This is a genomic window from Paenibacillus sp. ALE3 (assembly GCF_054113405.1).
On record NZ_CM134214.1, the window covers coordinates 387843 to 445513 of the forward strand.

Annotated in this window: 54 protein-coding genes (2 of these 54 cut by a window edge); 38 read left to right on the forward strand and 16 right to left on the reverse strand. The window is 46.4% G+C overall.

Annotation, left to right across the window (positions count from 1 at the left end; genetic code table 11):
* From ACXHJ2_RS01660 to ACXHJ2_RS01670, 3 genes are all read left to right on the forward strand, one after another.
* On the forward strand, positions 1 to 734 hold the final stretch of the coding sequence (locus ACXHJ2_RS01660; protein WP_165082634.1) for an alkaline phosphatase family protein. Its footprint begins 856 nt before the window's first position; 734 of the gene's 1590 nt are visible here — the last part of the coding sequence; the start codon falls outside the window, past its left edge; its stop codon occupies positions 732 to 734.
* A 233-nt stretch (positions 735 to 967) separates the two neighbouring features.
* Entirely contained in the window at positions 968 to 2257 is a 1290-nt protein-coding gene (locus ACXHJ2_RS01665; protein WP_274597491.1) for an arsenic transporter, read from the forward strand.
* Between the two features lie 166 nt (positions 2258 to 2423).
* Entirely contained in the window at positions 2424 to 3599 is a 1176-nt protein-coding gene (locus ACXHJ2_RS01670) for an alanyl-tRNA editing protein (RefSeq protein WP_165082630.1), read from the forward strand.
* 12 nt (positions 3600 to 3611) lie between these two features.
* Here ACXHJ2_RS01670 and ACXHJ2_RS01675 read toward each other — a convergent pair whose 3' ends face one another.
* Positions 3612 to 4313 carry a YoaK family protein gene (locus tag ACXHJ2_RS01675; protein ID WP_165082629.1) on the reverse strand — a complete coding sequence of 234 codons (702 nt, stop codon included), beginning with the start codon at positions 4311 to 4313 and terminating at the stop codon, positions 3612 to 3614.
* Between the two features lie 192 nt (positions 4314 to 4505).
* Positions 4506 to 5024, reverse strand: coding sequence for a DJ-1/PfpI family protein (locus ACXHJ2_RS01680; protein ID WP_025674686.1), 519 nt, complete (start codon positions 5022 to 5024; stop codon positions 4506 to 4508).
* 149 nt (positions 5025 to 5173) lie between these two features.
* On the opposite strand from ACXHJ2_RS01680, the gene ACXHJ2_RS01685 reads away from it, so the two are divergent.
* Positions 5174 to 5566, forward strand: a complete 393-nt coding sequence (locus ACXHJ2_RS01685; RefSeq protein ID WP_013373187.1) for a winged helix-turn-helix transcriptional regulator — start codon at positions 5174 to 5176, stop codon at positions 5564 to 5566.
* A gap of 116 nt (positions 5567 to 5682) precedes the next feature.
* On the opposite strand, the gene ACXHJ2_RS01690 is transcribed toward ACXHJ2_RS01685, so the two are convergent.
* On the reverse strand, positions 5683 to 6018 hold the full coding sequence (locus ACXHJ2_RS01690) for a winged helix-turn-helix transcriptional regulator (protein WP_013312049.1): 336 nt from the start codon (positions 6016 to 6018) through the stop codon (positions 5683 to 5685).
* A gap of 256 nt (positions 6019 to 6274) precedes the next feature.
* On the opposite strand from ACXHJ2_RS01690, the gene ACXHJ2_RS01695 reads away from it, so the two are divergent.
* The 6 genes from ACXHJ2_RS01695 (at position 6275) to ACXHJ2_RS01720 (ending at position 15418) form a co-directional block, all read left to right on the forward strand.
* Complete coding sequence (locus ACXHJ2_RS01695; RefSeq protein ID WP_165082627.1) at positions 6275 to 7372, forward strand: FAD-dependent monooxygenase; 1098 nt, start codon at positions 6275 to 6277, stop codon at positions 7370 to 7372.
* 83 nt (positions 7373 to 7455) lie between these two features.
* A complete protein-coding gene (locus tag ACXHJ2_RS01700; protein ID WP_040102821.1) occupies positions 7456 to 8220 on the forward strand; it encodes a GTP cyclohydrolase II in 765 nt (254 codons plus the stop codon).
* The gene (gene ribD / locus ACXHJ2_RS01705) at positions 8217 to 9317 is read left to right on the forward strand and encodes a bifunctional diaminohydroxyphosphoribosylaminopyrimidine deaminase/5-amino-6-(5-phosphoribosylamino)uracil reductase RibD (RefSeq protein WP_165082626.1); all 1101 of its coding nucleotides are present in this window, start codon (positions 8217 to 8219) and stop codon (positions 9315 to 9317) included. The genes ACXHJ2_RS01700 and ribD overlap by 4 nt, the downstream gene beginning before the upstream one ends.
* 585 nt (positions 9318 to 9902) lie before the next feature.
* Positions 9903 to 12827 carry a glycosyl hydrolase gene (locus ACXHJ2_RS01710; protein WP_165082624.1) on the forward strand — a complete coding sequence of 975 codons (2925 nt, stop codon included), beginning with the start codon at positions 9903 to 9905 and terminating at the stop codon, positions 12825 to 12827.
* Between the two features lie 40 nt (positions 12828 to 12867).
* Entirely contained in the window at positions 12868 to 13497 is a 630-nt protein-coding gene (locus ACXHJ2_RS01715; RefSeq protein ID WP_165082622.1) for a class I SAM-dependent methyltransferase, read from the forward strand.
* An 802-nt stretch (positions 13498 to 14299) separates the two neighbouring features.
* Complete coding sequence (locus tag ACXHJ2_RS01720; protein WP_165082620.1) at positions 14300 to 15418, forward strand: slipin family protein; 1119 nt, start codon at positions 14300 to 14302, stop codon at positions 15416 to 15418.
* Between the two features lie 55 nt (positions 15419 to 15473).
* On the opposite strand, the gene ACXHJ2_RS01725 is transcribed toward ACXHJ2_RS01720, so the two are convergent.
* On the reverse strand, positions 15474 to 15887 hold the full coding sequence (locus ACXHJ2_RS01725; RefSeq protein WP_129550012.1) for a chemotaxis protein CheW: 414 nt from the start codon (positions 15885 to 15887) through the stop codon (positions 15474 to 15476).
* A 275-nt stretch (positions 15888 to 16162) separates the two neighbouring features.
* Between ACXHJ2_RS01725 and ACXHJ2_RS01730 the strand changes: the two genes are divergently transcribed.
* The 16 genes from ACXHJ2_RS01730 (at position 16163) to ACXHJ2_RS01805 (ending at position 31670) form a co-directional block, all read left to right on the forward strand.
* Positions 16163 to 17098: a sugar-binding transcriptional regulator gene (locus ACXHJ2_RS01730; protein ID WP_165082618.1), complete on the forward strand. Its 936-nt coding sequence runs from the start codon at positions 16163 to 16165 to the stop codon at positions 17096 to 17098.
* A 209-nt stretch (positions 17099 to 17307) separates the two neighbouring features.
* A complete protein-coding gene (deoC, locus tag ACXHJ2_RS01735) occupies positions 17308 to 17970 on the forward strand; it encodes a deoxyribose-phosphate aldolase (protein ID WP_165082616.1) in 663 nt (220 codons plus the stop codon).
* A 30-nt stretch (positions 17971 to 18000) separates the two neighbouring features.
* Positions 18001 to 18396, forward strand: a complete 396-nt coding sequence (locus tag ACXHJ2_RS01740; RefSeq protein WP_165082614.1) for a cytidine deaminase — start codon at positions 18001 to 18003, stop codon at positions 18394 to 18396.
* 75 nt (positions 18397 to 18471) lie between these two features.
* Positions 18472 to 19650: a NupC/NupG family nucleoside CNT transporter gene (locus tag ACXHJ2_RS01745; protein ID WP_013373175.1), complete on the forward strand. Its 1179-nt coding sequence runs from the start codon at positions 18472 to 18474 to the stop codon at positions 19648 to 19650.
* 32 nt (positions 19651 to 19682) lie between these two features.
* On the forward strand, positions 19683 to 20864 hold the full coding sequence (deoB, locus tag ACXHJ2_RS01750) for a phosphopentomutase (RefSeq protein WP_165082612.1): 1182 nt from the start codon (positions 19683 to 19685) through the stop codon (positions 20862 to 20864).
* 91 nt (positions 20865 to 20955) lie between these two features.
* Positions 20956 to 21663, forward strand: a complete 708-nt coding sequence (gene deoD, locus ACXHJ2_RS01755) for a purine-nucleoside phosphorylase (RefSeq protein ID WP_013373173.1) — start codon at positions 20956 to 20958, stop codon at positions 21661 to 21663.
* A 32-nt stretch (positions 21664 to 21695) separates the two neighbouring features.
* Positions 21696 to 22997, forward strand: coding sequence for a pyrimidine-nucleoside phosphorylase (locus tag ACXHJ2_RS01760; protein ID WP_165082610.1), 1302 nt, complete (start codon positions 21696 to 21698; stop codon positions 22995 to 22997).
* Between the two features lie 201 nt (positions 22998 to 23198).
* Positions 23199 to 23771: a TetR/AcrR family transcriptional regulator gene (locus tag ACXHJ2_RS01765; RefSeq protein ID WP_165082608.1), complete on the forward strand. Its 573-nt coding sequence runs from the start codon at positions 23199 to 23201 to the stop codon at positions 23769 to 23771.
* Between the two features lie 48 nt (positions 23772 to 23819).
* Positions 23820 to 25010 (forward strand): MFS transporter, encoded by a 1191-nt coding sequence (locus ACXHJ2_RS01770; RefSeq protein WP_165082606.1) that lies wholly within the window; start codon positions 23820 to 23822, stop codon positions 25008 to 25010.
* Positions 25011 to 25155: 145 nt separating this feature from the next.
* Entirely contained in the window at positions 25156 to 25710 is a 555-nt protein-coding gene (locus ACXHJ2_RS01775) for a hypothetical protein (RefSeq protein ID WP_238791086.1), read from the forward strand.
* Positions 25711 to 25757: 47 nt separating this feature from the next.
* Entirely contained in the window at positions 25758 to 26258 is a 501-nt protein-coding gene (locus ACXHJ2_RS01780) for a hypothetical protein (protein ID WP_165082604.1), read from the forward strand.
* Positions 26259 to 26374: 116 nt separating this feature from the next.
* Entirely contained in the window at positions 26375 to 27055 is a 681-nt protein-coding gene (locus tag ACXHJ2_RS01785) for a hypothetical protein (protein WP_165082602.1), read from the forward strand.
* 377 nt (positions 27056 to 27432) lie between these two features.
* Positions 27433 to 28500 (forward strand): sulfate ABC transporter substrate-binding protein, encoded by a 1068-nt coding sequence (locus tag ACXHJ2_RS01790; protein WP_165082600.1) that lies wholly within the window; start codon positions 27433 to 27435, stop codon positions 28498 to 28500.
* Between the two features lie 80 nt (positions 28501 to 28580).
* Positions 28581 to 29414, forward strand: coding sequence for a sulfate ABC transporter permease subunit CysT (gene cysT, locus ACXHJ2_RS01795; protein ID WP_058711518.1), 834 nt, complete (start codon positions 28581 to 28583; stop codon positions 29412 to 29414).
* 87 nt (positions 29415 to 29501) lie between these two features.
* The gene (gene cysW / locus ACXHJ2_RS01800; protein ID WP_165082598.1) at positions 29502 to 30377 is read left to right on the forward strand and encodes a sulfate ABC transporter permease subunit CysW; all 876 of its coding nucleotides are present in this window, start codon (positions 29502 to 29504) and stop codon (positions 30375 to 30377) included.
* 162 nt (positions 30378 to 30539) lie between these two features.
* The gene (locus tag ACXHJ2_RS01805) at positions 30540 to 31670 is read left to right on the forward strand and encodes an aminotransferase class V-fold PLP-dependent enzyme (protein WP_165082596.1); all 1131 of its coding nucleotides are present in this window, start codon (positions 30540 to 30542) and stop codon (positions 31668 to 31670) included.
* Positions 31671 to 31755: 85 nt separating this feature from the next.
* Here the strand turns inward: ACXHJ2_RS01805 and phnE (ACXHJ2_RS01810) are convergent, their stop codons facing one another.
* The 4 genes from phnE (ACXHJ2_RS01810) to ACXHJ2_RS01825 all read right to left on the reverse strand — a co-directional run bounded on the left by phnE (ACXHJ2_RS01810) (position 31756) and on the right by ACXHJ2_RS01825 (position 35241).
* Positions 31756 to 32553 carry a phosphonate ABC transporter, permease protein PhnE gene (gene phnE, locus ACXHJ2_RS01810; protein WP_025674718.1) on the reverse strand — a complete coding sequence of 266 codons (798 nt, stop codon included), beginning with the start codon at positions 32551 to 32553 and terminating at the stop codon, positions 31756 to 31758.
* Complete coding sequence (gene phnE / locus ACXHJ2_RS01815) at positions 32550 to 33404, reverse strand: phosphonate ABC transporter, permease protein PhnE (protein WP_016324733.1); 855 nt, start codon at positions 33402 to 33404, stop codon at positions 32550 to 32552. The genes phnE (ACXHJ2_RS01810) and phnE (ACXHJ2_RS01815) overlap by 4 nt, the downstream gene beginning before the upstream one ends.
* Complete coding sequence (gene phnC, locus ACXHJ2_RS01820) at positions 33401 to 34171, reverse strand: phosphonate ABC transporter ATP-binding protein (RefSeq protein ID WP_165082666.1); 771 nt, start codon at positions 34169 to 34171, stop codon at positions 33401 to 33403. Before phnC ends, phnE (ACXHJ2_RS01815) begins: the two co-directional genes overlap by 4 nt.
* A gap of 101 nt (positions 34172 to 34272) precedes the next feature.
* Complete coding sequence (locus ACXHJ2_RS01825) at positions 34273 to 35241, reverse strand: phosphate/phosphite/phosphonate ABC transporter substrate-binding protein (protein WP_165082594.1); 969 nt, start codon at positions 35239 to 35241, stop codon at positions 34273 to 34275.
* 254 nt (positions 35242 to 35495) lie between these two features.
* Between ACXHJ2_RS01825 and ACXHJ2_RS01830 the strand changes: the two genes are divergently transcribed.
* The 4 genes from ACXHJ2_RS01830 to ACXHJ2_RS01845 all read left to right on the forward strand — a co-directional run bounded on the left by ACXHJ2_RS01830 (position 35496) and on the right by ACXHJ2_RS01845 (position 41975).
* Positions 35496 to 37397 carry a bifunctional 2',3'-cyclic-nucleotide 2'-phosphodiesterase/3'-nucleotidase gene (locus ACXHJ2_RS01830; RefSeq protein WP_165082592.1) on the forward strand — a complete coding sequence of 634 codons (1902 nt, stop codon included), beginning with the start codon at positions 35496 to 35498 and terminating at the stop codon, positions 37395 to 37397.
* A gap of 251 nt (positions 37398 to 37648) precedes the next feature.
* Positions 37649 to 39055: a hypothetical protein gene (locus ACXHJ2_RS01835; protein ID WP_058711516.1), complete on the forward strand. Its 1407-nt coding sequence runs from the start codon at positions 37649 to 37651 to the stop codon at positions 39053 to 39055.
* Positions 39056 to 39252: 197 nt separating this feature from the next.
* On the forward strand, positions 39253 to 40062 hold the full coding sequence (gene thiD / locus ACXHJ2_RS01840) for a bifunctional hydroxymethylpyrimidine kinase/phosphomethylpyrimidine kinase (protein WP_016820369.1): 810 nt from the start codon (positions 39253 to 39255) through the stop codon (positions 40060 to 40062).
* A 215-nt stretch (positions 40063 to 40277) separates the two neighbouring features.
* Positions 40278 to 41975, forward strand: a complete 1698-nt coding sequence (locus ACXHJ2_RS01845; protein ID WP_165082590.1) for a M3 family oligoendopeptidase — start codon at positions 40278 to 40280, stop codon at positions 41973 to 41975.
* A gap of 159 nt (positions 41976 to 42134) precedes the next feature.
* On the opposite strand, the gene ACXHJ2_RS01850 is transcribed toward ACXHJ2_RS01845, so the two are convergent.
* Positions 42135 to 43109, reverse strand: coding sequence for a ring-cleaving dioxygenase (locus tag ACXHJ2_RS01850; RefSeq protein ID WP_013373156.1), 975 nt, complete (start codon positions 43107 to 43109; stop codon positions 42135 to 42137).
* A gap of 247 nt (positions 43110 to 43356) precedes the next feature.
* Between ACXHJ2_RS01850 and ACXHJ2_RS01855 the strand changes: the two genes are divergently transcribed.
* Positions 43357 to 43887 carry a GNAT family N-acetyltransferase gene (locus ACXHJ2_RS01855; RefSeq protein WP_165082588.1) on the forward strand — a complete coding sequence of 177 codons (531 nt, stop codon included), beginning with the start codon at positions 43357 to 43359 and terminating at the stop codon, positions 43885 to 43887.
* A gap of 109 nt (positions 43888 to 43996) precedes the next feature.
* On the opposite strand, the gene ACXHJ2_RS01860 is transcribed toward ACXHJ2_RS01855, so the two are convergent.
* The 4 genes from ACXHJ2_RS01860 to ACXHJ2_RS01875 all read right to left on the reverse strand — a co-directional run bounded on the left by ACXHJ2_RS01860 (position 43997) and on the right by ACXHJ2_RS01875 (position 48915).
* On the reverse strand, positions 43997 to 46537 hold the full coding sequence (locus ACXHJ2_RS01860) for an ABC transporter permease (RefSeq protein WP_165082586.1): 2541 nt from the start codon (positions 46535 to 46537) through the stop codon (positions 43997 to 43999).
* Positions 46534 to 47211 carry an ABC transporter ATP-binding protein gene (locus tag ACXHJ2_RS01865; protein WP_165082584.1) on the reverse strand — a complete coding sequence of 226 codons (678 nt, stop codon included), beginning with the start codon at positions 47209 to 47211 and terminating at the stop codon, positions 46534 to 46536. Before ACXHJ2_RS01865 ends, ACXHJ2_RS01860 begins: the two co-directional genes overlap by 4 nt.
* Positions 47212 to 47319: 108 nt before the next feature.
* On the reverse strand, positions 47320 to 48237 hold the full coding sequence (locus tag ACXHJ2_RS01870; protein WP_165082582.1) for a sensor histidine kinase: 918 nt from the start codon (positions 48235 to 48237) through the stop codon (positions 47320 to 47322).
* Positions 48238 to 48915, reverse strand: coding sequence for a response regulator transcription factor (locus ACXHJ2_RS01875; RefSeq protein WP_165082580.1), 678 nt, complete (start codon positions 48913 to 48915; stop codon positions 48238 to 48240).
* 261 nt (positions 48916 to 49176) lie between these two features.
* Here ACXHJ2_RS01875 and ACXHJ2_RS01880 point away from each other — a divergent pair, with 261 nt between their 5' ends.
* From ACXHJ2_RS01880 to ACXHJ2_RS01900, 5 genes are read left to right on the forward strand one after another with little or no spacing between them, the layout of a single operon-like run.
* Positions 49177 to 50130 carry an ABC transporter permease gene (locus ACXHJ2_RS01880; protein WP_165082579.1) on the forward strand — a complete coding sequence of 318 codons (954 nt, stop codon included), beginning with the start codon at positions 49177 to 49179 and terminating at the stop codon, positions 50128 to 50130.
* Positions 50120 to 51070, forward strand: a complete 951-nt coding sequence (locus ACXHJ2_RS01885) for an iron chelate uptake ABC transporter family permease subunit (protein ID WP_017425553.1) — start codon at positions 50120 to 50122, stop codon at positions 51068 to 51070. The genes ACXHJ2_RS01880 and ACXHJ2_RS01885 overlap by 11 nt, the downstream gene beginning before the upstream one ends.
* Positions 51064 to 51822, forward strand: coding sequence for an iron ABC transporter ATP-binding protein (locus ACXHJ2_RS01890; protein ID WP_013373133.1), 759 nt, complete (start codon positions 51064 to 51066; stop codon positions 51820 to 51822). The genes ACXHJ2_RS01885 and ACXHJ2_RS01890 overlap by 7 nt, the downstream gene beginning before the upstream one ends.
* Positions 51823 to 51834: 12 nt before the next feature.
* Positions 51835 to 52815 carry a siderophore ABC transporter substrate-binding protein gene (locus ACXHJ2_RS01895; protein WP_165082578.1) on the forward strand — a complete coding sequence of 327 codons (981 nt, stop codon included), beginning with the start codon at positions 51835 to 51837 and terminating at the stop codon, positions 52813 to 52815.
* A 33-nt stretch (positions 52816 to 52848) separates the two neighbouring features.
* Positions 52849 to 53592 carry an alpha/beta hydrolase gene (locus ACXHJ2_RS01900; protein WP_165082577.1) on the forward strand — a complete coding sequence of 248 codons (744 nt, stop codon included), beginning with the start codon at positions 52849 to 52851 and terminating at the stop codon, positions 53590 to 53592.
* A gap of 104 nt (positions 53593 to 53696) precedes the next feature.
* Here ACXHJ2_RS01900 and ACXHJ2_RS01905 read toward each other — a convergent pair whose 3' ends face one another.
* Positions 53697 to 55133 (reverse strand): DUF4179 domain-containing protein, encoded by a 1437-nt coding sequence (locus ACXHJ2_RS01905; RefSeq protein WP_165082576.1) that lies wholly within the window; start codon positions 55131 to 55133, stop codon positions 53697 to 53699.
* Positions 55126 to 55653, reverse strand: coding sequence for an RNA polymerase sigma factor (locus ACXHJ2_RS01910; protein ID WP_165082575.1), 528 nt, complete (start codon positions 55651 to 55653; stop codon positions 55126 to 55128). The genes ACXHJ2_RS01905 and ACXHJ2_RS01910 overlap by 8 nt, the downstream gene beginning before the upstream one ends.
* A 219-nt stretch (positions 55654 to 55872) precedes the next feature.
* On the opposite strand from ACXHJ2_RS01910, the gene ACXHJ2_RS01915 reads away from it, so the two are divergent.
* On the forward strand, positions 55873 to 56784 hold the full coding sequence (locus tag ACXHJ2_RS01915) for an aldo/keto reductase (RefSeq protein WP_165082574.1): 912 nt from the start codon (positions 55873 to 55875) through the stop codon (positions 56782 to 56784).
* Between the two features lie 157 nt (positions 56785 to 56941).
* Complete coding sequence (locus tag ACXHJ2_RS01920; RefSeq protein ID WP_013373129.1) at positions 56942 to 57268, forward strand: thioredoxin family protein; 327 nt, start codon at positions 56942 to 56944, stop codon at positions 57266 to 57268.
* A 126-nt stretch (positions 57269 to 57394) separates the two neighbouring features.
* On the opposite strand, the gene bacA is transcribed toward ACXHJ2_RS01920, so the two are convergent.
* A protein-coding gene (bacA, locus tag ACXHJ2_RS01925) for an undecaprenyl-diphosphate phosphatase (protein ID WP_013373128.1) crosses the window boundary here: on the reverse strand, positions 57395 to 57671 show its 3' portion. The gene runs 521 nt beyond the window's last position; 277 of the gene's 798 nt are visible here — the last part of the coding sequence; its start codon lies beyond the right edge, outside the window — the gene reads right to left on this strand; the stop codon is at positions 57395 to 57397.

The following is a 57671-nucleotide window of genomic DNA, read 5'->3' on the forward strand; positions in this document are numbered from 1 at the left end:
ATCAAGCGCTACAAACTGTGTTGAACGCATACGGTTCATGGGAAGAGGCTGTAAACAATGCGATATGGATCGTCATGGGCGATAGTGCGCAAAGCGCTGTATATGATGATCGACAGGCAGCCACTGTTGATTTAAGGCCTCTTTTGAGCCATTACCGTATTGCAAAATTAAATCAACCCGTAAGAAGCGATGACCAAATCGTGATTGCTGCTAATGAACGGATGGCCTATATCTATGCAATAAACGATAACGTAGAGTTATCCGATGTGGTGAAGTCTTTACAAAAGGAGAACAAGCTCGACATTATCGCTATGAAAGATGGTACAAACCATATTCATGTTACAAAAGGCAAAAAGGGTAAATTGTTTTCTTATCGTCCCGGTGGAAAATATATGGATGAATATGGACAATCGTGGACATTATCGGGCGAAGAGGACCTTGTGGATATTACGGTAAATAATAACCGGATCAAATATGGAAAATATCCAGATATTTTGGCGAGGCTACACGGGGCAATGAATTCGCATGAGGGAAGATATGTTGTCGTCACGGTCCAACCGGGATACGAACTCGTCAGCGAAAGTTCCCCTACCCACATCGGAGGGGGAGCCCATGGATCGCTGCACGAAAAAGATTCCCTTGTTCCACTAATTATTTCTGGAACGAATACACAGCCCAAAACACTGCGTATTGTGGATATAAAAGACTGGATTCTGCAATTGGTGAACAAATAAGTATTGAGCGTTCTTGATATTAAAATTGAGCACTATTAGTATGTAAGCATTAGTTATATAATCGAAAGGGGTCACACCTTGGATCAACCTAGGTTTGTAGCCGATTGCATTGTGTGGGTCGGATTCGTCAGCTTGTTCATGCTAAAGACCGTTCCGTTTATCTTTCTCAAGAGATAAACGGTTTTTATATAAGTATATATTTATAAGGTAATGTAATGGAGGTTTTTAGAACATTGATTTTTTTGGCATGCATTATATTCTTAGTCACTTTAGTATTGGTCATCTGGCAGCCTAAACATCTGTCCATTGGGTGGTCTGCGTGCGGCGGTGCCATACTCGCCTTGCTGGTGGGGGTAGTGGATTTGCATGATGTTTGGGAAGTTACTCGAATGGTCTGGAATGCAACACTAGCTTTTGTCGCCATTATACTGATTTCATTAGTCCTTGATAAAATTGGTTTCTTCGAATGGGCAGCACTTCACATGGCACGAATAGCCCGTGGAAGCGGAACCCGGATGTTTGTCTATGTGAGCCTGCTGGGTGCCGTAGTTGCTGCCTTTTTTGCCAATGACGGCGCGGCTTTAATTTTGACACCAATTGTACTGGCGATGGTTCGGGCACTGAAATTGGATGAAAAAATGGTATTTCCTTTTATCATAGCGAGCGGATTTATTGCAGATACGACATCGCTTCCGCTTGTAGTCAGCAACCTCGTTAATATTGTGTCAGCCGATTTCTTTGGAATCAGTTTTATGGAATATGCGAGTCGTATGATTGTACCTAATCTGTTTTCCTTAGCGGCTAGTATCGTGGTACTGTATCTCTTTTTTCGCAAAAAAATTCCTAAAACGTTTGATGCGACACAGTTAATCGCGCCTGCAAATGCGATAAAAGATCCAAAGATGTTCCGTATGTCCTGGGTCGTTCTCACAATATTGTTGGTTGGCTACTTTGCATGCGAATTTTTTGACATTCCCGTCTCGGTGGTGGCTGGTATCATTGCCATCCTTTTCTTGCTGATGGCTAGAAGAAGCTCTGTGGTACCCATGAAAGAAGTCATCAAGGGAGCTCCATGGGCCATCGTATTTTTCTCTATCGGGATGTATGTGGTGGTGTATGGTCTGCGTAATGCCGGTTTGACGGATCTGCTGTCCCATGTGATTCAAGCGGCTGCTGATCAAGGTATGTTTGTAGCTACCATGGCCATGGGTTTTATTGCGGCGATTATCTCGTCGAGTATGAATAACTTGCCCACGGTCATGATTGATGCACTTGCCATTAATGCCACTCATGCAACCAGTATGGTCAAAGAGGCACTGATTTATGCTAACGTCATTGGGTCGGATCTTGGACCAAAAATAACTCCTATCGGTTCATTAGCCACATTGTTGTGGCTGCATGTACTTCGTTCCAAAAACGTGAAAATTTCTTGGGGCACTTATTTCAAAACAGGTATCGTCTTAACTATTCCTACACTTTTTATTACCCTGCTGGGCTTATACCTATGGTTAATCATTTCATAATAGAGCATTAAAGAATTTATATATCTATGCGAGGGGAAAGAGATCACCGATTTGTATCGCTAAAGGTTCAAGCTATTCACTACATTGATATTTAGAATGATGTGCTTGATAGTAAGTGATTATCGGACGAGACAAGACAAAGATACCCAAAAGTGAGGGACCTGAAATGGCGACAAAATTATATTACACCGCTCCAAATTTGACGGAGTGGGACACTCATATTACACAGAGCATGGAAAGAGACGGGGCATTTTTTGTTATGCTTGAGGAAACGGCCTTTTATCCGCATGGCGGAGGTCAGCCGTGTGATACAGGAACGATTCAGGGCATCCGTGTATTAGATGTTGTTCTGGAAGATGGGGACATTTGGCATCAGGTAGAACGTTTGCCGGACGAGGGAAAAGTGGCCTGCCAATTAGATTGGGAGCGCAGATTTGATCATATGCAGCAACATAGCGGACAGCATTTGCTGTCAGCGGTTTGCCTGGAGCTGTTGGGTGCGCGTACAGAAAGCTTTCATTTGGGACAAGAGTACGCCACAATTGATGTCAACAGTTCGGAAGTAACATCTGCGCAGCTAGCGGCAATCGAACAGGAAGTAAATCAGCAAATCTACAACAACCGCAGCATAAAAAGTTATTTTGTAACCCATGAGCAATTGAAGGACATTCCGCTTGTGAAAATGCCTAAAGTGACGGAAAATATTCGGATTGTTGAGATCGAAGGCATTGAATATAATGCTTGCGGTGGTACACATGTGGCTCAGACCGGGGAAATTGGAATGATTAAATGCTTGAAATGGGAAAAGCAAAAAGGGATGACGAGAATCCATTTCAAATGTGGTGCTCGCGCACTCCACGACTTTAATGATAGTGTTCGGATTTTGGACGTGTTATCTGCTAAGTTCAATACTGGGCGAAAGGATATTTTGACTCGATTCGAAAAGTGGGAGCAGGAGCATAAGCAGCTCAAGGCGCAAGTAGAGCTTCTACAAGAGGAAAATGCATCGTACCAGGCGAAAGAGTTACTGTCTGCTGTACAGGGGCATGTTCTTGCTCATGTGTTTGAACAAAAATCCATTCAGGAGATGCAGCAATTGGCTGCCAAGTTGACCGCTGAGCATGATTTGCTTGTTTTATTTGCCACAACGGCCGAAAATAAAATCATTCTGGCACATAACGGTACCCAATCTGTTAGCTGCGGAGCGTTTTTGAAAGAGAATCTGGGCGCGTTTCAGGGCAAGGGGGGCGGTAGCAACCAATCTGCTCAGGCAGCATTTTCGTCCCGCGAGAACCTCTTGAATTTCTTTGAAACGGCCCAGCGGCAGTTCATTCAGGGCTAATGTAATGGAGGATTAGTGACGCAGCGGCAGCTTCCACTTTTCCTCTTCTGTAAATAAAATGAAAGAAAAAATAAGTGCAACAACAGCGCCCCAAATGGCTTTATCCCCAATCGTCAAAGTCAGAAATCCCCCCAGCAAAGCTCCTAGCAAGAAGGCTGCCAGGATGACACCATAGCGCATCGCTCGAATGGCAGCGTTCGTGTCCTTGGTCGTTATGGCGACATACATAGCCTCTGTAGCTGATCGGAGATTACCGGTGCTGACCGTGGAGGTGTACGGCACATCAATGAGCTTGCGGAAGGAAGTCATTTGTACGGAAGCGACGAACGAGACGATCACCACCACTACCGTATTGGGAACTCCTTGCGGAATCAATCCCACGATGAAAAAAATTGCGATTTCCAATAAAAGAATTGCGCGGGTCCAGTCTGGAGTTAGACGGTGGATTGATTTTCGTTTAATCCCTTCAGCAACAAAAACGCCCAGTGAAAAGGCGATCAGGGGCGGGATATAGGATAACGCCTGAATCCAGTGCCCCTGAATGACTTTGACAGCCAGCAGCACGATATTGCCTGTCTGTGCGTTGGCGAAAACACCGCCTCTTCCAACAAAGGTATATGTGTCCAAAAAGCCCCCTACTAATGATAGTAAGGCGCCCAGTCGTAACGATTCGGACGTTACCTGATGTAAATGGATTTTGCCTTTCATAAACACGGCATATAAGCCTCCTATGCTAAACGTCGATTCTTTAAAGCTAACACGAAAATCCAGGACCATACAATTAAATTAATCACTTAAGCATGAAAATGACACAAAGAAGCCACATCAGGTCCCATACAATAGAAAGGACGTAATGCGGCTTGTTGGAGTGCTGTTTAAAGTGCCATCTGAACTTCGAGAATGTGCTTATTGCAGAGCTTGAACGAGTGCTCTACCAAACTCCTGTGCACCATCTGGACCGTCGGCTGTAATAATGTCGCTATGCGCAACGACATGCTGAGCGACATATTCGGCTTGATGCGCTTGGAGCTGGTCCTTTTGTACATCCACTGGATAGCATGTAGCTGTTCTGCCAGAGAGCAGTCCGGTTTGAGCCACGGCTACAGAGCCTGCACAGATGCCAGCCACTAAAGTCTTTTGCTCATGAGTTTGTTTCAGCAGAGCTTGGAGATCTGCATTATTCCACAGATGATCATTCGTTCCTGATCCGCCGATTACAGATACCAGATCATAGTCAGCCAGCACAGCGTCTGTAAAAACAAGATCAGCCGTCGCTTTACCATTGTAGTCACCCACGATTTCGCCTGTTTTTGTACTCGCTAGTGTCACGGTAACACCTGCTTGCTCTAGCGCTTCCTTTGGTTTAAACAATTCATCCTCATTAAAGCGCTCTGGGGGTATAATAAAAAGAGCCTTTTTACTCATACTCTATTCCTCCTTGAATGTGTAACGTTATTTACTATTGTAGGGTGGCTTCGTCAGGCTGTGAAGAATGCACTTTCAAGTACGGAGGTTACCTGCAGGTTACTATTAATGTGCAAGATCATGATGATTTAGAAGGAGTTAATTGATATATGTCTGATACGCTGAGAGACGAAATACGGGAGAAAATTGTAAACGGAGACTACAACTGCGAAAAGGAACTAACGCTATCTGTGCTAAGCGGGAAATGGAAGGTCGTTATTTTATGGCATTTGGGTGTGGAAGGGCCGCACCGGTTCAGTGACCTGCAAAGGTTGTTTCCGAAGCTGTCGCATAAAGTGCTGACCAACCAACTGCGGGAGTTGATGGAGGACGGTATTGTGCACCGGGAAGTGTATCCCGAAGTGCCCCCAAAGGTGGAGTATTCGATGACTGCGCTGGGGATGACGATTTTACCGATTGTGGAAATGATGTATGAGTGGGGGAAAAAACGGGTGCAATCGATCCGTGAGGAAATGCAACGCAGCAGTGAGGGAAACGTTTAAATTCTGAATGCGATCTAAGAGGGACCTTTAACGCTCCGTCATATGAAAAATAGAACGCCTTGCACGATAAGTACGAATTGTACCTAGGGCAAAGGCGTTCTTTGCTTCAATATGAATCATTGCTGTTCAAGTGCTGGTAGAACCTCAATCCAGCGTGTAGCCCAAGTACCGATATGGTCAAATAAAGGAGCTAAATCGCGTCCCTTATCCGTAAGGGAGTATTCAATCCGTACAGGCTTCTCAGGATAAACCATACGTTGTATGATTCCTTCTTCCTCCAGCTCTTTCAAACGGTCCGAAAGGACCTTTCCACTTAAATTAGGAATTGAATTCTCAATAGCGACGAAACGTTGCGGACCATTCGTTAGTTGAAATACGATCAACACCGTCCAACGCTTGCTCAGTAGCTCCATAGCCTTTTCAAACCGTGGGCACATCTGCGGAATGTTCATGTGATCACCTCATGCTCCTATTATTAACGATTCACTGTTAAAAGTAAATGATTTTACTTTACATAAATTTATTACTTGACGAAATGGTATGATATAAATATACTTTGTTACATAAAGTAACTTGTTAGCTTTGCTACGGAGCTTAAGATATTAATACTTAAAATTTGAACATAATTTGATATTATTAATGACGTAATTAAATGAACAGATACGAACTAATCGTTGAGGTTATGGTTTGGGCGCAGGGGGAAGTCGGATGAAGCTGGAATGTGAAGTGTGCGTAGTTGGAGGGGGGCCCGCAGGGACTTTGTTATCCTGTCTACTGGCGGAGCAGGGTGTTTCGACGATATTGATTGAGCGTCAGAGCGTGCCCGGAAAGGCTTTCCGCGGTGAAATTTTAAACGATGAGGGTCAGGAAGTGATCCAAAAGCATAAGCTGCTCGAACAAATTCATGAGGATCATATTCTCGCCTCCACAAGAATCGAATATTGGCAGCATCAGCAGCAGATCAAAACGGTCGAGCCAGCTTCAATCCATGGTAATGTGGGAGTGCATATTCCACAACCTCGATTTTTAGAGGCGCTGCTCAAACAGGCGTCCACCTACGAGTCCTTCCGTTGCCTGGCAGGTACAACTGTGACTGCGTTGGAAGGTGACAGCGAGCAGGGATACACGGGCTTGACAGCCTGCGATAAGAACGGTCATGAGATTACGATTCACAGTTCTTTGATTGTGGGGGCAGACGGACGCTATTCGACTGTACGCAAGCTGGCGCAGATGCCTGTGACGAACATTCGCCACGGCTATGATCTGCTATGGGCTAAAATCGCGGCACCTGCCGGGTGGGAGCCCGTCACTCGTCTGGCACTGGTCAACGGAGGCCAGTTGGCTTTATTTTCACAGGCTGAGGGCTATATTCAAATTGGCTGGAATGTGGAGGAGGGCAGTTTTCTCACCCTGTTTAAGCAATCTTTTGAACCATTTATACAATTGTTTACGGAGGCTTTTCCGGATTTGAAGCATAGTGTGCATGATCACATTCGTTCATGGAAGGACTTCGTACCGTTGGATATTTTCAGCAGCCGCAGTGACACATGGGCACAGAACGGACTGGTCCTGATTGGAGATGCGGCGCATACCATGACACCCACGGGAGCTTTTGGCTTGAACGCCGCTTTGAAGGATGCCGATGTGCTGGCCAGTGAGCTTCTTCGTTTACGCCAGCAGGTATATACGGCAGAAGACCTGAAGGCTTTCGCAGACGGACGACTGCAGGCTGTCACCGAGCTTCAGGAGCGTCAACTGACCATGGAATCCACGTTTCATGAACATTTCTTACACATAGTTCAATGATGTAACACCCTGACAACAACGATTAGCCTGAGAAATGCGAGGCATTTCATATATAGAGTTTATATAAAGGATGGTGCAGAGAGATGAACCAAAAAGATGTAGCTACGCTACTTAACGATAAAATTCAAACTATTCGTGGAAAGCAATCTTCGACGATTTTGGTAGGACCGATCAAGCTGCCAGTTAATTTGGAAGGGGAAACGATTGTTTTTCAATGGTATTGCTGGTTGCCTGTACGGGATGAGGAAGATCGTCAGGACTTACTGAATGCCAATGCTGAGACAATTGTGAAGCGATTGTCCACACTGAATTTGGCAGAGGGACAACAATCAAGTGTATTGGTGTACGGTGATCTCGAGCAGTCAGAAAATGCATTAGTTCGCATGCATAGTATTTGCCATACTGGAGATATTTTTGGTAGCAAGCGCTGTGACTGCGGATTTCAACTCCACCAGTCGATGAAAATGATTGTGGAACATGGAACAGGTGCATTGTTCTATCTAGCAAATCATGAAGGTCGCGGGATCGGTTTGTTTAGTAAAGCCATGGCTTATATTCTGCAAGAAGAAGGCATGGATACCGTCGAAGCCAACCATCAGTTGGGTTTTGAAGATGATACACGCAATTATGCGGATGCCATTAGTGTGCTTCAGCACTTGAGACAAAAACCAGTAACTCTGATTACAAATAACCCTAAAAAGCTGGATGCCTTGAAGAAGTCAGGTATGAATGTGGCGGGGCGTATGCCGCTCTGGGGCGATGTGTCGCAATATAATGAACGGTATTTGAATACAAAAGTAGAACGATCCGGCCATTTGCGGGATTCCGATCTCAGGGAGGTTCTATGAACACTCACGAAAAATATATGCGCCTGGCACTGGAAAATGCCAGAAGTGCCAAAGGGCAAACAGAGCCGAATCCGCTCGTTGGATCAGTCATTGTCAATAATGGCCGTATCGTTGGGATCGGCGCTCATTTGAAGCCTGGCGAGCCCCATGCCGAGATTCATGCATTGCGTATGGCAGGGGAACATGCTCAGGGAGCGACGATCTATGTAACGCTGGAGCCATGTTCCCATCACGGCCGGACAGGCCCGTGTGCGGAAGCGATTGTGAAGGCTGGCATTCGTCGGGTGGTGATTGCAGCACTGGACCCGAACCCGCTGGTTTCCGGCAGAGGGGTACAGATTTTGAAAGATGCAGGCATTGAGGTCATTGTCGGAGTATGTGAGCAGGAATCCATCCATATGAATGAAGTGTTCAATCAATATATCGTGAACAAGCGTCCTTTTATTACGATCAAATCGGCAGTAACGCTGGACGGTAAAATTGCAACGCGAACCTCTGAAAGCAAATGGATCACATCTGAGGCTGCACGGGAGGATGTGCATCGTCTTCGTCACGAGCATATAGGCATCCTGGTCGGTGTACAGACCGTGATTCATGATAATCCTCAGCTTACGACTCGTCTACCAGAAGGACGGAATCCGATTCGTATCATTCTGGATAGTAAGCTTCGTATTCCATTGGATGCTCGTGTTATTACAGATGGAGAGGCGCCTACCTGGATATTCACAGGGCGGACTTACGATGAAGGCAAGCGAAGCCAGCTGGAACAGCTCGGTGTGAAGGTATATCCGACACAGGATGAAAACAGTGAACGGGTCAACCTACCGCAAATGCTGGACATTCTGGGGGCGGCGGAGGTCTCATCGGTATTCGTGGAAGGCGGGGCCGAGGTGAACGCTTCGTTCGTGCAGCAAGGATTGGCAGACAAGCTGGTGTTGTATATAGCGCCGAAGCTGGTTGGAGGGCGCTCCGCCCCGGGCTTTCTCGGGGGAGAGGGCGTATCTGCAATGAGCGATGCGGTGGCCTTGCAGGATTTGAGCGTAACGCAGGTTGGCGTGGACTGGAAAATAGAAGGGTATTTTGAGCGAGGAAAATGAGTGAGTTGTTTTTGGGTGGAGAAGGACGCTCCGCGAAGGGGTTGATCTTCCGATCGCTGTTGCAGTGGAATTCTTCGGATTGTATAAGATATTTAAAGGTAAGAATCCCACTGCAAAGGCGAACGCTACCGCTTCTCCAGATTCAACCCCTCCGCTCCGCTGCTGCCCACCGCAAAGTCACTCATTTTTCGAAATGGTGTGTGGAGCATGGGAAGGGCAAAAGGACTTGAAAACTCAAAAGCTAATATACTTAAAGAACAGAGGATCTGAAGGGCTAAAAGGCCTGGAGGGTTCTTTTTTTATATATTAAACGATTAGTAGGATGAATGATTAATGGGGTGAATAACTCATAAGGTGAATGTCTTATGGGGTGAAACCAGATAACATAATTACACAATACTTGGGGTTTTCGTCCTGGTTTCTTATGTATTTTTAGATACTTTCGCCTCATTTAGTTAAAATTTAGAAATAAAAGGATTGACCTGGAAATAGTGATCAAGCACAATGAAGTTGAATTCAGCTTGGAAGAAAAGGGAAAAGGCTTGCAGGGAAAGAGATAAGGGAATTTAAAGGAGGATGTTGGTTGTGAAGAAAATGATATTATGCTTGTTAAGTGCCAGTCTGATGTTTTTAGCTGCACCGGTTTCTACTAAAGCCTTTTCGGGTGAGGTCACACAAGGCACAGGCTCATATTCAACCATATTACCTGCCGGAGCAGCTACACCGCAAAACGAAATTTATAAGACAGCGAATGTAACCAGCCCAATGCCTACCAACGACTGGTGGAGCAGCTTGGCCTGGGTGCCCTACTCCGAGGCTCAATATCCGCATCCACTTGCCTTGAAAAATCAACAAAACGGTCTGCGCATCTTTAACCCAATCGGTAAAATTACGGTCAATCCGGGATACATCGCAGGCTGGATGGATGATGTGAACGATTTTACCATCGGTCATTCTGTAAGCGCTTCATTTCCAGCTGCCAAGGTGGATGGTTTCAGTGATTGGTTTGTTAAATCCTTATTTCAAAGCGGCAGCAACAAAATGAGCGCTACCTATGGACATGGCTCTCCCTATGTTTTTTTTGAATTTGGCGGCGGCAATCCGAAGCTCTCGTTCAATGAGGTGCCAGAGGTCTGGTCCGGCTCAGCTACCTCCCCAGTGCTTGGCATTACAATCAATGGCTCACACTATGGTCTGTTTGGTCCTTCCGGCAGTACCTGGTCTGGCCTTGGATCGAGTACTCTGATCAATCAATTAAACGGGAAAAGCTATTTTACAGTGGCGGCTTTGCCTGACAATACAACAGCGACCTTGGACAAATTTCAGCAATACGCCTATTCTTTTGTTACAAACTCCAAAGCAGAGTACAGCTACAACGAAGCCTCTTCCGAGGTAACGACCACCTTTACCGTTACAACAACTGCGAAGCAAGGTACACAAGCGGGCACTATTTTTGCCTTATATCCACATCAGTGGAAAAACTCATCACAGTCCCTGCTGGGTTACACGTACAATTCTGTACGCGGCCAGATGAAAACGGCGGAAGGTGCTTCTTTTCAAACGAAGATGAAATTTACAGGGGTACTCCCTTCTTTGCCCGATTTGGGATCTTATGATAAAAATAAGCTGTACAGCTATATAGACGAGGCGAAAGCGGAAGTCTACTCTGGAGACAAAGACACGTACTGGACTGGAAAACGTTTGGGCAAGCTGGCAGCGCTGGCGCCAATTGCCGACCAGGTTGGCAATACCGCAGCAGCGACCCAGTTCCGCAATGAGATCAAAAGTCGGCTGCAGGATTGGTTTAAGGCCAGTGACAGCTCAGGAAATCTGAAAAGCTCGAATCTATTTGTGTACAACAGCAATTGGGGAACATTAATCGGTTATCCCGACAGCTTTGGCAGTGCAGTAGAATTAAATGACCATCATTTCCATTATGGATACTTTATTAAGGCTGCGGCCGAAATTGCACGGGTGGATAAGAGTTGGGCATCCAATTCACAATGGGGACAGATGGTGCAGCTGCTCATTCGCGACATTGCCAATACCGACAGATCTGATTCGAAATTTCCGTATTTACGTAATTTTGATCCCTATGCCGGTCACACCTGGGCTTCCGGTCATGCTAAATTTGGCGACGGCAACAATAATGAATCCTCCTCGGAAGCGATGAATGCTTGGGCCGGTTTGATTTTATGGGGCGAGGCGACGGGAAATACCCAAACTCGTGATCTGGGCATCTATCTATATACAACGGAGATGAATGCGATTAACGAATACTGGTTTGATGTACAAGGCACAAACACCCCTTCAAGGATGCAAAGCGCGACGGCAAGTATGATCTGGGGTGGTAAAACGGTGGGGAATGCAACATGGTGGACCAATAACCCCGCAGAGGTGCACGGTATCAACTGGCTGCCAATTACCTCGGCTTCCTTGTACCTGACACAATATCCGGAATATGCGGCTAAAAATTTTAGCAATCTGCTGCAAAAAAGCGGAGGGAATTTCAGTCCGTGGGAAGATATTGTGTATATGTACAGGGCGATTTCGGACCCGTCCGATGCCAAGGCCAAATTCAGTGCACGCGTAGCGACGATGACACCGGAAGCTGGGAATTCCAAGGCGAATGCCTACCACTGGATTTATAATTTGGATGCTGTAGGCAACATCGACCGCAGTGTCACCGCCAATTCACCTATTTCTGCCGTATTTCATAAGAACGGTGTAAAAACCTATGTGGCCTACAACTTTACAGACCAGGTCAAAACAGTAACCTTCTCAGATGGACACAGCATTACCGTGCAGCCGAACAGCTTTAATACCGGAAATGGAAACGGCGGCGGCAATCCGCAACCTGATACAGAAGCTCCATCAAGCCCGGTAAATGTGCGAGCTACGACCAAAACGGCTTCGGCGGTCACTCTGGAGTGGGAGGCAGCCACAGACAATGTTGGCGTTACGGGGTATATCGTGTATAAGGACGGGGCTCAGGCGGCAAAAATAAACGGTACTTCCGCTTCAATTACAGGACTGGATGCAGCTACTACTTACAGCTTTACCGTTAAGGCTCAGGACGCAGCCGGTAACGTATCTGCAGCCAGTCAAGCTGTTTCGGTAACTACAGAGCCAGCATCTGGCGGCAATGAGGGAGGCGGAGAAACGGAGGATTACACTGTACGGTCCCGCTTTGTCAGCGATCATGAAGCACTGCTTCAATTTACTCCCAAAACAGCCTCCGCCTATGTTGACGTGCATTATACTTTATCAGGTGGACAACAGCTCAATTACCGGATGACCAACAACGCTGGTGTTTGGGAACAGCGGGTTACAGACCTCTCCATCGGGAAGGCCGTCAGCTATTGGTTCACCTATGAAAAGGCGGGATTGCAATATGAGACTCCTTCATTCAGCTATACCCACCAGACTGCAGCTACAACAACAGGAGTTTCCGAGATTTCTGCTACCGACGCGTTGAACACCTCCCAGCCCGGGCTTGCTCCTGAATAAATAAAATTTTGGATGATATAAATATAGAGGAGATAAAGGTATGACAGAGTTTTGGGAATCCAGTTTTATAGAAAATCAAATGATGTGGGGCTTTGAACCTTCAGACTCAGCAATCCTGACAAAGGACTTTTTTCTTGCAAAGAACGTTAAGGATATATTGATACCTGGTATTGGATATGGTAGAAATGCCAAGGTTTTTGTTGATAACGGAATAGATGTAACAGGTATTGAGATTTCAAAAACAGCGATTGATTTGGCGAGACAAAAAGAGCTTAATATTAGTATTTTTCATGGCTCCGTAACGGATATGCCTTTTGATAACAAGCTTTATGACGGTATATTTTGTTATGCACTTATTCATTTGTTGAATAAGCGTGAGAGAGATAAGTTTATTAGAGATTGCTATCATCAACTAAAGCCAAACGGATATATGATTTTTACTACGATTTCAAAAGAAGCTCCAATGTATGGAAAGGGAAAACAACTGGATAAAGACTATTTCGAGATCATGGAAGGGGTAAAAATGTTTTTTTATGATTCTGACTCAATAAAACAAGAATTCGGAAAATATGGATTAACAGAAATTTCGGAAATTGTTGAGCCACATAAAAATATGGAAAGTAAACCTCCATTCAAATTTATCATGGTAAAATGTCAAAAAGAGCTATAAGGTGAATGGTAAGAGAACGACACGAGGGAAGCAGTTATGCTTCCTCCGTGTCTTTTTTTGTTTTTTATGGGGTCGTAATACTTTCGCCATGTTCGTGAATGCAAGGGTGCGTAATAATGATAAAGGCTGATGCAGGAAGATATTACCGAGGCGAGGATTTCCAATGGTCCCGCAGTGCCTGCCCTGATCGGGTCAGGTATCCTGTAAATCTGATGCATCCACCAACATTAAGGGTTCGATTCCCAATCGCCTTCCACGCGACTTCTGGTAGAGTATTCGAATGATCGAATAAAACAATGAAAAGACCCCAATAAGAGCATCCCATGTCTGGTCTTGATGACAGATACCGGGGCGATGGCTATGCGGCCAGCGGATACCGGAGAGAGTAAGCGCCGACAGGACCCGAGGCTTCGGGAATACGGATTCACAGTCGATGTTGAGCTGGTGAATTCCATCCCCGGAACACGGGAACAGGCGGCCCCTTTCTTTTTCCTTAAGCTTGGCCCCGCCCTCCAACCGGAGGGATGCTCTGTAAGGGTCCACCCCCTGCTACAACAAATAAAAATAAATCCTCATTTTAAAAATGTGTTTTGACTCAACGTGCGAATAAGCGGAGCGGTCCGTTTGAATCTGGAGAAGCGAAGCGTTTGCCTTTGTCCCTGAATTTTAACCCTATAAGGGGTTCATCAAATCCAAAAATTCAGGGGCAACAGCGATCGGAAGATCAAATGGAACGTGGAGCCGCTACACGCGGAAAATGTACATTTTTAAGTTGAGGATTTTTAACACTAGGAGTGATACGATGTTTAAGAAGATAACGATTAAAGCCGATGAGCGCGGACTGCTGTTCAAAAAAGGAAGCTACCACAAGTTGCTGCACCCAGGGACTTACCTATTGAAGACATTTCAGCAGGAAGCCGTTGAAGTTTTGAATGTAGCTGAATCATTTTTTGTACCAGATCACGATATTCGTTTGTTTTTGACAGATCCTCTATTGCTGGAGCAATTGACTGTCATTGATGTAGAGGACCATGAATATGTGTTGCATTATGAGGATAATCGGTTTGTAGAGCTGCTGACAGCTGGGAAATATGCATTTTGGAACATGCTCAAGGAGCATCGTTTTGTTCGTGCAGATACGCGGCAGCCTGCAATTGATAAGTCTTTGGGGCATGCATTCTTGTCCAAGACAACGGGTTTCTGGAAAGCCCTTCAGGTGGCCAGTCATGAATTGGGATTTTTGTATTACGATAATGTGCTGCAAGGTGAACTAAAACCAGGCAAATATTATTTTTGGTTGTCCACGGTGAATACAGAGATCAAAACACTAGATATGCGACAGCAGCAGATGGACCTGATGGGTCAGGAAATCATGACAGAGGACAAAATCACGCTGCGCCTTAACTTCGTCTGTCAGTACCGTATCATCGACCCGCTGCGGGCATTGGAATTTCGGGCATACGAGGAGCAAATGTATATTACGCTTCAACTGTTGTTGCGTGAATATGTAGGCACAATGAAGCTGGATGATTTGCTCAAAATGAAGCAGGAAATTGCGGAATATGTCTTGACTCGACTAAATGAACAGAGCGACGAATATGGAGTGACTTTTACGTCAGCAGGGGTGAAGGATATTATTTTGCCGGGGGATATCAAGGATATTCTGAATACGGTGCTGTTGGCAGAGAAGAAGGCGCAAGCTAACCTCATCACACGACGTGAAGAGACGGCATCCACTCGTAGTCTGCTCAATACGGCCAAGCTGATGGACGAAAACGCCACCCTTTATCGTCTCAAAGAGCTGGAATTCATGGAAAAAATCTGCGAGAAGATTGGTACGATATCGCTGACTGGTGGAAATACGCTGCTGGAGCAGCTGAACACGTTGGTTCATATGAAAGAGGGGCAAGGGCTCCAATAACGAAAAATACTCCCGAACGATGAGGTAAGCTGGCTCAAGGTTCGGGAGTATTTATTTAGTTCGTTTTGGTGGATGCGAGAAAAGCGTCCATATCAATCACCGGAATGAGAGCACCCCGATGCTCCATCACAGTAGGAAACAATTCGCGTTGCCATTCTTCCTCGTTGCTTTGTAGCTGACTGTCTTCAGCAGATGCCGTATCCTCCACCTGATCGACAAGCAGGGCAATCTTCGCACGACTGAGCAAAATCATTTTGTCCTCGGAGGAGTCGCTTGATGCGGGAAGAAGCAGTTTTTTGCGTAGATTAAGGATTGTAAATACGTCGCCACGAATGGTCACCATTCCTTCATGCCATGCTTCGGAAAAGGGGAGCGGCGTCCCTTTTTTGGCATTCATGACTTCTTCTACTTCCAGAAAGTTTAACGCGAACTTCTTGTCCGCCAGACTGCACACAATAAATTCAGACATAGCAATTCTCCTTACATATTTAGATAAGTCCATCACAAGTTGTGAACTAGCAGTAAATTGGGTTAACTATTGCGTTTTGACAGATGGAACGATAAAGTGGAGGATGCGGTAAAATGATTTTAGTTAATCACAGAATATCACAAACGAGCAGTTAAATCTTCCAAAATAACAGCCGAACGGACAAAGCGTGGTTTCGAGTTTCCCTACATATATAGTGTTGGGGCTAAGGCTATGTCCGACGGCACTACATTTTAAGATAAGCGGGTTGAGGTAGAATGGATCATGAAAAGCAGCGATTAAGTATCGAGGCAGCCAGATTATACTATCTGAACGATTACAGTCAGCAAGATATTGCGGTCAGACTTGGGGTTTCACGTCCTACAGTATCGCGGTTACTTCAGGCTGCCAAGGAACAGGGATACGTGCGGATCAGTATTGTGGACCCGATGGAGGATATGGACGCGCTCGGAGAGCAGGTGAAAAAGAAATACGGGCTGGATACCGTGCTGGTCTGTTATTCGCCATTAAATGAATACCAGGAGATCAAGAAGCATATTAGCAAAAAAGCAGCTGATTATTTGCATGAAACGGTACAGGATGCTGATATTATTGGTGTGACATGGGGAACAACCATGCATGCGGTGGCGCTTCATCTTCAGCAAAAGCAGGTCAAGGGAGTTGAGGTGGTTCAACTCAAAGGAGGCGTAAGCCATTCACATGTCAACACTTATGCCGTGGAAACCGTGAATTTGTTCGCAGAAGCCTTTAACACCATAGCTCGGTATTTGCCCCTGCCCGTGATTTTCGACAGTCAAGCTGTTAAGAGAATGGTCGAGAAGGATCGGCATATCCAGCGTATCATTGAACTTGGCAAGCAGGCGAACATTGCGGTGTTTACGGTGGGTACGGTCAAGGAGGATGCGCTGCTGTTCCGATTAGGATACTTTAACCATGAAGAGCAGAAGCTGCTGCAAAAAATCGGCAAGGGCGATATTTGCTCGCGCTTTTTTGACGATGAGGGCAACATATGCAGTCAGGAAATCAACAGCCGTACCGTTGGAATTGATTTACCTGAGCTGCGAAAGAAGGAGAAGTCCATCCTTGTAGCTGGAGGTCAGCGCAAAGTAGAGGCCATTCGGGCATCACTGCGTGGCAAGTATGCGAATATCTTGGTGACGGACCAGTTTACGGCACAAGCACTTTTGCAATAGAACATGTTGGCCTCAATTCAATTAAACATGGTTACGGCGTGTGCCTACAGGGTAACATGAATTGTAGGTGAACGGCCTGTGTACAAGCGTGAACATAATTTCAAAATGTGTTTTACATATGTTCAGAGCCGTGCTATGATGATCTCATCACAGAGAAATAAACGATTCATTTTCTTCACACTATTTATTAAATGAAGGAGCTTTTAGATATGAACATTGCAGCATTAATCGACCATACATTGTTGCGTGCAGATGCGACGAAGGATGAAATTACAAAACTGACTGCTGAGGCAAAAAAATACCAGTTTGCTTCCGTATGTGTGAATCCGGCGTGGGTAGCTTATGCAGCTGAACAGCTTGCAGGCACAAACGTGGCTATCTGTACGGTTATCGGGTTTCCACTGGGAGCCAATACATCGGCAACGAAAGCGTTTGAAACGAAAGATGCTATTGCTAACGGTGCAACTGAAATTGATATGGTTATTAACATAGGCGCTTTGAAGGCGCGCGATGTACAGCTCGCCGAGCAGGATATCCGTGCGGTTGTGGAAGCGGCTGCGGGTACACTGGTCAAAGTGATTATCGAAACCTGCCTGCTGACAGACGAAGAGAAGGTACTGGCGTGTGAGCTGTCCGTCAAAGCTGGAGCGAATTTTGTGAAAACTTCGACGGGTTTCTCTACAGGTGGAGCTACTGTGGAAGACGTAGCCTTGATGCGCAAAACAGTAGGACCTGATATTGGTGTCAAAGCTTCTGGTGGCGTACGCAGCCTGGAGGATGTGCAAAAATTAGTAGAAGCTGGCGCAAGTCGGATCGGCGCAAGTTCCGGTGTGAAAATCATCGAGGGCGAGCAATCTACATCTTCCTATTAAGTTTATTTTAAAGTCATGGAGGGATTCGCAATGAAGGATCAATTGATTCAGAAAGCGCTTGAGGCGCGTAATCAGGCATATGTTCCGTATTCGAATTTTCAAGTGGGTGCTGCGGTTCTCGGAAGCGATGGCACGATTTATCACGGATGCAATGTGGAAAATGCCTCCTACGGCTTATGCAACTGTGCAGAGCGGACAGCGATTTTTAAAATGGTATCCGAAGGCTGCCGAAAAATTGATTCGATTGCGGTTGCAGCTGATACGGAAGGGCCTGTGTCTCCATGTGGGGCCTGTCGTCAGGTCATTTCCGAATTTGCTCATCAAGATACCAGAATTTTTCTGACAAACCTTCATGGCAATACGGAAGAGTGGACGGTGGATCAATTACTGCCGGGTGCCTTTCGACCTGCGGATCTGGGGAAATAAAAAAAAGAATGCCTCTTTGGGGCGCATTCTTTTTGTGGGCAATGTAAGCGCTTAATGTAATGAGGGGGAATTGAAATGAAATATGTAATCGCTTTGGTGGGATTGCTTGTTGTATTTGCACTTACTTACGTTGCCAGCAGTGACAAGCGTAAAATCAGGTATCGTCCGCTGATAGTTATGGTTGTTCTGCAAGCAGCGCTTGCTTTCGTATTGCTGAATACAGAGATTGGTGAAATTCTAGTTAAAGGTTTTGCAAAAGGTTTTAATAGTCTGATTGGTTATGCTATGGAAGGGATTAACTTCGTTTTTGGCGGAATTGCGAATGAAGGAGCAGCACCGTTCTTTATCGGTGTACTGCTGCCAATCGTGTTCATATCCGCGCTGATTGGGATTTTACAATATGTAAAAGTGCTTCCTTTTATTATTAAATATATCGGGCTTGTCTTGAGCAAAGTAAACGGAATGGGTAAACTGGAATCCTACAACGCTGTAGCTTCGGCTATCTTGGGTCAATCCGAGGTGTTTATTTCCGTTAAGAAACAAATTGGTCTGCTGCCAAAACACCGGCTGTATACATTGTGTGCATCTGCGATGTCTACGGTGTCCATGTCGATTGTGGGAGCCTACATGCAAATGTTGAACCCCAAATATGTGGTTACTGCTTTGGTATTAAACCTGTTTGGCGGCTTTATTATCGCTTCCATTATTAATCCGTACAAGATTGAGAAGGAAGACGATTTACTGGAGGTTCAAGAGGAAGAGAAGCAGTCCTTCTTCGAAATGCTCGGGGAGTATATTATGGATGGTTTCAAGGTTGCTATTACGGTAGCCGCGATGCTAATCGGTTTTGTGGCGCTGATTGCCATGGTTAATGGCATTTTCTCCTGGTTGTTTGGTATCAGCTTTCAGGCGCTACTGGGCTATGTGTTTGCACCGTTCGCCTTTGTTATGGGGATTCCGTGGAACGAGGCAGTGCAGGCGGGCAGTATTATGGCTACCAAGCTCGTATCCAACGAATTTGTGGCTATGTTGGATCTGACCAAGCAAACAGGCTTGTCCGAGCGTACGATCGGGATCGTATCGGTATTCCTCGTATCCTTTGCAAACTTCTCATCCATCGGTATCATTTCCGGGGCTGTGAAGGGTCTGCATGAAAAACAGGGAAATGTAGTGGCCCGTTTTGGTCTGAAGCTGTTGTACGGGGCGACGCTGGTTAGCGTGCTGTCGGCAACGATTGCAGGGTTGTTTTTGTAAAAAAAACAGCGAGTCAGGAAAGGATTTTTATAATGTCTAAATTTAAACGGATTCACTTGGTCGTTATGGACTCGGTTGGTATCGGCGAAGCACCGGATGCTGCCCAGTTTGATGATTATGATGTAGATACACTTGGTCATATTGCACGCGAACGCGGCGGTCTGAACATGCCGAATATGGGTAAGCTTGGTCTGTCCAACATTCGTTCCATAGAAGGTGTGCCAGCGGCCGATAAGCCACTCGCGTATTACACCAAAATGCAGGAAGCCTCCAATGGCAAGGATACGATGACAGGTCATTGGGAAATCATGGGCTTAAATATTGCAGTTCCTTTCCGTGTATTCCCGGATGGGTTTCCAGATGAGCTGATTCAGCGCATTGAGGAGCATACAGGCCGTAAAGTTATTGGCAACAAGCCAGCCAGCGGCACGGAAATCATTGATGAGCTGGGCGAAGAACATGTAAAAACCGGCGCACTCATCATCTATACCTCAGCGGATTCAGTACTGCAAATTGCAGCGCATGAGGAAGTTGTACCTTTGAAGGAGCTCTATGAGATCTGTGAGTTCTGCCGTAAAATCACGCTGGAAGATCCGTATATGCTGGGTCGCATTATTGCCCGTCCGTTCGTAGGTGAGGCAGGGAACTTCTCTCGTACTTCCAATCGACATGACTATGCGCTCAAGCCATTTGGTCGCACCACAATGAATGAACTGAAGGATGCAGGTCTGGATGTAATCGCCTTGGGTAAAATCTCTGACATTTATGACGGCGAGGGTGTAACGAAGGCAGTGCGCACAGTGTCCAACATGGATGGCATGGATAAGCTGGTGGCTACGCTGGACGAGGAATTCACCGGATTAAGCTTCTTGAATTTGGTGGACTTTGATGCTGTATACGGCCACCGTCGTGATCCGCAGGGATATGGTCAAGCCTTGGACGATTACGATGCCCGTCTGCCCGAGGTATTCGCCAAAATGACTGATGACGATCTGCTGATCATCACCGCGGATCATGGGAATGACCCAACCTATCGCGGAACGGATCATACCCGCGAGTATGTGCCTTTGCTGGCTTATTCCCCTCGTTTTGCAGCTGGAGGCAAGGAACTGGCGGTTCGCAAGACGTTTGCGGATATTGGAGCGACAGTAGCGGATAACTTTGGTGTAAAACTACCTGAGCATGGAATTAGCTTTTTAGCAGAACTTCAGTAATCTAGACGCTAGCAACGAAGGCAGTCAAGATTATTGGTAACGAAATGAATAACGATATTAGCATGGACAAATGGGACGGAGGAATAAAAACATGAGTGTACACATTGGAGCCAAACCTGGAGAGATTGCAGAAACAATTTTGCTGCCAGGAGATCCGCTACGGGCGAAATTTATCGCTGAAACATATCTGGAGGACGTGACCTGCTACAACGAGGTGCGCGGAATGCTCGGATTCACGGGAACGTACCAAGGCAAACGCCTGTCTGTACAGGGAACCGGGATGGGGCTGCCTTCCATCAGTATTTATGTCAACGAACTGATTAGCGAGTATGGGGTGAAAAACTTGTTCCGCGTGGGTACATGTGGCGGAATGAAGGAGCATGTGCACGTTCGTGACGTCATTTTGGCACAGGCATCCTGTACAGATTCTGGCATGAACCGCCATATCTTTGGCGGCTACGATTTCTCCCCGATTGCCAGCTTCCCTCTCTTGAAGGGCGCTTATGATCGTGGGGTTGCCAAAGGATTGAACATGCATGTCGGCAACGTATTCAGTTCAGACAGCTTCTACCGTGATGACAAATCAGTGGTACAAAAGCTGATGGAATACGGTGTGTTGGGTGTGGAGATGGAGACTTCGGCTTTATACACGCTGGCAGCCAAGTTTGGCGTAAACGCCCTGACCATTCTGACGGTAAGTGATCACTTGCTGACAGGCGAAGAAACGACAGCAGAGGAACGGCAAACCACGTTTAAAGAAATGATGGAAGTTGCACTGGATACAGCAGTATCTCTGTAAACGATCATACGCACAGTGAGGAGAAATGACATATGAGAATGGTAGACTTGATTGAAAAAAAACGTGACGGAAAAGAACTGAGCACTGAGGAAATTAACTTTATTATCCAAGGCTATACTCAGGGTGAAATTCCTGATTATCAGGTCAGTGCATTGGCGATGTCTATCTTCTTCAAAGATATGAACGAACGGGAACGTGCTGATTTGACCATGGCAATGGTTCATTCAGGAGATACGATTGACTTGTCCGCGATTGAAGGTGTAAAGGTCGATAAGCACTCCACTGGCGGTGTGGGTGATACGACAACACTGGTACTGGCTCCGCTTGTAGCAGCCTTAGACATTCCGGTAGCGAAAATGTCAGGTCGCGGCCTCGGGCACACGGGCGGAACGATCGACAAGCTGGAGGCCATTGCAGGCTTTCACGTGGAGATCACTAAGGATGAATTCGTAGATTTGGTGAATCGCAGCAAAATTGCGGTCGTCGGACAAAGTGGCAACCTGACCCCTGCGGATAAAAAATTGTATGCTTTGCGTGATGTTACAGCAACGGTAAATTCGATTCCGCTGATTGCCAGCTCGATTATGAGTAAGAAAATCGCTGCCGGCTCTGATGCCATCGTACTGGATGTCAAGACAGGTGCGGGCGCATTCATGAAAACAGTAGAAGATGCCAAAGAGCTGGCACATGCCATGGTAAGTATCGGGAACAATGTGGGTCGCAAGACCATGGCAGTTATTTCCGACATGAGTCAACCGTTGGGGCTGGCTATCGGGAACTCACTGGAAGTTAAAGAAGCGATCGATACATTGCGCGGCGAAGGACCCAAAGATCTGGAAGAGCTGTGTATGGCTTTGGGCAGTCAGATGGTATTTTTGGCCGGAAAAGCAGACTCCCTCGAAAACGCCGAAGAGAAGCTTAAAGAGGTCATTCGTAACGGCAAAGCACTGGAGAAATTCAAAGAGTTTATTGCGAACCAGGGCGGCGACGCTTCTGTAGTGGATCATCCAGAACGCTTGCCACAAGCGCAGTATCTTATTGAAGTACCTGCAAAGCAGGACGGCGTGGTAGCTGAAATCGTGGCTGACGAAATCGGTACTGCCGCGATGCTACTGGGAGCAGGCCGTGCGACCAAAGAATCCGAGATTGATTTGGCTGTCGGCTTGATGCTGAACAAAAAAGTCGGCGATGCGATTCAAAAAGGCGATTCACTGGTTACAATCCATGCGAACCGTGAAGACGTGGACCAAGTAATAGAGAAAATCTACGCGAACATCCGTATTGCGGATCATGCGGAAGCCCCCGTGCTGATCTATGGAACGGTGACAGAGTAAAGTGTAGCTGTATAGTATAAGGCGTTAGCAGATCAATAGTTATAGAGCCGGAGCCCTTACATTAGAGGGCTTCCGGCTTTTTTTGTTCTCAGCTCAGGCAACTGAGCGGTGGAATTAAAAAAGCGGTTGTCAATTTCTAGTGAGGGAACTATACTAAATTCATAAACTGACGACCGTTCGTAAGGTTATGGGAGGGAACACATGACACTACAGAAAATTAAAACAGCAAGCCTAAAGCAATTTGCGAGAAAGGGATACGATGCCGCCTCCCTACAATTGATTGCTGATGAGGTAGGAATCAAAAAGCAGTCTATTTATGCTCATTTTAAAAGCAAAGACGATTTGTTCTTAGACATATTTGCGGATGCGGTAGACCAAGAAATTTTGGAGCTGGATCGTTATTTTCAAGCTCAAGCTGAACAATCACTTGAAGCTGTTTTGCGAGGATTAATTATTGAATTCAAAGAGCGCTATGAGAGCGCCATGAATCTGCGTTTGATTCTGTATGTCGGATTTCTGATTCCATCTGCGCTGGAAAACCAGGTTCAGGCTTTGGTTACACGCTATGTACAGCACAAAACCAGCTTGGTGTATGAGCGGCTGGCAGCCGAAACGTCGGTTAAGCTTCGCGTTTCAGTTCAATCTGCCACTACAGCCTATATGAATTTGATTGAAGGGATGCTGGTAGAACTGGTGTACAACGGCACCGCTGGTTTTGATCCGCGTCTGGAAAGCTCCTTGGATATTTACTGGCATGGCTTGATTTTGGACTGAACATCTAAGCTTTTGAAATAAACATGATCTTATTGGGGGAAGAGAGTTGTGTCTGTGAAAGAAACCTTTTGGTCCAGAAATTTTATATTTTTGATGATATCCAACGCTCTATTATTTATGGCATTTGAAATGCTTATGCCCACGTTGCCATTGTTTGTGGAAAGTCTTGGCGGCAGTCCGTCACAGATTGGCTTGGTGACAGGCGTGTTTATGTGCTCAGCTATATTGATTCGTCCATTCTCCGGCACACTGATCCAGCTTTTGGACAAGAAATATGTACTGATTATTGGAGTTGTGATTTGTATGCTGGCAACAGGAAGCTACATGCTTTCCACCAGTTTGGTATTGCTGTTAGTCTTTCGGCTAGTGCATGGTTTTGGATTCGGTATTGCGAGCACATTGTATGCTACCTCAGCATCAGATGATTTGCCTCCTCATCGTATGGGGGAAGGAATGGGCTACTTTGGCGTAGGTGAAACCGTAGCGATTTCAGTCGGCCCCCTGCTTGGCATATGGATGCTTCATGTGGCAGGTTTTAGCGGGCTATTTTCCACGGGAGCTATAATTTTGCTGCTGTCGCTTGTGATGAGCATATGGGTTCGTCGCCGTTCTGCGAACCCCACGACGGCAGATACAGCAAAGGACAAAAAGAGGGTTCCATTTAAATTATTTGAAAAAAGAGTGCTGCTGCAATCTGGTCTTGTGCTGCTAATTGGCGTGGTGGCAGGGGGCGTGATGTCTTTCGTGGCCTTATTTGCCAAGGAGCAGGGTTTTACCAATGCGGCCTGGTTCTTCTTTACGGTGGCAATGGCAAGCTTCCTCGTTCGGCTGGTGTCCGGTAGAATTTTTGATACTAAAGGTCCAGCTTATATCTTGATCCCCGCAGGAATTGTGCTTATTGTCGCCATCGTTATGGTGGCTTCATCACGGACCGAGCTACAATTTTTAATTGCTGCTGTGCTGTATGGTTCGAGTTTTGGAGCTATTTTTCCAGCTCTACAGGCTTGGGCAATCAGTGTAGTCGGAGAAGATGAGCGAGAGGACGCTGTAGGCTCCTTTTATAATTTTTTCGATTTGGGGGTTGGAGGCGGATCTTTGATCCTGGGGATGGCTGCCGGATTAACGTCTTATAAAACAATGTATTTGTTCTCTACTTTGTTGATTGCCGTTTATTTAATTATCTTTGTGGTATATAGTGTGCTGGATAAGAAAAAGTCCCGTAACACGTTGAACGTGTAATCTACTCATATGGATGATCTAGATAGAGAGCCACCGTATGGATTCCTTTGAACAAGTTTGAAAAATATGACAGCCAGACTCATAATAGATATGAGTTTGGCTTTTTTTATTGTCAGGGCGCAGGACAGCTCAAAGGAGGGGAGACATGTTCCGTTTGTACAGTGATGTTCGTGGGACAGCTTATGAAAGACTGATTGATTATGCTATGAAACGGGCAGACACGTTTATGTTAGGCGTACATAAATGGGTGACAGAAGATGAGGATGGGTTGAGCGACAAGGAGGTTGTGTTCAAAGAGTTGTTACAGCGTTTGAATTCTTTTTTGCTGTCCACCCACTCTTATGAGGAAATGAGGGGAAAGCATTCCATTGCCTACACAGCCGGAACCTTTTACCGGTACCAATGCACGCCTGAGGCTGGAAAAATATTAAAGCGAGCAGCGTCCAGCCTGTTTTCCTGGGTGCATCCGAAATTGCCAGAAGATTTGTGTTTCCAGAATGTCGATGGCGAGGATTGGATCATGAACATCGCTCACGAACGTATCGGTAGATTGAACATGGATAAAGAAGCAGCAGATGAATTGGAGAAGCTTATCCCTGGTGTGTTTATTTATAAACCTGAACATCATGGCAACATAGACATGTTTATGGACGATGCTAAGATAAAGCCGTTCCATCTGTGCAATCATGGTGACGACTGAATTCATACGGCGTAGCTTCAGCATATTTTGTGTAGGAGGGATATGAAATGGTGGAAAAATGGGTTTGGATGGGTGTGGCGGGGGTGATCGTAGGTTATGTCGCTTTTGCCAATATGAGCGTTTCGACGAACACGTATACTACAACAACGGCGGGTGTAACGCACCAGACAGGTCCGCTTAGCATGCAGAATAAGCAAGGAGAAGCAGCAAAACGCATTGTACATGATCAGGAGATGAATTTTGGAGGACAAGGACTAACAGAGTTCAGATTTGAAGAGGGGCATAAGCTGTACATCAGTATCAAGAATACAGGAAAGCAACCCGTACGATACAAGCTCAACAGTTCGAATGGATCAGACTTGCAAGGCACAACGAGCGGGTTTTCTAGCCGAACGTTACAGCCGGGAGAACGCCACGATCTGCTGTTTATCAAGCCAGAGGGGCAGAATGAAGCTGCGAATGGCTCCTTGAAAGAGCTGATTTTGAAAGTAAGTACGGACGATGGATCACGAGGAAGCGTTAAAACCTTCGCATATATTACACTGTAAGCTACTTCCAGAATGGGCACGACATGCGGTCATTAGTCTACTTATGTTACAATAGAACGGTTGAAGACTTAATGAACAGAATAGGTCAGAGTAGAAAGCAGAAAGGATGACCCGTTGTGCCCAAAAAACATGAATCCGATAATCACAAAATGTCACGGAGGCTGTCACTTACAGCCATTTTACTTACACTTACATTTGTAGCTCTTACAGGCTGCGGCCAGGATAATAATGCTGAACCGAGTGATGCTGGAAGCAGTACAAGCATGATCGAGAACAGTGCTGGAGGCAATCAGAACGGTTCAGCCCAAAGTGACAAAGCAGTTAAAGAGAGCAAGAGTGCAGAAAACAGCGGTACTGATGCGCAAAAGTCAGCTCCTTCCGCCCCAGCTACTTCATCAGATACATCTTCTCCTGCAGCGCCCAATGCATCTCAAAATCCTTTTGAGGTAGCAGGTATTCAAGATCCTAAAGCGTTTTTGGACACATTCAAAGCGTTGCAGAGGGCTGTTGCCGACAATGACAAGGAAAAGGTAGCCAATTATATTTTGTACCCTCTGCGTGTCAATGATAGTGAAAAGTCGCTAACGATTCCGAACAAGAAAGATTTTCTGGCTAAATATGATCAGATCTTTACGGACGCGATTCGTGAGGCGCTAGTGAACCAAAAGACAGATGATTTGTTTGTTAATTATCAGGGAGTTATGGTGGGATCGGGTGAGCTGTGGCTGAGAAGAGCTACGGACAATCCGAAGCAATTTGGGGTTTTTTCGATCAATCTTGAAACGGTAGCCAACTAAGTCGTATTCCACGTGTACCCATGCCCTCTAGGCGGTCGGAAACGTATACAATGTTTCTGACTGTCCCCCCCCCTTGAAGAAAGAAAATTATAGATCATCCCATACCAAAAAAAGGTTTGACATCCCTCATAAACTCTCGTATTATATCCCTATAACTCATTAAACAGGTAGGAATTAAAGAATTAAAGTATGAAAGTATAACCTCGCCATTCTGGCGGAGAACCTCTAGGAACAGCAGGCAGACACTGTACACGCGACAGGTTTGACCTATCAGGGCTGCATCAGGGAATTCTCCGCCCTTTTTTTTGATTGTGTCTGTAAATAACAGGCGTAAATGAATGTGTATTTACAAATTACATAGAATGAGGGGTGTCTTGATGAAGAAGAAACACAAAATTCGGCTTATTCTCGGACTATCTTTGGTTTTAACAATGATGATGCTAAGTGCTTGTGGGGCAAGCAAGGAAGGGACGCAGGCGGATGGTAGCTCTGCTTCTGGCTCCAAGGAAGTGGAGTTGCTCAATGTTTCTTATGATCCGACCCGTGAGTTGTATGAAGCATATAATAAAGTGTTTGCCGCCCATTGGGAGAAGGAGAAAGGGCAGAAGGTCACGATCAAGCAATCCCACGGAGGATCTGGCAAGCAAAGCCGCTCTGTACAGGACGGACTGGATGCAGATGTGGTTACACTGGCCCTGGGCTATGATATTGATGCGTTACAGGAAAAAGGGCTTGTTAAAGAGGGATGGCAAAGTAAATATGAGCATAACAGTTCCCCGTACACATCAACCATCGTGTTATTGGTACGTAAAGGGAACCCGAAGGGGATCAAGGACTGGGACGATTTGATCCGCGGCGATGTGCAGGTCATTACACCGAACCCTAAAACATCGGGCGGAGCCCGCTGGAACTATCTTGCAGCCTGGGCCTATGCGCTCAAAAAGAACAATAACGATGAAGCCAAAGCCCAGCAGTTTGTACAGGAGCTGTATAAGCATGTGCCGGTACTGGATAGCGGAGCACGTGGAGCGACGACGACTTTCGTAGAGCGTGGAATTGGCGATGTGCTGATCGCTTGGGAAAATGAAGCACTGCTCTCTGTGAAGGAGCTAGGTGCAGATAAATTCGATATCGTATATCCGTCGATCAGTATTTTGGCCGAACCTCCGGTAGCGGTAGTCGATAAGGTGGTAGATAAAAAAGGTACACGCGAGGTGGCGGATGCGTACCTGAAATATTTGTACAGTGAAGAAGGGCAGACCATTGCTGCCGAAAATTACTATCGCCCAACATTGGAGAGTGTGACGGCAAAGTTCAAGGATCAATTTCCTAAGCTGGAGCTCGTAACCTTGAAGGATGTATTTGGGACATGGAAAGAGACACAGCAAAAGCATTTTAGTGACAAGGGTATTTTTGACCAGATTTATGTACCTGGTAGTTCATAACATAAGTGGAGTGTAAAGGCGAGTGATCGGTAGGCGCGAGTGCCACATAGTCAAAGGATGCAGAGAGGGATGGACAGAACATGAGTCAAATGCAAGCCACCCGAAAACGCGTACTTCCCGGATTCGGGTTAACAATGGGTTATAGTGTACTGTATCTCAGTCTGGTGGTGCTGGTGCCATTATCAGCACTGCTCCTGAATTCAACCGGGCTGACGTGGGAGAAATTTTGGGACGTGGCGACTGATGCCAGAGTGCTGGCTTCCTACAAGGTGAGCTTTTTGTGTGCCGCAGCTGCGGCACTGATCGATCTGTTCCTCGGTTTATTGATCGCCTGGGTACTGGTGCGTTATGAATTTCCGGGGAAACGAGTTTTTGATGCGGTCATTGATCTGCCCTTTGCTTTGCCCACGGCGGTGGCAGGGGTTGCGTTGACCGCTCTATATGCACAGAACGGCTGGATCGGCTCACTATTCGAACCGCTTGGGTGGAAAATGGCATACTCACAGACGGGGATTACGCTCGCGTTGATGTTTATTGGCATTCCGTTCGTCGTACGGACAGTTCAGCCGGTGCTGGAGGAGCTGGACAAGGATGAGGAGGAGGTGGCGGCTACGTTGGGAGCGGGCAGATGGCGTACCTTCCGCAGCGTTATTGTGCCGGAACTGGTACCGCCACTGCTGACGGGTTTTGCGCTTGCCTTTGCCCGCGGCATTGGCGAGTACGGCTCTGTCGTCTTCATTTCTGGCAATATGCCGATGAAGACCGAGATTGCTCCGCTGCTCATCATGTCCAAGTTAGAGCAAAATGACTACGCAGGAGCTACGGCGGTGGCGTTGATGCTGTTGGTCATTTCATTCGTGTTGTTATTCGTGATTAACAGTTTTCAGCGCTGGTCGCGGCGCCGTGCAGTCTAATGTAACTGTCTATTGTAACTGTCTAACGTTAGTATGCAGACAGCAGAGGCCTGCGCATTAAACCCCGTGTTCAAGGAGGGATACATCATGTCACAAGCGATAACTGGGCAGGAGCTTGCTTCTGCACCAGTGCCTTCATCCGCATCGCCCAATAGGGTTACAACTGAAGCCCCTTGGGTAAAGTGGACGCTCATTGGTGCTGCTTTTTTAGCTTTGCTCTGGGTGTTGGTATTGCCGCTAATCGTCGTGCTTACCGAAGCACTTAAGCAGGGATGGAGCGTATACGTTGAAGCGCTACGGGATCCGGATGCCATGTCTGCATTACGGTTGACGCTGCTGGTGGCAGCGATAACGGTTCCGCTGAATACGGTATTTGGTGTAGCGGCCGCCTGGCTGATCACAAAATTTCATTTTCGCGGCAAAGGTGTGCTGGTCACCTTGATTGATTTACCTTTTGCGATCTCGCCTGTCGTCGGAGGCCTGATGTATGTATTAGTGTTTGGCGCACAGGGCTGGCTTGGACCGTGGCTGGACGAGCATGATATTAAAATTATATTTGCTTTGCCGGGCATTATTTTGGCAACGCTGTTCATTACATTTCCTTTTGTGGCGCGCGAGCTTATTCCGCTGATGGAAGACCAGGGGCAGCAGGAGGAGGAAGCGGCGGTCACGCTGGGTGCGCGCGGCTGGCGCATTTTCTGGAAAGTGACGCTGCCGAACATCAAGTGGGGTTTGCTATATGGCATTATTCTGTGTAATGCGAGAGCCATGGGTGAGTTTGGTGCAGTGTCCGTCGTGTCGGGACATATTCGGGGAGAGACAAATACACTTCCGCTGCATGTGGAGATTTTGTATAACGAGTATCAGTTCTCGGCATCTTTTGCAGTGGCCTCGTTGTTGCTGCTACTTGCTTTGGCAACCTTGGTGCTTAAAAGCTGGTTTGGACGCAAACGCGTGCATTAATTAATAATTGTGTATATGATCCAACAGGGCCTCTCTTTGTGTCTATCGTCTGTTAACGGCGAGAAGATGGGAAGAGAGGCCCTTGTTCTAAGGTGGCTTATATGGATAATAAAATGATCATATCAAGGCACGTTGGTGTGCCCAGGAGGAGCGAGGGGAAATATGAAACATCCGTTTCAGTCCTACCGTCAGTTGTTTCCGGTGCTGTCCTCACATATCCATGTAGGGAGCTGTTCCCAGGGGGCGATATCGAGACCGGTTTCTGCTGCCATTGAGGAATATCATCGAAGCTTGCTGCAACACGGTCTTAACGGCGACCTATCTATGGCACGTTTGGAAGAAGCCAGAGGGCATTTTGCCAAGCTCATTGGGGCGGAGCCTGACGAAATTGCGGTGATGGCCTCAGCCTCTGAGGCGATTGCTGGTGTGGCTACTGCCCTTCCTTATGCACCCGGAAAAGAAGGGATTGTGTATGCAGATACCGACTTTCCGACGGTAGGACACATCTGGCAGGCACAGGAGATGTTTCGTGATCATATTTGCTGTATCCCTTCTACGGAGGGAGAAGTAACCATAGAGCAGTATGAGGAGCATGTTACGGAGAATACTGCACTTATTATGGTGTCCCATGTGAATTATACCAACGGATTTCAGCATGATCTCAAATCCATTGCACATATAGCTCACCGAAATCAGGCGTTACTGTTCGTGGATGCCTATCAGTCTGCAGGAATGATTCCGGTGGATGTAAAGGCGATGGGAATAGATATTCTGGTCGCGGGAGCACGCAAATATATGCTGGGGATACCGGGAGTGGCTTTTCTTTATATAAGCAAGGACCGAATAGAGCGCTTCAAGCCCCGTCTTACGGGCTGGCTCGGACAGGAGCCCGCCTCCCGGTTTGATATTGCTCATCCGGTTCCGGCAGCGGGAACCCGCCGCTTTGAGACAGGATTACCTTCCTTCATTAGCATTTTTGCCGCTAATGCAGCCTTAAAGCTACTGTTGGAAATTGGGGTCATGAACATTCAGACCTATATGAATGAACTGTTGGACTTTTCTGTTGAATATGGACGTAGCAAAGGGTTACACATGCGCATACCTGATCGAGGAGGCACTTTACCAAGTCTGCTCGCTGTTGAAGTAGCCGATGTGTCGGCGGTAGAGAGGCGTTTGCGGAGCCGAAATATGATTGTGTCGGCACGAAAGGATATTATTCGTGTGGCTCCGCATTTTTACAATACGGCAGAGGAAGTCCGGCGGGTCATAGATGAATTAGCTGGGAGTTGTTGAACAGCAAAAGCCTCTTCCGAGTGTATGGGAGCATAGCAGGTCCCTTTTACACCGGAGAGACTTTTGTTGATTTAGAGACTTTTAATTACACGATCCGTTTGCGCAACCAGCCGGATACCAGATCCGTCAAAATGATCAAGACTACAATGCCGAGTAAAATGACGCCTACACGGTTCCAGTTGCGCATTTGGAGTGCAAACAGCAGCGGAGTACCAATACCACCTGCACCAACCAGACCGAGCGTGGTTGCGGACCGGATGTTAATTTCAAAACGATAGAGCGAATAGGATAGAAACTGTGGAATCACCTGCGGCAGCACGGCGAAGAAAATGACCTGCCAACGGTTGGCACCGCACGCGATCAGAGCTTCCTGCGGCCCGTGATCCACACTTTCAATCGTTTCTGAGAAAAGCTTGGCCAGCATGCCAATGGAGTGAATGCCGAGGGCAAGCACACCTGCAAACGAGCCGGGACCTACGGCTTTAATGAATAGAATGGCGACGATCATTTCGGGAAATACCCGGATGACACTAAGTACAAACTTCCCGCTACCTGATAAAGGGCGTAGACGGCTCATATTGCTGGATGCCCAAAAGGCAAACGGCAGGCAGACAAATGCGGACACGAAGGTTCCGAGCACTGAAATAACCAGCGTATCCAGCAACCCACGCAGCAAATCCTCCCCCTCAGGGATGTAGACAAACGACCAGTCGGGATGAAGGAAACCGTCCAATATCGCGACAGAGACGCTTTTGGCCGTCCCCTGTAATCCTTCAAACTGCATCCCGCGAAAAGCCCAAATGTAAATGATAATTAGCAGAATAGCTAACGCCCAAAAGCGCAGGCGGGAGCCAATAGGTCTGCGAAGCGTAGGATCATTCATAATAACTTCCTCCGTAGCAGGTTACTGCCGTAATCAATCGCGAGGACGATGACGAGGGTCAGTAGAATAATAATGCTTGCCCGGTCATATCGGAACAGCCCAAGGGAACGGTCAAGCAGCAGACCGATGCCGCCAGCGCCAACGAGCCCCAGAACAGATGCTGCACGCACATTAACCTCAAAGGTATACAGCAAGTACGACACAAAATAAGGCAATGCCTGCGGAACCACACCAAAGGCGATAACTTGAATGCGGCTTGCACCAACAGCAGTCATAGCCTCCAGTGGTCCGGGATCAATGGCTTCAATCGCCTCAAAGGTCAGCTTGGCTATGATCCCGAAGGAGAAGAAGAGCAGGGCAAGCATCCCTGCAAACGGTCCGATGCCGAATACAGCCACAAAGATCGAGGCAAACAGCAAATCGGGAATCGTCCGTACCAGATTCAGGATCGTGCGCATCGGCAGCGAGATCAGCTTGCGCGGCATCACATTATAGGCGCACAGCAACGCGACAGGGATTGCTAATATAGCTCCCAGTGTCGTGCCGACAATAGCGATCTGGATCGTTTCCAGCATCGGTTTCCAGATGGTAGGCAGGTAACTCCAGTCTGGAGGAAACATTTCCTCCAGCAATTTGCCCATTTCCGGTAAGCCAACGATCAATTGGTAAGGCGTGGCATCTGTATGAATGGAGCAGGCTACCAGCACCACGATAAAAATCATCCAGGTGGCGTAACGCTTGTAGCGTCCTGGCAAAGGTGGCCCTGCGGGCGGCTTACTTGGCTGGGGCGGTCCAGCAGATGGTGACGGTTGCGTCGAAGAGAGCGGCTGGACAGTAGAGTCGGGCTTCATGATCCCACTCCCAGCAGTTCATCATGCTTGATGGCCCGGCCATAGATCTCCGCAAAGGCTTCATCCGTAGCCTCCTCCGGTGTGCCGTCAAAGACGATCTCTCCAGCGCGTAATCCGATGATCCGTGTTGCATATTCGCGCGCCAGATCAATGAAATGCAGATTGACAATGGTCGTAATCTGCATTTCACGGTTGATTCGTTGGAGATCGTCCATCACCTGGCGGGTGGTCAGCGGATCAAGCGACGCGACAGGCTCGTCTGCCAGAATGATTTTAGCCTCCTGCGCCAGAGCACGCGCGATGGATACGCGCTGCTGTTGGCCACCGGACAGCTCATCGGCTCGGCTGTAAGCTTTTTCGCGGATGTTTACGCGTTCCAGTGCGGTTAGTGCCAGTTCGATATCTTCCTTCGGGAAGAGACCGAGAATGGTCCGCAGCGTCGAATGATAACCAACGCGGCCGGAAAGTACGTTGCGAAGCACCGTCGAACGCTTAACCAGATTGAAGCTTTGAAAGATCATGCCGATATCACGGCGAATGCGCCGCAGCTCGCTGCCTCCGGCAGATGTGACAGACCTGCCGCCTACAACGATGTCGCCAGACGTGATGTCATGCAATCGGTTAATGGAACGCAGCAGGGTGGACTTACCCGCACCGGATAAGCCGACAATGACGACCATTTCTCCCTCCTGAATCGTCATATTAATATTATTCAACCCTTTGGTGCCGTTCGGGTATGTTTTCGATACGTTTCGAAATTCAATCATATGCTCCCAACTTTCTCCCTGATGGGGTGGAATGAAAACAACACCGCCATGAATACATGGACGGTGCTGCCCTGTCATTCGTAAAGCCTGTTTCGTACCTGTTACTTTACCGCTTGGCCGACAGCTTCGGCGTATTCACGCACAGAATCGAAGTTTTTATCGTCGCCCTTTTCATAACCTACATGGGTGTAAATTTCTTTAATGATTTCGCCGCCTTCAGGATCGTTGGCAATGTCAATAAAGGCTTGGGCGATTTTGTCTCTCCACGTTTGATCCATATCGGAACGTACGCTGACGGTGTCATTTGGAATTTTAGCTGTGTTATGAATGACACGTGTCTTTTCAAATACGTCCGGGATTTCCTTCTTCACTGTGTTACGTGCATCCTGGAAGACAGCGACAGCATCAACCTGACCATTCAGCAGCGCCAGAATAGCAGCGTCGTGGCCTTTGATCGTCACACCCTGCACATCTGTGTCCGGGTCCACGCCAGCTTTTTCCAGCTCTGCTGCGGGGTACACATAGCCTGCGGAGGAGGTTACATTTTGCCAGCCAACCTTCTTGCCTTTCAGATCAGCCAGACTTTGAATTGGAGAATCCTTTTTCACCACGATCATTGCTTTATAAAAGTTTACTTTTTCAGTCGTGTCCTTGCCTGTGGCATCTTCAATGCCATAGCGTTGAGCTTGCAGGAGCAAGTCGGCCGCTTTACGATTATCATGTGCCAGTACATAAGCATTAGGCGGAAGGAACCCTACATCTACCTGTTTGGAAGACATGGCTTCCACAATCGTATTATAGTCAGGAGATACGGTTACTTTCACCGGGATTCCGAGCTTGTCCCCCAGCAGTTTTTCGAGCGGTTTAGCTTTGGCTTCGAGGGTATCTGCATTTTGAGAAGGAACGAATTGTACCTTTAACTCCTTAGGGACATAGGCTGTGCTTTCGTTTTTAGAGCCATCTGTACCCGGAGTGGAGGCGCTGTTGTTATTGCTTGCATTTGAGCCACAAGCGGCTAAACCCGCTGCCAGTGTGAAGGTCATGCACAAGGTCAGTGCTTTTTTGAACAAAATAATTTCCCCCTAAACATCGTAATAACGAAAATTTAAAAAACCTGTAAATTCAGTGACAAACCAAATCTTAACAGCTAGTCCCACAGGTAGGGTAAAAAGCACTCCTGACTTTGGTAAAAATGATGTAAAATTTATCATTTGCTAGAGGCCGTAGACTGTACTTAAGCGAATTGCTTATTTTAACATTCTCTTAACAGTGCTTTGTTAGACTTATTCAAGCTCTATGACCGAAGCTGAGGGAGAGAACAAGATTGGATATTTTGGACGTTAATGATAAGACAGGGCAGGAATATGCAGGTGCTGGGAAGGTGAAATTCCGCATTATGGTTACCACCGATCTGCATGTCAGCTTGTGGAATTATGATTATTATACAGATCAGGAAACACTGCATTACGGTCTGACGCAAACCGCTAGTCTGATTCACACGGCTCGGGCAGAAGTGCCCAATCACCTGCTGCTGGATAACGGAGATGTGATTCAGGGGAATCCGATGGGAGATTATGCTGTACAGCGGCTCCAACGGGACCCAAGCGAGGTGCATCCCGTCTATAAAGCAATGAATCTGCTGGGGTATGAGGCAGGCAGTATTGGTAATCATGAATTTAACTATGGGTTGGAATATTTGCAGACTTGCCTTCGAGGAGCACAGTTTCCTTATGTGAATGCCAACATCTATATAGCGGGAGAGGAAGAACAAAACTACTTCACGCCTTATCTATTGCTGGATAAGACGGTAGAGGATGAAGCAGGCGGTAAGCATCTGCTGAAGGTGGGAGTCATCGGCTTTGTGCCTCCGCAAATTATGCAATGGGACAAGGCATGGTTGGAAGGAAAACTTATCGTCAAAGATATGCTGGAAACCGCCAGACGGTTTATTCCAGAAATGCAGGCGGCCGGAGCCGACCTCATTATTGCTATGCCTCATGCAGGCTTTGAGGATATTCCCGAAACCCCGAATATGGAAAATGCGGTGCTGCATCTGAGCAGGGTGGAAGGGATCGATGCCATTGTGTTTGGTCATGCACATAAAGTATTTCCTGGCCCTTCGTTTATAGGTATGACAGGTGTTAATGCAGAGCAGGGCACCATTCATGGCATTCCAGCAGTAGAGCCGGGCTTCTGGGGAGATCATCTGGGTATCATTGATCTGGATCTGGCCCTTATTGGAGGAAAGTGGCAAGTGGCTGCATCTGCTGCCGAGGTACGCCCGGTGTATGACCCGATACGCAAGGAAGCACTCGTCCAACCAGATACTGCTATTCAGCAGGCGGTAGCAGATGAACATGCTGGAACCCTGGATTATATTCGTGCACCTGTAGGTCGAACGACGGTAGCAGTGAACAGCTTTTTTGCCCAGGTGATGGATGACGCTTCGGTGCAGCTCGTAAATGATGCACAAATTTGGTATGTGAAACAGCAGCTACAAGGGAGCGAGTATGAGGGGTTGCCCGTTCTGTCGGCAGCAGCTCCTTTTAAAACAGGGGGCAGATATGGTCCGGCGTATTATACCGATATTCCCGCAGGGATGCTAGCGATCAAACATATCGCCGATCTGTACAATTTTCCGAATACGCTGCATGTCGTTCGACTGAGTGGGGCAGAAATTCGGGAATGGCTGGAGTGGTCTGCCGGTCAATTCCGGCAAATTGATCCTTCGGCAGAGGAGGAGCAAGAGCTGATTAATTCTGAGTTTCCAAGCTTTAATTTTGATATCATCGATGGCATCGAGTACCAGATTGATGTAACACAGCCAGCCAGATATGATGCTGCCGGGGAACTAAAGGACCTAGATGCGCACAGAATCATTCATATGTCTTTTGAAGGGGAACCGATGGATATGCAGCGGAGTTATCTGGTTGTTACGAATAACTATCGCGCGTTCTCCTCTGCGTTGGTTAATCCAGGTGGGGAGCGAATTGTACTGGCTTCACCGGATGAGAACCGGCATGTGCTGACTGAGTATGTGCGGCATATGAAGACGTTGACGCCAAAGGCTGACGGTCACTGGTCCCTCGCCCCATGGTCGGGTCGTCCACATGTGACGTTCCTAACCTCGCCGCAAGCAACGCATGTCGCCAATGCTTATTCTGAGTTGCTTTATGAAGGGCTGACGATAGAAGGATACGCTAAGTTTGCTCTTGATTTTCGGTGATTCTAAATCATTTTGCAAGTTGTGATCTTCTAAGTCCACAGCATCAAAATAATAGAGAAAGACTGTCTCTCAGGGACGGTCTTTTTTCATAAAACAGATTTAAAATCGTACGAAACTCGTGATTTTGTATGTCCTGAGTCGTGTTTAAAGTTATTGACCTCTCGTATAATTAGACATATACTTTGATTAAACAAATTTTGGTTTAAAAGGTAATGAAAAAGTCACCATCATTCGTTTGAGGGGGTGTCCCTTTGGAAAAAAACACCACGATCCGCGCACAGATAGAAAAGTATATTCAAAGTGAAGGTATTTCGATGCAATGTTTTGCAGATGCTTCCAAGGTAAATCCGGGTACACTTAGCGGTATACTTAACCGAAACCCACCACGGCCTATTTCAGTTAATCAGCTTGATCTGATTACTGAGGCGATGGGATTGGAAGAAGGATCTTTGTTCGAGATGTATGTAGATGAGTGTTTTATTCATTCCTTGCCCCACTGGAGAAGGTTGCGTCCATTTCTTCTTCGTTGCTCAGAGTTGAACAAGCTGGACTGTATACGCAGTGTGCTGGGCTATTTGATGGACGATTTATCAAATATTCCGGCTATTTTTGAGACTGCAGAAGCGATGTTTGAGGATGGCCGACATGAAGCCTCCATGCTTTTGTATGATTGTGTTATTGAGAGTGAGAAGTATACCCACTCCGAACGGTTGGCGATTAGCTATTTTCGCATATTCCAGATTCAGATTAAGGATAACCAACGGAACTTGAAGGCTGCTGTACAATTCCATTTATACCGTAGTCGTCTACCGGAAATTTATGCACTGGAAGGCTTACATATGCTATCTCAAGTGTTTGCTTTAAAAATGCAATGGTCCGAGATGGAAATGTATGCGGACGAGCTAAGAGAGCTGGCGCAGGCATTGTATCGCAATCGGAACCGTTTTGGAGATGAGCACCTGGAGCTGCTTAAGCCGCTCGTTTATTACTATGCTCAAGGGCATCTGCTTAAGGCCAGCTGCTATGAGTTTCAGGGTAGATATGAGGAATCCAAGCAATGGATTGAAGGTTATGCAGATTTGAGCTGGTTTGAGGGTTTGGACGAGGAAGGCTGGAAAGTAGTCAACCTGCATCGTGTATATGCACAGGGCAACCGACTTTGTATTGAAATCAAAATGGGTAACACTTCTGCAATCTATGAATATATTACTTACCTGCGCGAACATCCGGATGAGACATTGGAAGGCTTGAATACGTTGCTCGAATCAGCGAATCGGTTTGGTTATTTCGTGGATGCCGAGCTGGAGCTGTTCAGCCAGCAACTCAAGAGTTTCTGGGAGCTTGCACCGGAACAATGGGACACACATTATCGCAAGCACTTTAATGCATTTCGCTTTGCCTCCTTTTGTAAGGTGTATGCGGAATATTATTTTCGAAAAGGCGATTACCCCGAAGGGTTGGAACAAACACTACATTGCCTGCAACTGTCTGTCGATAACAGCTATACCGAGCATATCATTGGTTGTATGGCTTTATTTGAGCAGCACCGGAATTTTGCTACCCCAGGACAGCAGCAGTTGTATCAGAGTTTTTGCCTCGGCGTACGGGCAAATGAAAAAAATCATGCCTATGATCACAGTACGGGTGGGTATTTATAAGTCTAAATTTCATTCAAATTCTTCATATAACACGTACTTACGAGGATGTTCTCATTTCAAAGGGGGATATTCTCGTTTTTTAGCTGTTGCTGGTTCTTGTGACTTTTCGTATGGAAAGGACTGTTTTACGCGTTGACAAGTTTCGCATGCAGGATTAGGATAAATGCAGCACAGAAAGTGAAGGAGAGCATGTACTAATGACGATTCCCAAAACACTAACGATAGCCGGCTCCGACACAAGCGGCGGAGCAGGTATTCAGGCGGACCTGAAAACCTTTCAGGAGCTTGGTGTATATGGCATGACTGTATTGACTACCGTAGTTGCGATGGAACCTAAAACCTGGAACCATCTTGTATATCCTGTTGCGTTGGACGTGGTTGAGGCGCAGCTGCGTACTGTATTGGAAGGTATCGGTTTTGATGCAATGAAGACCGGTATGCTGGGTTCCGTAGATATCATCGAACTGGTGGCCAGCCACTTGAAAAAGCATGATCTGAAACGGATTGTGATTGACCCAGTGATGGTCTGCAAAGGCACGGATGAAGTGCTTCAGCCGGAAAATACAGAGGCCATGCTGGAATTGTTGATTCCTGGCGCTGATCTGGTAACACCGAACTTGTTCGAGGCTTCGCAGCTGGCGAAGAAAGGACCGATCACGACACTGGAGCAGATGCAGGAAGCGGCTGCTATTATCCACGAGCGTGGTGCTAAGCATGTGCTGATCAAGGACCGTGGCAAAATTCGCGCAGGTAAAGCGATGGATCTGCTGTATGACGGAATCACTTTTGACTGGTTTGAAGCGGATGTTGTACAAACCAACTTTACCCACGGTGCAGGCTGTACCACTTCGGCTGCGGTAACGGCTGGTTTGGCACAAGGGCTGACTGTACGTGAAGCTGTGGATCAGGCCAAGAAATTCATTACACAGGCCATTGAAGGTGGCTTCAAGCTAAATGAATTTGTCGGTCCGACCCTGCATGTGGCACACCGTTTGCAAAATCAATAAAGAGGACTTATAAATCTCCATTAGACTGTATATATATCAGGTTGGTATAGCCAACTATGTCTTCGTTATATAGCGTTAGATTAGGCTCAAAAGCCGCAATACATGGTATTGCGGCTTTTGAGGTTGTATTATTTTGGAATTCCAGCTTCCAGTTTGGTCTAATCGTACTGTATAATAGGCATCAGATTTATTACATTAAAGGGGGAAACGGAGCAATGACATTATTCAGCGAAATGGCTTATAGCCGACCAGTGCAACCTGAAATTGAACAGCGGTTTAAAACGCTGTTGCAGCAGTTTCGTGAAGCGGACAATGTAGAACGTCAAAATGAAGTTATTCATGCGATTAACAAGCTGCGCAGTAACGTGGAAACGCAATTGCAATTGGTGGAAGTTCGGCACTCCATTGATACGGAAGATGCGTTCTACAAAGCGGAGCAAGAGTACGCTGATGATTTCATGCCGGTTATCCAAGAGTATGTAACCGATTATTACCGGGCGTTGGTGGAGTCTCCATTTAGAGCTGAGTTGGAGAGCCAATGGGGGAGACAGCTTTTCAGTATTGCCGAGGTGGCGCTCAAGTCGTTCCACCCGGATATCATTGAGGATTTGCAGCAGGAAAATAAGCTGACTTCGGAATATGCCCAATTAATTGCCTCAGCGAAGATCCCGTTCGAGGGGGAAGAACGCACATTGTCACAGCTCCTGCCATTTGAAATGGCAACCAACCGCGAGACACGCAAACAGGCCTCCGAGGCCAAATATCAATTTATGAGTGAGCATGAGGACGAGCTGGATCGAATTTATGATGAATTGGTCAAGGTACGTACGCGCATGGCACACAAGCTGGGCTATGACAACTTCGTAGAATTGGGCTATGCCCGCTTGGGACGTACAGATTACAATGCAGAGATGGTAGCCAATTTCCGCGAGCAGGTGCTGAAGCACATCGTTCCTCTGGCAACCAAGCTGAAAGAGCGCCAACGCGAGCGGATCGGAGTAGATCAGCTCCGTTATTACGACGAGGGCTTCAACTTCTTGTCAGGCAACCCTACGCCAAAAGGTGACCCGGACTGGATTCTTCGTAATGGAGCGCGTATGTATGAGGAGCTTTCACCGGAAACACATGAATTTTTCAGTTTTATGGTCGAGCGTGGACTGATGGATTTAATCAGTAAAAAAGGCAAGCAAAGCGGAGGCTACTGTACATTTTTGAGCGAATATGGCACGCCATTTATTTTCTCCAATTTCAATGGGACATCCGGCGATATCGACGTATTGACTCATGAGGCAGGTCATGCCTTCCAGGTCTATGAAAGCCGACATTTTGAAATTCCCGAGTACCACTGGCCAACCATGGAGGCGGCTGAAATTCATTCGATGAGTATGGAGTTTTTTGCATGGCCTTGGATGAAGCTGTTCTTCGAGGAAGACACGGACAAATATCACTTTGAACACCTATCTTCATCGTTGCTGTTCGTGCCTTACGGCGTAGCCGTAGACGAATTCCAGCATGCCGTATATGAACATCCGGATTGGACACCGGCCGAACGTAAAAGTGCATGGCGTTCCATTGAACGCAAGTATAAACCGCATCTGGATTATGAAGGCAACGAGTACCTCGAAAAGGGCGGATTCTGGCACAAGCAGGGACATATTTTTCAATCTCCGTTCTATTATATTGACTATACACTGGCACAATTGTGTGCATTCCAGTTCTGGAAACGCATGGGTGAAGACCGGGCAGCAGCATGGAAAGATTATTTGAAGCTGTGTCGTGCCGGAGGAAGCCGATCCTTTACCGGATTGGTTGAGCTGGCTGGATTGATCTCGCCGTTCCAAGACGGCTGTATCGCCTCTGTGATCGGGGAAATCGAAGCATGGCTGAACAGCGTGGATGATAAAAAGCTATAAGCACAGCCCAAAAGGGTATTTCACTTACCTGTCTAGCTGAAAAGCTCGTAGATGAGATGCTTTTTTTAATGAAAGCAGAGCAGTTGCACGAAAAAAGCCGGGAACCTCTACATGATGTAGAAGTCCCGGCTTTGTGTTTATTTTAGAGTAAATATAACTTTATTCATGTTTGGTGTTGAGTGGTTTGAGATTGGCTTCAATTGATGCACGGCGCGGCTCCAAGAATGGAGGCAGTGCCAGAGATTCGCCCAGAAACTCCAGTTCCTCATCGGTGTCAAACCCCGGTCCATCGGTAGCCAATTCAAACAGAATGCCGTTCGGCTCACGGAAGTACAAGGAACGGAAATAAAAGCGATCTACAAAACCAGAGTTGGAAATCTGCAGCTGCCCAATACGCTCTACCCATTGTTTGAGCTCTTCCTCGGTTTCAACACGGAAAGCTACATGGTGCACACTGCCGCGTCCTGGTCGCTCTTGTGGCAGATCGTTGCGCTCTTCCAGATGAACTTCAGTTCCTGTACCGCCTTCACCTGTTTCGTAGATAACCACATCCGGTTGTCCGGCAACAGGGGAAGGGTAGGAGCCCTTTTTGCGGAAGCCCATAACCTGTTCAAGAATAAGAATGGTATTCTCCGCTTTGGGAATGGTCAGATGAACCGGACCAAGTCCAACGATGCCGTATTCCGCAGGGACAGGGCTCTTCTCCCAAGGCGTGCCGCCGCGCATTCCGTGATCATGCTCATCTGAAACGAGGAAGAAGCGTTGTCCTTCAAAATCCTCGAACGAAAGCGCCAAGCGTCCTGCTTGATCTATAATTTCGCCATGCTTCACATCCAGCTGCTCGAAGCGGTTTTTCCAATAATTCAGAGCCTTGTCGTTCGGTACCCGTAGGGAGAGCGCCGAAATGCTGTTATTCCCTGTACGCGTTTGTCCAGCATGTGGAATTTCAAAGAAAGTGACTTCCGTACCCGCGGTTCCGCGCTCATCTCCGTAAAAGAGGTGATACACACTAACATCGTCCTGGTTCACCGTTTTCTTGATCAACCGAAGTCCCAATACCTGAGTATAAAATTCAACATTTTTAGCCGCTGCCGCTGTAATCGCCGAAACGTGATGCAATCCTAACAGTTTCATGTTATTTGCCCTCCTTGGTTTTTATATGATTAGGTTTTTCAAAGCAAAATAAACCGTTGCCGTAAATTTTTCTTTATATTTATTATCTTGATATTAAGATATATTATTTTTGATTGTTTGTCAACATGAATTATGCGCTGGCTCCAAAGATAGATAAACTAGATACTCGATATTATGCAAAAGCAGATACAATAAAGCACATACAACCCAGCATAGAAATGAGCGTTTTATGATAAGGAGGGACTTGATGTATGCAGAAAAGGATTTAACGATTAGGCCTGCTACAGAAGAAGACCTATATGCACTTTGGACGCTAATTTACAAGGAAGAAGCACCGGAATGGAAGCAATGGGATGCACCTTATTATGAGCATAAGACGCTTTCTTTGGAGGAGTATTTAAAAGAGAAGGAAAAGCGAATCGGACAAGATGACTTTAGGCTCATTGAAGTGGAAGGCAAGGTCATTGGATCAGTGAGTTACTACTGGGAGCATAAGCCTTCGCAATGGCTTGAAATGGGGATAGGTATCTATGATTCGGGGTATTGGAGTGGTGGCTATGGTACGAGAGGACTTCGATTGTGGATCGACCATTTGTTTAATACATTGCCTCTAGTAAGAGTAGGCTTTACAACCTGGTCAGGAAACCATCGGATGATGAAGGTCGGGGAGAAGCTGGGCATGACCCTCGAAGCCAGGCTTCGCAAGTGCAGATATTATAATGGAAAGTACTATGATTCGCTCCGAATGGGGCTACTGCGGGAAGAGTGGGAAGTGTAGGCGTTCAGACAAAAATACCTTTCTAAGCATAAAAAGATGACTCTGAATGTGATCAGGAGTCATCTTTTTGACGCTCATGGGTATTTTGCTTTCTTATTGTTAGGTGTATCTACTCTGATTCTCGAAGTCGCTCTACAATACTTCGTTTGTTGTTCATAGAATAGACTGCTACTGGAATAAGTATCCCAAGCAATAACAGTAAAGGCAATGAGGCTAGAAGTGGCCAAATTATAAAGTGATAACTCAAAAACCACATCATACTGCTTAGGGGTTTCACAATTGAAATAGATGATATGATCCCTAATAAAATGGAGAATAGGGCGGTGCCGAGAACATAATATAGCCCTTCATAGATCAGCATACCCCGCAATTGCTTTTTGGTCATGCCGATACTTTGCAGCATGGCAAACTCCTGACGCCGTGTCAATATACTCGTCAGAATTGCGTTTACAAAGTTGAGGATACCAATTAGGCCGATAATCAGACTGAGCGTGCCACCGATCATCATGATGGTGTTTTGCATACCGGAAAACTCATTCATTGAAGTGAATTTGGATGTGTAGTTCATTACCGGCTCTGTAGTTTCGGTGTAACTTTTTAAAAAGCTCTCCATGGCCTCTTCATGATCAGGGGACACATTAAAGGCGTAGCTCATCACAGCAGGCTGCTCCGCAAGCGGCTTGTAAATATTCGCCGGAAGATAGAAGTTATACGTACTTGAACGGCGATCAGAATTGGTACTATATTTAATTGCAACATGACCAAGCACTGTGAATGTATGCGTAGTATATTCTTTATCCAGCGGAGCTTCTGCTACTCCCATATAACTGTGAAGCGTGACCTTTTCACCCACCTTATACAGAGCTTCTTCCATATAGGGGATGTCATTGTCATCTAAATCTACCCCTTCCAATATATACTTACCGGTAGCCAGCTTTTCAAAATCAAGCTCACCGTCTAGTAATCGCAACCGGTGCAGTGGTAAATCTTCCAGCCCATATACTGCTGCAATGAAGTTGCCGCGAGAATCAGTCTCATCGTCCTCATTGGTGTATTTTCCATTCTCGACAGTAAGCACTAATCTGCCGCCATACAAGCGACCGCCCTCTTCAAAGCCGGGCTGTGTCTGTACAGCCTGAATAAAACTCTCGGAGGTCTCATTTTTAGGGCCGCTAAAATAGGGACGTTGAAAATATTCAGCATGAGCAATGAGAAAGTCAGTGTCATTGAATTTGGATACAAACTTATCCATATCAATGCTCTGAGACAGGGTGAACGCCGTGTTAAGAAGTACAAGGCTTAACGAAAGACTGATGACTACCAACACGGTACGCTTTGTATTGCGCCCCAAGTTGGAGCGAGCCATGTGGATCATTTTAGCGCCTTCAGTGGATTTTTTCAGCTTACGGCCGCCCTTGGTATTTCCGTCTGTGTATCTTACTGCCTCAACTGGAGAAACAGCTGCCGCAATTCTGCCTGGCTTGAAAGTGCTGATCATTACGGTAATGAGCGCGAACAAAGCTGATCCTATAAAAATCCATGGGTTGGGAGATACCGATACCTCGGTACCAGCAAAAGTAGTGTGGTTTATAAGAAGTGGTATAAGTGCTTTACCGACAAAAAAACCTGTTATTAACCCAAACGGGATTCCTATCCCTGAAAGAACTAACGCCTGTCTGCGAATGATCCGGCGGATCTGCTTGCCGCTTGTGCCGATTGTCTTTAAAAGACCATAAAAACGAATATCTCGCATCACCGATATTTGAAAAATGTTATAGATGATCAAATAGCCGGTAAACACGATCAGTATCAGGGCGGAAGTAAGTGCCATGATTGTTCCCGCATCCATACTAAAATTGGTTGAGATGTATGACCAATTTACATTATTCGCGATATAGTTCGGCGCATCTTCGTCAAGCGAATATCCGCTTTCGGTAATCACTTTACTGAGCTTTCCCCGCAAATCAAGGCTGTTGTCGAACATCATATATGCACTAATGGTTCCTGTATAGAAATGATCTTTTTTATAGGTGCTTTGTAATTCCTTGGCATGAGCATCGACATAGGATCTGGAGGCGAATATTTGTCCTGTGTTAAACACAGGATCGCTTTTCCACCAGCCGGAGAGGATAAAATCACGCTGTACTTCTTTACCTCGTATATCAAGCTTTAGCCTCAAAGGTGCTCCAACCTCCAGTGGAACACCCAATAGCTGCAACGTCTTGGAGTCTGCGATCACTTCATTTTCCGCCGCAGGCTTGTGCCCCTCTTTAAGCTCAATAAAACCAAGCTTCATCCCTACATCATCGTAATACCAGAACTCTGTGTGGCGTTTTAGAAATTTATCGTTCATAACTCCGTCGCTTAGTATACGGTTATAAGCTATTTCCTTGATCAACGGATGATCCTTGACATGATTAAATTCGTCATCCGTTATATATTTAAGTACGGCATGTCCATCTCCACCGACCTGTCGCATGGTCGCCCGTTGTAAGTTTTCCCCAGCGCCAATCCCCATAGTGAACAGTGTTGTAAATAGCAATGAGGTTAGTGCTATGGCAACAATAGCAAAGAGGTTACGGGCTTTGTTTACTTTAAAACTTTTATCTGCCAGCTTGCGGATTACTTTTTTGTTCTTTACCTTGATCATTTGCCTTCACCGCCGACCATTTTACCGTCCTCAATTCGAATGATCCGGTCTGCCATTTGCGCAATTTCCTCGTTGTGCGTGATCATCACTATCGTTTGGCGGAACTGCTGGCTGGATACTTTGATCAATCCCATCACATCCAGACTGGTTTTACTGTCCAGGTTCCCGGTGGGTTCGTCTGCTAAAACAATTGCAGGTTTTGCTGCCAATGCTCTGGCGATAGCTACGCGCTGCTGCTGGCCCCCCGATAGATTGTTGGGCAGGTTATTCAACTTTTGGTCCAGACCCAAGGTATGTACAATTTTATCTATGTGGGTTTTGTCCGTTTCTTTACCATCCAGTTCAATCGGAAGCACAATATTTTCGTAGACATTTAAAACAGGTACCAGGTTGTAATTTTGAAACACGAAGCCAATTTTTCGTCTGCGAAATATAGTCAATTCTTCATCTTTTAATGTGAAAATATCTTTACCGTCAATCGTAACGTTTCCACTTGTTGGACGATCAAGTCCACCCAGCATATGGAGAAGGGTAGATTTGCCGCTCCCGGACGTACCGACAATGGCCACAAATTCCCCGCTTTCCACCTCCAGATTCACTCCATCTAGGGCATGAACAGCGGTATCCCCGTTACCATAATACTTCTTCAACTCCTGAGTTTTTAACAGAGTCATTCATTTCTCCTCCATGATAAATAGTCTGTATCACCAATACTTCGCAATACAGACTTTACCATATCAATCTTTCTACAATCTTTCTGAAATCTAACAGTGTCGTAAGAATTACTTGTCTATGGGGAGAAAAATCGAGAAGGTGGAACCACGGCCTCGGCGTGACCATAGTTTGATGTATCCGCCCCCAGCCAAAACAATTTTTCTTGCTAAAAATAGTCCAATCCCGACACCTTCTTGCGAGTTTACAGTTTGTGACCGATAGAAACGCTTGAAAATCTTACTGTGTTCTTCCTCTGCAATTCCAATGCCATTATCAGTAATATCAATTCGGCAGAATAAATCATAAGCACTCACTTTAATGAATATATTCCCGCTAATTTCTGTATATTTGACGGCGTTGTCCAAAATATTATAGATTGCCTCAACCGTCCATTTTAAATCAAAAGAAGCCTGAATTTCTTTACTCTCCATTGTAATCGAAATTCCTTTAGCGTTTGCCTTCGGCATAATTTGTTCCAGTGCAGTAGTTAGTAGCTTCTGAACTGACTCCTGCCTTGACGACAATTTAATAATCCCTGTTTCAAGCCGTGATGTTTTTACTAAGGAATGGATCAGGAAATGAAGCTTTTCGGCTTGTGTGGATAAAGCCTTTACACAAGTGGAACCTTCCGGTGGCAAATCATATTCACTGAGCAGTTGTGAGTAGAGGAGGATGTTAGCAATAGGTGTTTTCGTTTGATGAGAGATATCAGAAATGAGCTCGTTTATTTTATTTTTTTCTGCCAACAAATTTTTCGAGGAAACGGAGCAAATGGAAAGAAATTGCGCAAGCTTGGCCTCTACTGCTGATAAGACGGATTCGTCAAAAACACGCTCTGAAAACTCGCCACTAATTGCAGTTTCAATCATATGATCCATAGTCTTCATTGTTTTATGTACGTTCTTACGATAGAGAAGAATGGTAACCCCGGCTATGAAAAGAGCAGTGATAGCAATTCCAAAACACGCATAATTCAGGGTCGTCATTCATTTCACCGCCCAAGTGTATCCGATACCGTACACAGTCTTAATGTACTGAGGAGAGGAAGGAAGGTCCTCCAGCTTGTCACGTAGCCTTTTTATGGTGACTGACAAGGCATTTTCGCCCACATACTCAGCGCCATCTGTCCAGATGCTGTCTACCAAATGATCACGGGTAAGGATCTTCCCACGATGATCAATTAAGAGGCGAAGCAATTTCTGCTCCGTTTTGCTTAGCTCCACAGGTGTACCCTTTTTAGCAAACGCCATCTTATCAAATGAAAAAGAAAAAGCATCTATCTGAATGGTTTCTGCAAGAATACGCTTGTTCTTTTTTAACTGGACGTCTACTCGTGCCCTTAATACCATCAGACTGAAGGGCTTAGTGATATAGTCATCGGCGCCCAATTCCAAACCAGTTACAATATCTGTTTCCATATCATGTGCAGTTAAAATAATGACCGGTAAAGTTGTTGTTTTACGAATATCGGTTAAAAAATCTAGTCCGTTTCCATCTGGCAAATTTAGATCAAGAATCACTAGGTCAAAAGCAGCGCTTGCCAATTGTTCTTTTGAAGTACTTAGGTCATGTGTTTGCACAAATTCGTTGTTAGGTCCTTTAAGAGCGAGAGTAATGCCATTACTCAAAGCTAAATCATCTTCTACGATTAATATGCGGTTCATCTTTTTCCTCCTATATGCTTTCACAACTAAATATAGCTGGACTCACGGGCTCTCTTTCTAGTTTACTGGATTTTGCTCGTATTTGCTCACTGGTTATCGCACGGCTGTGTTGTCATGCTTAAAACAATTCGAAGAATTTGACAGATACAATATCACTGCTATAATTTATGCTAGTTGATTTTGATAATGATTATCATTATTGGAGGGGAGGATAGGGCCGAAGCTTGGTACGAGTTATTGGACAGGCTTCCTTAGTTAGAGATGAAATTGCGCTATTTAATACTGGCTATTCTGGTACTAGCCTTCGCCTCGGTTTTTATTGGTGTTCATGATGTAACTCCACTTGATTTGTTCCACTTAACCAACGATCAAGCGCAGGTGCTCCTGATTAGCAGATTTCCACGTTTGATCAGCATCATTATCGCAGGGGCGAGTATGAGTATCTGCGGGCTGATCATGCAGCAGCTTACCCGGAATCGGTTTGTATCGCCCACCACCGCAGGGACGATGGATGCGGCACGATTGGGTGTGCTGATGGCTATTATGGTGTTTGGAGCGGCGGAATTCTGGACGAAGATGCTGACGGCTTTCGGATTTGCTCTAGGGGGAACACTGATTTTTATGAAGATACTGGATAAAATCCGTTTCAAGGACCCGGTGTTTATCCCGCTTGTCGGTCTGATGTTTGGGGGCATTTTAAATTCGGTAACGACTTTTTTTGCCTACAAATATAACCTGATTCAGGGCATTTCTTCGTGGATGCAGGGAGATTTTTCTCTCATTATGAGTGGTCGCTACGAGATGCTATATCTTAGTGTTCCTTTGGTTGCGCTGGCGTACATATATGCGAATCGTTTTACAATTGCAGGCATGGGTGAGGATTTTGCGGCCAACTTGGGTGTACATTACAAGCGCACCGTCAATGTCGGGTTAGTGATCGTGGCTTTGGTTTCCTCTGTTGTCATCTTAACGGTGGGGACAATTCCCTTTTTGGGGCTGGTTGTACCTAATCTCGTCAGTATGTATATGGGGGATAATCTGAAAAAAAGCCTGGCCCATACCGCGATCTTGGGCGCCGTCTTTGTGCTGTTTTGCGATATTTTGGGACGGGTGATCATTTATCCGTATGAAATATCTGTAGGGCTTACGGTGGGTGTGATCGGGAGCGCGTTGTTCTTGTATTTGCTGCTGAGGAGAAGGGCTTATGAATCCTAAATTAAAAATCGGAATATTAGCCGCTGCCGCGCTTGTGTTGATTGCTGCTTTTGTGTTTATCGATCTTCCGCACACCTGGCATTACGCGTTGCCGCGACGATTGAAAAAGGTCGCAGCTTTCATTCTGACAGGTGGCTCCATTGCTTTTGCGACCGTTATTTTCCAGACGGTTACGAATAATAAGATTTTGACTCCGGGTATTATCGGGCTGGATTCACTGTATATGCTGATTCAGACGACGATTATTTTTGCATTTGGTTCCGTCCCATTGATTTCGACCAGCAAAGAATTAAACTTTTTGCTGTCAGTGGGGATGATGGTGTTGTTCGCGGGATTGCTATACAAGTTAATTTTCCGCAAGGATGGACGGGGAATTTATGTACTTCTGCTGATTGGTCTGGTGTTCGGGACGCTGTTTAACAGTCTGTCTACCTTTATGGAGGTACTGATTGATCCAAATGAATTTGCGAAAATTCAGGACAAGAGCTTTGCCAGCTTTAGTAATGTAAACACCGAACTGTTATGGCTTTCTGTATTCGTGCTTGTACTTGTATTTGCTTATGCGTGGAGGTTCATTAAGTACTTGGACGTGCTGTCGCTCGGACGGGAGCATGCCATTAATTTAGGCCTCCCTTACAGTTATATCATCAAAAGATTGCTAATTATTGTAGCGATTCTCATCTCCATATCCACGGCACTTGTCGGGCCGATCACGTTTCTCGGATTAATTGTGGCCAATGTGGCTTATCAGGTGATGAAGACCTATCAGCACCGTTATATTATTCCGGCCTCCATCTGTGTTAGTGTCATTGCTTTGGCAGGGTGCCAACTGCTGGCAGAAAGAGTATTCGACTTATCGACAACAGTCAGCGTCATTATTAACTTTATCGGGGGGGTGTACTTCCTGTACCTTTTGCTGCGGGAGAATAAATCATGGTAGAAGTCAAAAACGTAACCAAACGCTACGGAAATAAAAATGTGGTGGAGCAGGTGTCCGTCACTATACCTAAAGGCACCATTACCTCCTTTATTGGACCTAACGGCGCTGGGAAAAGCACCCTGTTGTCGATGATCAGTCGCCTAACAGATAGTGATGAGGGAGAAATCCTCATTGACGGACAGGCCGTGAGTCTGACCAAAAGTGAGGAACTAGCCCGGAAGATATCCATTTTAAAACAGACCAATGATGTCAACATCCGCTTAACCGTGAAGGAGCTGGTCAGCTTCGGCCGTTTTCCGTATTCCAAGGGCAGATTGAACAGCGAGGATCGCAAAATGGTAGAGCAGTCTATGGCCTACATGGGACTGGAGGATATGAAGGACAAACATATTGATTTGCTCAGTGGGGGACAGCGGCAGCGGGCTTTTATTGCGATGATTCTGGCACAGGACACGGAATACATACTACTGGATGAGCCGCTGAACAATTTGGATATGAAGCATTCGGTTCAGATTATGAAGACGCTACGCAATTTAGTGGATGATCTGGGCAAAACGATTCTGGTGGTGCTTCACGACATTAACTTTGCTTCCTGCTATTCGGACCATATTGTCGGGATGAAGAATGGCAGATTGCTAAAGCAAGGAACGGCTGACGAGATGATAGATAGTCAGGTATTAAAAGATTTGTACGATATGGATATTCCGATTCAACAGATCGGTGATCATAAAATTTGTGTGTACTTCACTTAGGGGGAATGTAAAATGAAGAAAAATTTGATGTTTTTAACACTGATGCTTGCACTGGTACTGGTCGTATCGGCCTGTGGCAAAGCGGCTCCGGCAACACAGGAAGCGACTGGCGATGGCTCCTCAACTGCAACAACGGAATCCAAAACTGTATCGGTCAAACACGCGCTGGATGAAAACCCGGTCCAAGTCAAAGTCAATCCGAAGAATGTCGTTGTTTTTGATTTTGGTTCATTGGATACGCTCGATAAGCTGGGCGTAGACGTTGCGGCGGTAGCGCAGCAGGATCTTCCTACGTATTTGAACAAATATAAAGATTCCAAATATGCAAGTGCGGGCACGCTGTTTGAGCCGGATTACGAGAAAATCAGTGATCTCTCTCCTGAACTGATCATCATTGGTGGCAGACAAGCTGATGCATATAAAGAGTTGAGCAAAATTGCACCCACGATTTCGATGGCTGTAGACACCAAGGATTATATCAATTCCTTTAAGAAAAACGTTGAAACGCTGGGGCAAATCTTCGACAAAGAGGAAGCTGCCAAACAAGAACTGGCTGCGATTGATAGCTCCATTAAGGCTGTACATGACAAGGCTGTAGCAAGCAAGGCTAAAGGATTGATCGTACTGACAAATGAAGGAAGCCTGAGTGCATACGGCTCACAATCCCGCTTCGGTATCATTCATGATGCTTTTGGCGTAACTCCTGTAGATCCTGGCATTAAAGTATCGACGCATGGACAAAAGATTTCTTTTGAATATGTACAGCAAAAAAATCCTGATTATATTTTTGTCGTTGACCGTGGGGCTGTGGTGGTCGAGGAAGGCAAGGAACAGGTTACAGGTAAACAAACCATTGAGAATGAACTGGTGAAGAAAACCAATGCATATAAAAACGGTCATATTGTATACCTGGATCCTAACTACTGGTACCTATCAGGTAATGGTCTGGAATCCGTATCTGAAATGATCAAGGAAATAGATGCTGCACTGTAATGCATACATTTACATCATGGGGGACTATGTAGGATGAAAGGTCATGTAGATGAAATTTCATTAGATGGGTATCTTGTGCACGTCTATACACCTCCCGTATCTGTGAATCATAATGAGCTGTATCCTGTGCTGTATGTACAGGATGGCAGCTCTTTATTTCTAAGCGGGTTGGATGAGCTGGAAAGAGGTTTTTCTACGGGAGAGCTGCCCCGTGTAATGCTGGTGGGCATTCAGCCTGTGAATCGGCTGGATGATTATACGCCTTGGGAGGCAGCTGCTTTAGTAGAGGGAAGACCTGCTTTTGGCGGTGGCGGAGATGCCTATCTGGCGTTTGTGGTTACAAAAGTAATGCCATATGTCGAGGCAAAATATCCAGTGCAAACTGGGCTGGAGCATACAGGGCTGATCGGTGCTTCGTTGGGTGGACTGATTTCCATGTATGCGGCCTTCCAGTATAAGCATATATTTGGACGCATTGGTTCGATCTCGGGCTCATATTGGTTTCCCGGTATGATCGATTATATGCAATCTGCATCATTTGCCACTGTAATGGCTGGGACACACCGGATATACATCTCTGTCGGGACCTGTGAAGGGGAAGGGAAGACGAATGTACAAAAAGATATGGTTCCGCTGACGCTCCAGGTGTGTGATGTCCTGCTTGCCCATGGTTTGACGGAGCATGAGGTACGGCTGGTAAAGGATGAGGGAGCAGTGCATAACATAAACCACTTCCGGCAACAATTTCCCAAAGCTGTCGCGTGGTTGCTTGGATAAAGCTTTTTATGTTGGTTCTAAATAATAATAAACGCCAAAGGACAGGAGTGACGAAATCTCCAATACTTTGGCGTTTATTTTATACAATCCACAGGTGGTGGATTTTAACGTACCTGAATTTCCAGGGGCTCTGGAAATGCTCGAGAATGTCCTCCATAATCAATGATTTCAAAAGTAAGCGGCTGCGGATACTGCTCATGGTTGGAGATTACGAATCCATCCAGGCCCGTACCTGCTTCAGCCAGCATGTGTCTTTGTCCCTTGCCGTCGGTGAACGAATTCGCCATTCGAAAATAGGTACCGCCTGAGGTTTCTGTAAACTGATATCTTAAATACAGACGAAGCCGCTGATGTGTAGGATTATCAATATATTTGTCAAGTTTAATGCGTTCATCAGGAGATTTAACGAAAGTTTTGGTTATCGTATTAATGGTAATCGGTGTATTTTTATCAGGCTTCAATGTTAGTTCGCAGATATTAAGCCAAAGCTCTTTATGCTCTGAGAAAAAGCTGCTTGTAAAGTAATAGGTTTGTCCTTGCTTGGTTGTAATCCTGCGATCGTATTTCAGCAAGTCATCATAGGTTAAACGGGTAGAACGGCTAACTTTGTTGGAAACCAGATTCATAAAAAGATCCGTGTTTACAATCTCTCGTCCTCCTGTAGGTTTAAAACGGATTTCCACATCCGTTCTTAACGGTGTCCTGGTGAGCTGTCGAAGCTCGATGTGCTGGTCTTCAATGGCAACGTCCCGGTTGAGGTCCTTTACTTCGCGCAGTGCAGCATCCGGCCCTCGCTTCAAAGTCAAGGGAATGCTGAATTGCTCTGCCTTGGGCTTTACAGACGAACCTTGCCGGGCCTGAGCCTGCCAGACTGCGGATAAGGTCAGAGCGTCGGGAATTTGCCCCGGCCCTTCAAAATCAAAGACCATGACGTTGGAGACAACGGTCTGATCAGGACGAGCTTTGCTGCGGGTATCCCAAGTAAAGGAACCATCTAACGGCTTGCCATCCGAACCAAGCAGCCGTGGTTTGACATTGCTTTGCAGCTGCAAGGGGGATTTGGAGCCTTTATTTTCAGCCGTATATAAAATAATAATCCGCTGGCTATCCGCAGCCATTCCATCAATGGTTACCTTATAATCTCCGGATATAAAGCTTTGTTCTACTGGCCAATAGATATCATGTGCTGCTGCTTGCTGAAGCGCGAGTGTAAAGTTGTCCTGCTCACCGAAAAGACGACTTACATAAGTCGGGATTTCATGGTGTCGTTGCACCGGCTTTGTCGCCGTTTGCGGTGTCAGCCAATGCCGGGTTCCCCAGATTCCGCCCCCGATACACAAGGCGAGCAGAACAACGGCTATGATTTTTAGCCTGCCTGCAGGTATGGACCAAAATCCTGTGCCCCGAAGGGGTTTATCTCTATTGGCCCGCTGTATACCACGCCGCATAGCCAGATTCATCGCTTCGGCAGACACTTGTTGGGCAGCTTGTTTGGCCTCCTGTACCTGCTGCTTGAACCACAACTCCTCTTGATCAGCCATGCTGTATTTCACCTCCATGATGGATTTTGTGCCGCAGCTGCTTCAGCCCTTGATGCAGCCAGGTCTTGATGGTTCCTTCTGATCTGCCAAGTATCTTCGCAATTTCGGGTACGGTCATGTCATCGTAATATCTCAGCAGGAGGGCTTGCCGATATTTGGGTTTAAGGCGGCTCAGGGCTTGCTGCATGTCCAGCTTGCTGTCACTTACCATTTCGGAAACCCCTTCCGTGACAAGAACAGGAATCTGGGAACGGCGCCGTTTTTGTCGCTTGAGTTCTTCCATACAGCAGTTCATCAGAATACGGATGATCCATGGAATCAGCGCCGCGGGATCCCTCAATTTGCTGCATTGGGACCATGCACGGTAAGTGGCTTCTTGAAGCATATCCAGTGCATCTGCTTCATTACGCAGGTAGCTGTATGCAATGCCGTAGAGTCGTCGGTTGTGTCTGGTGATCAAGGTGAAAAATGCATCCTCATCCCCTTGGCAGGCGGACTCTGCAAGTTCTTTGTCTTCCATGCGGACCTCCCTTTTTTATCTGCCATGTCCGGCCGGTTCATGGGCATCTATAGATAAGGATGGATTGAAGAGCCCAAAACGTTTTATTTTTTTACTGGATGAATTTACCTCCGTACTAATGAGCCGGTTCAAGTTTGGTTTGGGCCGCTTGAATACGTATAATAAAGAAATATCCAATATCTGATGTTACATAATAACGAACGTAAGGGGGAGACAACCATGAAAAAAAACCGCCTGGGATCTTCGGATTTGCTGGTAGGTGAGATTGGCCTGGGATGTATGTCGATCGGTACGGAGGAGCAGCAAGCCGTTTACTTGATTCATGAAGCATTAGACAGAGGCGTAAATCTGTTGGATACGGCCGATTTGTACCAGCATGGACGCAATGAAGAAATTGTGGGGGCAGCCATCCGTGGACGGCGGCAGGATGTTATCCTGGCGACCAAGGTCGGCAATCGGCGTATACCGGGACAGGAGGGCTGGGGATGGGACCCGTCCAAGAAATATATCCTGTCCGCCGTGAAAGAGAGTCTGCGCCGCCTGGGAACGGACTATATCGACCTGTATCAGCTGCACGGAGGGACGATTGACGATCCGATCGATGAAACCATTGAGGCTTTCGAGCAACTGCAGCAGGAGGGTGTCATCCGCTACTATGGTATTTCCTCCATTCGCCCGCATGTTATCCGTGAATATGTGGAACGCTCGAATATCGTTAGTGTTATGAATCAGTATAGTTTACTAGACCGGCGTGCAGAGGAGGAAGTATTGTCTTTGCTGCAGGAGCGGGGAATTAGCGTGATTGCACGTGGACCCGTGGCAAGCGGTGTATTGGCTGACAAGGGGGAAGAAAAGGCAGCGAAGGGATACCTAGACTACGAAGAAGCGGAGCTACTGGACATGCGCAAGCAATTAAAGGCATTTGCAGGACCGGAGCGTAGTATGGAGCAGACAGCAATCCGTTATAGCCTGTCTCATCCGGCTGTCGCGGCTGTGATCCCGGGTGCAAGCTCTTTGGGGCAATTGGAGCATAATATTTCTGCAGCAGATATTGCACCGCTAACTGAGCACGAGCGAGAGACGCTACAGCAAATCTGCCGAGCCAATCGTTATGACGCGCAATACCGCTGACTCGAGCCATAATAGGATAAATGAAGTATACGCTCGAACATGTACTCATCCCAGTTGCAATATATACAAGAATCATTACAATATAGGAATAAGCCTGATTTATCATTCATATGTGAATGTGAAGATATTATCAATTCACTCTAGGAGGGACCAACGAATGGAACGCATCGAATCTGAGCAGCAATATCAGGATTTAATTAACGGTGACGGTCTAACCGTCGTGAAATTTGATACCAGCTGGTGTCCAGATTGCAAGACGCTGGATAAATTTATGGACGGCATTATGAAGGAGAACGCGGATAAGCGTTTCTTTGCGCTGGATGCCGAGAAGTTCCAGCCGATTGCTGAACAAAATCAAGTACGTGGCATTCCGAGCCTGCTCGTGTTCCGTAATGGCGAGAAAATTGCTCATTTGCACAGCAAATACGCCAAAACGCCAGCTCAAGTTTCGGAATATCTGACTACGCTGGAATCCAAACAGTAATTAGTTCGCATGGTAGATCTAGATCAGGATGATCTACCCAAGCAGCGAAATAGCAAAAGGGATATCCAAGGCTGACCTTAAGGCCACTTGGATATCCCTTTTTGGTTGTAGGATACCAAACAATGATTACAAAATAATGAAAAAGAACACAGCTGCCAGCACGAAACGGTAGATGGCAAACGTAGTCAAGCTCAAGCGCTTGAGCAGACCGAGGAACGTTTTGATTGCCAGCATACCAACGATAAATGCAGTAATAAAGCCGGCTGCGAACACCGGGAAATCACTCATAGACAGATGATCCATACTTTTAATCATATCAATCCCCGATGCACCCAGCATGACCGGAACAGATACGAGGAATGTAAATTCTGCGGCTGCCGTATGGCTTACACGTGCGAATAGG

Bases quoted from the DNA above. Each gene is read 5' to 3' on its own strand.
- ACXHJ2_RS01670 (WP_165082630.1), top strand. From the start codon at position 2,424: ATGGCGACAAAATTATATTACACCGCTCCAAATTTGACGGAGTGGGAC.
- ACXHJ2_RS01680 (WP_025674686.1), bottom strand. From the start codon at position 5,024: ATGAGTAAAAAGGCTCTTTTTATTATACCCCCAGAGCGCTTTAATGAG.
- ACXHJ2_RS01685 (WP_013373187.1), top strand. From the start codon at position 5,174: ATGTCTGATACGCTGAGAGACGAAATACGGGAGAAAATTGTAAACGGA.
- ACXHJ2_RS01690 (WP_013312049.1), bottom strand. From the start codon at position 6,018: ATGAACATTCCGCAGATGTGCCCACGGTTTGAAAAGGCTATGGAGCTA.
- ACXHJ2_RS01695 (WP_165082627.1), top strand. From the start codon at position 6,275: ATGAAGCTGGAATGTGAAGTGTGCGTAGTTGGAGGGGGGCCCGCAGGG.
- ACXHJ2_RS01700 (WP_040102821.1), top strand. From the start codon at position 7,456: ATGAACCAAAAAGATGTAGCTACGCTACTTAACGATAAAATTCAAACT.
- ribD (WP_165082626.1), top strand. From the start codon at position 8,217: ATGAACACTCACGAAAAATATATGCGCCTGGCACTGGAAAATGCCAGA.
- ACXHJ2_RS01715 (WP_165082622.1), top strand. From the start codon at position 12,868: ATGACAGAGTTTTGGGAATCCAGTTTTATAGAAAATCAAATGATGTGG.
- ACXHJ2_RS01720 (WP_165082620.1), top strand. From the start codon at position 14,300: ATGTTTAAGAAGATAACGATTAAAGCCGATGAGCGCGGACTGCTGTTC.
- ACXHJ2_RS01725 (WP_129550012.1), bottom strand. From the start codon at position 15,887: ATGTCTGAATTTATTGTGTGCAGTCTGGCGGACAAGAAGTTCGCGTTA.
- ACXHJ2_RS01730 (WP_165082618.1), top strand. From the start codon at position 16,163: ATGGATCATGAAAAGCAGCGATTAAGTATCGAGGCAGCCAGATTATAC.
- deoC (WP_165082616.1), top strand. From the start codon at position 17,308: ATGAACATTGCAGCATTAATCGACCATACATTGTTGCGTGCAGATGCG.
- ACXHJ2_RS01740 (WP_165082614.1), top strand. From the start codon at position 18,001: ATGAAGGATCAATTGATTCAGAAAGCGCTTGAGGCGCGTAATCAGGCA.
- ACXHJ2_RS01745 (WP_013373175.1), top strand. From the start codon at position 18,472: ATGAAATATGTAATCGCTTTGGTGGGATTGCTTGTTGTATTTGCACTT.
- deoB (WP_165082612.1), top strand. From the start codon at position 19,683: ATGTCTAAATTTAAACGGATTCACTTGGTCGTTATGGACTCGGTTGGT.
- deoD (WP_013373173.1), top strand. From the start codon at position 20,956: ATGAGTGTACACATTGGAGCCAAACCTGGAGAGATTGCAGAAACAATT.
- ACXHJ2_RS01760 (WP_165082610.1), top strand. From the start codon at position 21,696: ATGAGAATGGTAGACTTGATTGAAAAAAAACGTGACGGAAAAGAACTG.
- ACXHJ2_RS01765 (WP_165082608.1), top strand. From the start codon at position 23,199: ATGACACTACAGAAAATTAAAACAGCAAGCCTAAAGCAATTTGCGAGA.
- ACXHJ2_RS01775 (WP_238791086.1), top strand. From the start codon at position 25,156: ATGTTCCGTTTGTACAGTGATGTTCGTGGGACAGCTTATGAAAGACTG.
- ACXHJ2_RS01780 (WP_165082604.1), top strand. From the start codon at position 25,758: ATGGTGGAAAAATGGGTTTGGATGGGTGTGGCGGGGGTGATCGTAGGT.
- ACXHJ2_RS01790 (WP_165082600.1), top strand. From the start codon at position 27,433: ATGAAGAAGAAACACAAAATTCGGCTTATTCTCGGACTATCTTTGGTT.
- cysT (WP_058711518.1), top strand. From the start codon at position 28,581: ATGAGTCAAATGCAAGCCACCCGAAAACGCGTACTTCCCGGATTCGGG.
- cysW (WP_165082598.1), top strand. From the start codon at position 29,502: ATGTCACAAGCGATAACTGGGCAGGAGCTTGCTTCTGCACCAGTGCCT.
- ACXHJ2_RS01805 (WP_165082596.1), top strand. From the start codon at position 30,540: ATGAAACATCCGTTTCAGTCCTACCGTCAGTTGTTTCCGGTGCTGTCC.
- phnE (WP_025674718.1), bottom strand. From the start codon at position 32,553: ATGAATGATCCTACGCTTCGCAGACCTATTGGCTCCCGCCTGCGCTTT.
- phnE (WP_016324733.1), bottom strand. From the start codon at position 33,404: ATGAAGCCCGACTCTACTGTCCAGCCGCTCTCTTCGACGCAACCGTCA.
- phnC (WP_165082666.1), bottom strand. From the start codon at position 34,171: ATGATTGAATTTCGAAACGTATCGAAAACATACCCGAACGGCACCAAA.
- thiD (WP_016820369.1), top strand. From the start codon at position 39,253: ATGACGATTCCCAAAACACTAACGATAGCCGGCTCCGACACAAGCGGC.
- ACXHJ2_RS01845 (WP_165082590.1), top strand. From the start codon at position 40,278: ATGACATTATTCAGCGAAATGGCTTATAGCCGACCAGTGCAACCTGAA.
- ACXHJ2_RS01850 (WP_013373156.1), bottom strand. From the start codon at position 43,109: ATGAAACTGTTAGGATTGCATCACGTTTCGGCGATTACAGCGGCAGCG.
- ACXHJ2_RS01855 (WP_165082588.1), top strand. From the start codon at position 43,357: ATGTATGCAGAAAAGGATTTAACGATTAGGCCTGCTACAGAAGAAGAC.
- ACXHJ2_RS01860 (WP_165082586.1), bottom strand. From the start codon at position 46,537: ATGATCAAGGTAAAGAACAAAAAAGTAATCCGCAAGCTGGCAGATAAA.
- ACXHJ2_RS01865 (WP_165082584.1), bottom strand. From the start codon at position 47,211: ATGACTCTGTTAAAAACTCAGGAGTTGAAGAAGTATTATGGTAACGGG.
- ACXHJ2_RS01870 (WP_165082582.1), bottom strand. From the start codon at position 48,237: ATGACGACCCTGAATTATGCGTGTTTTGGAATTGCTATCACTGCTCTT.
- ACXHJ2_RS01875 (WP_165082580.1), bottom strand. From the start codon at position 48,915: ATGAACCGCATATTAATCGTAGAAGATGATTTAGCTTTGAGTAATGGC.
- ACXHJ2_RS01880 (WP_165082579.1), top strand. From the start codon at position 49,177: ATGAAATTGCGCTATTTAATACTGGCTATTCTGGTACTAGCCTTCGCC.
- ACXHJ2_RS01885 (WP_017425553.1), top strand. From the start codon at position 50,120: ATGAATCCTAAATTAAAAATCGGAATATTAGCCGCTGCCGCGCTTGTG.
- ACXHJ2_RS01890 (WP_013373133.1), top strand. From the start codon at position 51,064: ATGGTAGAAGTCAAAAACGTAACCAAACGCTACGGAAATAAAAATGTG.
- ACXHJ2_RS01895 (WP_165082578.1), top strand. From the start codon at position 51,835: ATGAAGAAAAATTTGATGTTTTTAACACTGATGCTTGCACTGGTACTG.
- ACXHJ2_RS01900 (WP_165082577.1), top strand. From the start codon at position 52,849: ATGAAAGGTCATGTAGATGAAATTTCATTAGATGGGTATCTTGTGCAC.
- ACXHJ2_RS01905 (WP_165082576.1), bottom strand. From the start codon at position 55,133: ATGGCTGATCAAGAGGAGTTGTGGTTCAAGCAGCAGGTACAGGAGGCC.
- ACXHJ2_RS01910 (WP_165082575.1), bottom strand. From the start codon at position 55,653: ATGGAAGACAAAGAACTTGCAGAGTCCGCCTGCCAAGGGGATGAGGAT.
- ACXHJ2_RS01915 (WP_165082574.1), top strand. From the start codon at position 55,873: ATGAAAAAAAACCGCCTGGGATCTTCGGATTTGCTGGTAGGTGAGATT.
- ACXHJ2_RS01920 (WP_013373129.1), top strand. From the start codon at position 56,942: ATGGAACGCATCGAATCTGAGCAGCAATATCAGGATTTAATTAACGGT.